Here is a 57,671-nt window from a genome sequence, read left to right on the forward strand (position 1 = left end):
GCGTGTGCGATCGGCGCACCACTACACACCAGGTTGAAGAACTCCTCCTCGGTCTCAAACGAGATCCACTTCGGCATCCGCAACGCTCCTCAAAAATCAGCGTTGCTTCGACCGATCGACTACGCCCGGCCAGCAAGCGCCAGAATCACCGCTGAAGCGGTGACTCCCGCGCGGCCGGCAACGGCTGACGGGCCTCAGGCGTCCGGGTGCTCGGGGTCGGTCCCGGCCTCGAGCCACCCGCGGAACGCCTCGAGGTTGCGGGTCGACTCGCCGCGCGAGAGCCGCCACTCCCACTCCTTGCGGATCGAGCTGGCGAAGCCGAGCTCGAGGAGGGCGTTGAACGACTCGTCGGCGTTGGTCAGCACCGACCCGAGGATCCGGTCGAGCTCGTCGCCGTCGACCGCGGAGAGCGGGAGCCGGGCGTCGAGGTAGATGTCACCGGAGTGGTCGACGGCGAACGCCACGGCGTACATCCGCAGGTTGCGCTCGAGCAGCCAGCGGTAGACGCGGGCGTGGTTCTCGTCGGGGTTGCGGCACACGAAGGCGTGCACGCCGAGCGCGTGCTCGCCGACGTCGAGGCGGACGGGGGTCTGCAGCTTCTTCTCCCCCGGCAGGGTCAGCGAGAAGACTCCGGGCCGGTCCTCGACGAAGTCGATCCCGTTGGACCCGAGGTAGTCACGGACGGTGTCGGCCGTGTTGGCAGGGGCACTCCCGGGACGACTCACACCGACATCTCATCACGCATCAGCGTGCGCGCCTCGCGGTACGACGCCAGCGTGCGCTCCGCGGTGCGCTCCCAGGAGAACTCGCGGGCCTGCTCGACCGCCCCGCGTCCGAGGCGCGCGGCGAGCTCGGGGTCGTCGATGAGCCGGCGCAGCGCGGCCGCCCAGTCGCGCGGGTCGTGGCCGTCCACGAGCAGGCCGCTGCGACCGTCGGCGACGACGGTCGTCAGGCCGCCGACGGCGGCCGCCACCACGGGGGTGCCGGTCGCCTGGGCCTCGGCGGCGACGAGCCCGAAGGACTCGTTGTAGGACGGCACTGCGACGGCCGTCGACGCGGCGCACCAGCGGGCCAGCTCGTCCTGGGCCACCGGGGGGACGAAGCGGACCACGCCGTCCAGGTCGAGCTCGTGGGCGAGCTGGGCGAGCGACTCGGGGTGCTCGAGCCCGCTTCCCGAGGGGCCGCCGACGACGGGGACGACCAGCCGCGAGCGCAGCGAGGGGTCCTCGTCCAGCAGCACCGAGACGGCGCGCAGCAGCACGTCGGGCGCCTTGAGGGGCTGGATGCGGCCGGCGAACATCAGCACGGCGGCGTCCTCCGGGAGGTCGAGCGAACGGCGGGCCTCGAGGGTGTCCCGAGGCCGGAAGACGTCGAGGTCCACGCCGGGGTGGATCACCTCGACGCGCGTGGGGTCGGCGTCGTAGAGGTTGACCAGCTGCTTGGCCTCGATGTCGGTGTTGGCGACCAGCAGGTCGGCCGCCTGCACGACCTGCTCCTCGCCGATGAGCCGGGCGGCCGGCTCGGGGGTGTCCCCCTCGGCGAGCGCGTCGTTCTTGACCTTGGCCATGGTGTGCATCGAGTGCACCAGCGGCACCTGCCACCGGTCGCGGGCGAGCGCCCCGACCTGGCCCGAGAGCCAGTAGTGGGAGTGCACGACGTCGTAGTGGCCGAGCGGGTGGGCCGCCTCCGTGCGCAGCACCTCGCGGGCGAACGTGCACAGCTGGCCGGGCAGCTCGCCCTTGGTGAGGCCCTCGAAGGGCCCCGCGGCGACGTGGCGGACCAGCACGGCACCGTCGGTGCCGGGCACCTCGACCACGGGCGGCAGGGAGGAGGAGGTCGCCCGGGTGAAGACGTCGACCGCGATGCCCTGCTGCGCCAGCCGGCGGGAGAGCTCGATGACGTAGACGTTCATGCCCCCCGCGTCACCCGTGCCGGGCTGGTCCAGCGGGGAGGTGTGCAGGCTGATCATGGCGACCCGGTCCACGCAGGCGTCCTCTCGTCAGGGCGCCCCAGGAGAACGACGGAGGGGACGCCATCCGAGCACAACAAGCTCAGGGCGTCAGGGATTCCCGGCGCGGGTGCCGTGCCCGGTCCTCGCGCTGCCTCCAGGCCTGTCCGGTGCGTCGTACGACGCTCGCGGCCAGCACGCCGACCGCCAGCGACAGCAGCGTGGCGAGCAGGGGCCACTCGACCTCGAACCGGGGGTAGACGCGCCAGTGCAGGAGGTAGATCCACAGCGACGAGGCGGCGAGCGCGCCGACGACGGGCGCGACGACGGCCGGCAGGCGCACCTGCGGGACCCAGGCCAGGGCGAGCAGCCCCAGGGCGACGTACAGGTGCCGGTCGAGCCCGCCCACGGAGAAGAAGCCGGGCACCAGCGCCACGGCCAGCGCGGAGACGATCAGCCGCTGACCGGTCGTCCGGGCCTGCGACATCGCCCAGCCCAGGGTCAGCAGCCACAGCACGCCGTGGGCGCGGTGCACGTGGTCGCCCGGCATGCCGACGAGGTCGTAGCGGGTGGGCAGCAGGACCAGGGTGAGCACGACGGGGGTGCCGAACGGGTGTCGCCGGGTGGCCCGGTCGACGAACGGCAGCGCCAGCAGCCCCGCCAGTACCAGCACCGCCAGCGTCAGCGCCTCGATGAACCAGTAGCTCCACCGGGGTTCCGACCAGCTCCACTCGGTGAAGGCGGTCAGCAGCAGGGCCTGCTTCCAGGTGATGTCCCGGGAGAACGCCGCGACGGTCCCGATGACCAGCACCGAGGGGACCACGACGCGCGCCACCCCGCGCAGGATCGCGCGGGTCCGCTCCCGCCGGGAGCGGTCGCCGAGCTGGAAGCGGCCGAGGTTGAAGCCGACGATCGCCAGCAGGACGTGGGCGCCGCCGAGGAGGGTGAACAGGTTGGCGTGGGACCCGACGATGGTCACGATCGCCAGCGCCCGCAGCACCACGTTGGTCTCGACCAGCACGCCGCGACGGCGCCGGGACGGTACGGCGTCGGCGAGCGCGGTCGCAGGCATCGCGGGCCAGCCCTGCGGCAGGTGGCCGAGCAGCGCCTCGAGCCGCAGGGACACCTCCACGTAGGACAGGGAGTCCCCGCCCAGGGTCACGAAGGAGTCGGTGGGCCGGGCGTCGGGGCGACCCAGCAGGCTGCCGAGCAGGGCCGCCACGCAGTCCGCCGACACCGCGTCGGGCGTGGCGGGCGCCGGGGTCGGGGCGTCCGCGTCGCGGACGAGCGCCACCAGCGCGCGGTGGTCGACCTTGCCGTTGGCCAGCCGGGGCAGGTCGGGCAGCACCACGACCTCCGCACCGGTCGGCGCGATCCCGGCGGCCTCCGCGGCAGCGTTGCGCACGACGACCTCGTCGACCGGGCGGGCGCCGTCCACGACGCCGACCACGATCCGGTCCCCCGCGTCGGCGACGGCCGCGACCGTGCCGGAGAGGGCCAGCGAGCGCTCGACGCGGTCGAGGTCGATGCGCAGGCCGCAGACCTTGGCGGTGCGGCTGATGCGGCCGACGACCTCCCACAGCCCGTCGGACCGCTGCCGTCCGAGGTCGCCGGTGCGCAGGACCTCCACGGTCCGGCCGGCGGCGAGCTCCGCCGGCGACTCGGCGTACCCCATCATCACGTTGGGTCCGGAGAAGACCAGCTCGCCGACGCCCGGCTCGGCGTGGTCGACCGGCGCGAGCTCGAACGACGTGCCGGGCAGTGGCCGGCCGATCGACCCCGGCGCGACCGGGGCCAGGTCGGGCGGCAGGACGCTCATCCGGGCGGTGGCCTCGGTGGCGCCGTACATCACGAAGAGGTCGAACCCGCGACGCTGGCCGAGCTCGGCGAAGGCCCGGACGCGGGTGGGGTCCATCCGGCCGCCGGCCTGGGTGAGCGCCCGCACGGACGGCACGTCGCGGTCGGCGAAGCCGGCGCGCTCGAGCAGCTCGAAGGTGTGCGGCACCCCGGGGATGGTGGTCACGCCGTGCTCGCGGACCAGGTCCCAGAAGCACTCGTCGACCACGGACAGCTCGGTGAGCAGCACCCCCGCGCCACGCAGCAGGTGGCTGTGGAGCACCGACAGGCCGTAGCAGTAGTGCAGTGGCAGGGTGGTGGCCGCGAGGTCGGTGTCGCGGATGCCCAGGGTCTCGGCGATCCCCGCGGCGTTGGCGAGCACGCCGTCACGGGCGAGGCGCACGAGCTTGGGCGAGCCCGTGGACCCGCTGGTCGACAGCAGCAGTGCGAGGTCGGGGTGCAGGTCGTGCCGGGACCCTTCCGAGCGCGGCTCGGGACCGTCTCGGCCGACGACGACGTCGGGGGCGTAGGCCTCGGCCAGCCCCGGTGCGGCCGCCGGGGAGCTGACCAGGACGGCCTGGTCGGCGGCCAGCGCGGCGACGTACTCCACGACGGAGTCGACGTCGTTGCCCGGCGTGACCAGCACCAGCCGCCGGGCCCCCGCGAACGCCGCCGCTGCCCGCTCGACGCGGCGGGCCAGGTCGGCGTACGTGACGGTCTCCTCGGCGGTGACCAGGGCCCGGCGCTCGCCGAACGAGGCGAGGTGGGCGATCAGGGGCGCCAGGGTCGGGCGCACCTCCGGAGCGGTGGTCACCCCACGAAGATAGAAGGTAAGCCTTACCTACGCCAGTTGGTGTGGGTCACGCCTCACGGGTGCCCTGGTGGAAACGCTGCTGCCAGCCCCGCGGGGTCCGCACCCACAGCGAGCTGCGCAGCACGCTGCCGTCGTCGGTGATGCTGCGCCACAGCAGCAGGATCGAGTCCGGGGAGAGCCGCTCGGCCGACACGACGTCGAGGCTGGTCTCCGTGCCGATCGGCCCCATCTCGGCGAGGAACTCCTCCCGCGTCCACAGTCGTCCGGACTGGCCGATCTCCTCCCAGTCGGGGTGGAGCGCGGCGGCCATCGCGCCGCGGTCGGAGCGCACCTCGTCGGTCAGCAGGGAGCGCTCGAGGGCGATCACCTGCTCCTCGTCGGAGAGCGCGGGCCCGTGGCTCGCCTCGTCGAGGTCGCTGAAGAGGTCGGGCTCCTCCTCGACCACCGTGGGGCCGGACTGCGGGACGCTGCGGTCCGAGGCGCCGGCGAAGCCAGGGCCCGGGTCGGGCACGTCCCCGGCCTGGTACGCCGCCGCGGCGGCGTTGGCGCGCCGGTCGGCGGCCTCGTTGAGGACGTGTCCGGAGTGGCCCTTGACCCACTCGAACTTCACCCGGCGGCCCTGCATCGCGGCGTCGAGGGCCTGGATGAGCTCGAGGTTCATGACGGGCTTGCCGTCGCCCTTCTTCCAGCCCTTGCGCTTCCAGCCCGCCATCCACTTGGTGATGGTGTTGATGACGTAGGTGCTGTCGCAGTAGACGTGCAGCTCGTCGTCCACGTGCGCGGTCTGCTGGAGCAGGTCCAGGACCGCCATCAGCTCGCCCATGTTGTTGGTGCCCCGGGCCCAGCCGCCGGAGGCCCAGCAGCCGTCGTCGACGTACCAGGCCCACCCTGCCGGGCCGGGGTTGCCGAGGGCCGAACCGTCTGCTGCCGCGATGATCACGGCGCTCATCCTGCATCATGGCGCCATGACCGAGACCCCCCGCTCGACCGACCAGCCGTCGCGCACCGCCGTCGTCACCGGAGCGTCCAGCGGCATCGGCGCCGCCACCGCGCGGGCCCTGGCCGCCGCCGGCTTCCACGTCGTGTGCGCCGCCCGTCGTACCGACCGCATCGAGGCCCTCGCCGCCGAGATCGGCGGCCGCGCCGTGGCCTGCGACGTCACCGACGACGCCTCGGTGGCCGCGCTGGCCGAGGCCGTCGGGGACGAGCTGCACGTGCTGGTCAACAACGCGGGCGGTGCCTTCGGCTCCGACCCGGTCGAGTCCGCCGACGTCGAGCAGTGGCGGGCGATGTACGACGTCAACGTGCTCGGCCTGATGCGAGTCACCCAGGCGCTGCTCCCCGCCCTGCGCGCCAGCGGCGACGGGATCGTCATCAACGTCGGCTCCACGGCGGGCCGGGTGACCTACGAGAAGGGGGGCGGCTACACCGCCGCCAAGCACGCCACCCGGGCGGTGACCCAGACGCTGCGCCTCGAGCTCGTCGGCGAGCCCATCCGCATCAGCGAGGTCGCGCCGGGCATGGTGCACACCGAGGAGTTCTCGCTGGTCCGCTTCGGCGGCGACCAGGCCGCGGCCGACGCGGTGTACGCCGGCGTGCCCGACCCGCTGGTCGCCGAGGACGTCGCCGACGCGATCGCCTGGGTCGCGACCCGGCCCGCCCACGTCAACATCGACGAGCTCGTCATCAAGCCACGCGCGCAGGCCGCCCAGCACAAGGTCCACCGGGTCCGCTGACCTCGGACGACGCGCCCGGTCCACGGGTCCGTCGGCCCCGGCGGCGGTCCGCCCGGCGTGCCAGACTGCACCCGTGCAGACCATCGGACTCATCGGCGGCATGAGCTGGGAATCCAGCCTGGTGTACTACCGCGACCTCAACCTGGGGGTGCAGCAGCGCCTCGGCGGGCTCTCCTCCCCCAAGCTGGTGCTCAGCACCGTCGACTTCGCCGAGGTGACCCACCTCGAGGACGACGAGAAGTGGGACCAGATCGGCACCCTGCTCGCCGACGCCGCCGTCGGCGTCGAGCGGGCCGGCGCCGACTTCCTGATGTTGTGCACCACGACGTTCCACAAGGTCGCCGACCAGGTGGCCGCCGCGGTCGACATCCCGCTGCTGCACCTGGCCGACGTCGTGTCCGACGCCTGCACGGCGGCCGGCATGGACAAGGTCGCCTTCATCGGCACCACGGTGGCGATGAACGACCCGTTCTTCATCGGCCGGATCGCCGAGGGCGGCCCCGAGGTCATCGTCCCGGACGCCCAGCACCACGAGTGGCTCAACAGCGCGATCTACGGCGAGCTCGTCCACGGCCGCATCGTCGACCGCACCCGGCGCCGCGTGGTCGCGCTGATCGACGAGCTGTGGGACGCCGGCGCGGGCGGGGTGCTGCTCGGCTGCACCGAGCTCGAGCTGCTCATCAAGCAGGCCGACACCGAGCTGCCGGTCTTCCCCTGCACGACGCTGCACGTGCAGGCCGCGCTGGACCGCGCGCTGGCCTGACCTCCCCCCTTCCTGACACTTTGCGACCGCCGACCGGGCGCTTCCTGGCACTCGCGACCGCCGACCGGGCGGTTTCGTGCCATTGAAGGTGCAGGAAGCCACCCGGGCGTTGAGTGTGGTTTCGGTGTCAGCCTGTGGCACCAAAACCACACAGTCCGTGCGGCGCGTCCGAGATGGCGGCCTGACAGGTCCAGCGGGCGGACCAGAGGGGCCGCCATCTTGTGTTTGCGTCGACTGGGGGCCGACGCGTCGTGCCGTCGGCGGCCAGGAGGGCCCTGGTCAGCGGCACGGAAGCGCCCGGTCGGCGCCATCCAGCGGCACGGAAGTGCCCGGTCGGCGCTATCCAGCGGCACGAAAGCGCCCGGTCAGCGCTCCTCGAGCACCAGCCGCGCCAGCTCGGCGAGGTCCGAGGGCAGCGGCTCGCACACCTCGGCGGACGACCCGTCGATCTCGAACCGGTAGGTGAACATGTCCGGCATCGGCGTGCGCGGCGCGACGCGGCGCAGGTCCACCCGACCGACGAGGTCGGCGACGGCGGCCGCCCGAGGGTCGTCGCCCGTCAGGTCGACCGCGCCCTCTGAGGTGCGTCCGGCGAAACCGCCCGTCCGGCGCACCCGCACCACGTGCCCCGCGGCCACGGGAGGCTCGGCCGCGGGAGACTCGGTGAGCGCCGGCTCGACCGACGGTGCCGCAGGAACGGCCGCACCGACGGACACCCCCACCTGGCCCCACGCCTCTCGCACGGCCACGGCGTGCTCCCCCGCAGCCGCGACGGTGGCCGCGGCGAAGTCCGCGAAGTCGGCGGTGGCGGCGACCTGCCCGCCGGTCAGCGCGGCGTACCAGATGCGCCCGGCACCCTCGAGCGAGCTGCCGCCGATCGCCACGGCGGCGAGGTGGAAGGCGCGGTTGGGGATGCCGGAGTTGATGTGCACGCCGCCGTTGTCCTCGCTCGTCTCGACGTAGCGATCCATGTGGTCCGGCTGCGGGTCCCGCCCCAGCCGGGGGTCGTCGTACGCCGTCCCCGGCGCGGCCATGTCGCGGAGTGCCCGCGCGCGCACCGCCGGGGTGAAGAGCTCCTCGCCGATCAGCCAGCTCCCGGTCGCGGCGTCCTGGCCCAGCAGGCGCTGCTTGAGGCAGATCGCGAAGACGTCGGAGACCGACTCGTTGAGGGCGCCTGGCTGGCCGCGGTAGACCAGCGCGGCGGTGTGCTCGGTGACCGCGTGGGCGAACTCGTGGGCCAGCACGTCGACCGGCCGGGTGAACCGCTCGAAGACCTCCCGGTCACCGTCGCCGAAGACCAGCTGGGTGCCGTCCCAGAAGGCGTTGTCGTAGTCGCGGCCGTAGTGGACGGTGATGCTCACCATGGCGCCCGCGTCATCGTACGACGTGCGGCCGAGGCCCTGCTCGAACATCTCCAGGGTGGCGGTGATGCCCGCCGCGGCCTCGTCGACGGCGGCGTCGCCGGACTCGGGCGTGCCCGGCGTCCGCACCGGCTCGCCCGGCAGCACCTCCCGGTTGCCCGCGGTGTGCACCGTCCAGGCCGGCTCGCCCGGTGCCGCCCCGGCCTCCGGGCGCGCGGTCCGCACGGCGGCCGCCTGCTCACGGCGGGCCCGGAAGGCGGCGTCGGCCACCAGCGCGTCGGAGGCCCCCAGCCGCTCGAGCACGTAGGGCGGGACGAAGGTGCAGGTGGTCTCCCGAGAAGAGGTCATGGGACAGGCCTACCCCACGGGACCGACACCCGGAAGGGTCTCGGCTCACGGCGTCGCCGAATCGGGCGCACGGCCCGGCGCCACTAGACTCGACGGCGGCCCGCCTCCGGGTCACGGGCGCTGCAGACCTCGCGCTCCGACAAACCCCAGCGAAAGCGACGTCGTACTTCCATGCCCCAGAAGCGTTCCGACCTCCGCAACGTGGCGATCGTCGCCCACGTCGACCACGGCAAGACCACGCTCGTCGACGCCATGCTCCGCCAGGGCGGCGCCTTCACCGAGCACCAGGCCGAGGGCGTGGCCGACCGGGTCATGGACTCCGGCGACCTCGAGCGCGAGAAGGGCATCACGATCCTCGCGAAGAACACCGCGATCCACTACGCCGGTGCCGCCGCCGAGGGCAAGCCGATGACGATCAACATCATCGACACCCCCGGCCACGCCGACTTCGGCGGCGAGGTCGAGCGCGGCCTGTCCATGGTCGACGGCATCGTGCTGCTCGTCGACGCCTCCGAGGGCCCGCTCCCCCAGACCCGCTTCGTGCTCCGCAAGGCGCTCAACGCCGACATGCCGGTGATCCTGGTCGTCAACAAGACCGACCGTGGCGACGCCCGCATCGCCGAGGTCGTCGACGAGACCTACGAGCTCTTCATGGACCTGCTCGACGACTCGCACAGCCAGGACGCGCTCGACTTCCCGGTCGTCTACGCCAGCGGCAAGGCCGGCATCGCCGCGCTCACCGCTCCCGAGAACGGCACGCTGCCCGAGGGCTCCGACCTCGAGCCGCTGTTCAAGACGATCCTCGAGACCATCCCCGCCCCGGAGTACGACGAGGGCGCGCCGCTCCAGGCCCACGTCACCAACCTCGACTCCTCGCCGTTCCTCGGTCGCCTCGCCCTCCTGCGCATCCACCAGGGCACCCTCAAGAAGGGCCAGACCGTGGCCTGGATGCAGCGCGACGGCGCCGTCAAGAACGTCCGGATCACCGAGCTGCTCATCACCGAGGGACTCGAGCGCAAGCCCGGCGAGTCCGCCGGCCCCGGCGACATCGTGGCCATCGCGGGCATCCCGGAGATCACCATCGGCGAGACGCTGGCCGACCCCGACAACCCGATCGCGCTCCCGCTCATCCACGTCGACGAGCCCGCGATCTCGATGACCATCGGCACCAACACCTCGCCGCTCGTCGGCCGGGTCAAGGGCGCCAAGGTCACCGCGCGCCTCGTCAAGGACCGCCTCGACGCCGAGCTCATCGGCAACGTGTCGCTGCGCGTGCTCCCCACCGAGCGCCCCGACGCGTGGGAGGTCCAGGGCCGCGGCGAGCTGGCGCTGGCCATCCTCGTCGAGCAGATGCGCCGCGAGGGCTTCGAGCTCACCGTCGGCAAGCCGCAGGTCGTCACGCGCGAGATCGACGGCAAGGTCCACGAGCCCTTCGAGCGCCTCACCATCGACGCGCCCGAGGAGTACCTCGGCACCATCACCGAGCTGCTCGCCACCCGCAAGGGCCGCATGGAGCAGATGACCAACCACGGCACCGGCTGGGTCCGCATGGAGTTCATCGTCCCGGCCCGCGGCCTCATCGGCTTCCGCACCGAGTTCCTCACCGACACCCGAGGCACGGGTATCGCCCACCACATCTCCGAGGGCTACGAGCCGTGGGCAGGCGAGATCCGCTCGCGCAACAACGGCTCGCTGGTCGCCGACCGCAAGGGTGCCGCGACGGCGTACGCCATGACGTCGCTGCAGGAGCGCGGCGTGCTGTTCGTCGAGCCGACCACCGAGGTCTACGAGGGCATGATCGTCGGCGAGAACTCCCGCGCCGACGACATGGACGTCAACATCACCAAGGAGAAGCAGCAGACCAACATCCGGTCCGCCACCTCCGACAACTTCGAGAAGCTGATCCCGCCGAAGAAGCTCTCGCTCGAGCAGTGCCTGGAGTTCTGCCGCGAGGACGAGTGCGTCGAGGTCACGCCCGAGATGGTGCGCATCCGCAAGGTCATCCTCGACCAGAACGAGCGCGCCAAGATCGCCTCGCGGGCCCGCAAGGCCAGCAAGTAGTCCGTCGCGGGCGAGGGAGGCTGACGCGGTGAGCGACGCTCCCGAGGGCTCGCGACCCGACCGGGCGTCCGGCGACCTCGCCGGACGCCTGGCCGCGTGGCTGGAGGACCTCGGCCTCGCCGACCAGCTCGGAGCCGCCGGCCTGCCGACGTTCGAGCGCGACGCCGACGGCGCCGTCCTCTGGCACGACCCCGCGACGGGCGAGCCGCTCGCCGCCGAGCGGCTCGAGGAGCTCGACCGCCTCCTGCGCTCCGAGGGCGAGGACCCCGCCCACGCCGTGCCGATCGCCCTGGTGCGGCTGCGCCGCGAGACCCGCGTGCGGGCGGCGCTGCTGGACGGCGGGTGGCTGGACTACGCGGGGGTCGGCCGCCTGCGCGGGACCTCGGAGAACGCCGCCCGGTTCGCGCTGCACAAGGCCGCCGAGCGGCGCAGCGTCCTGCTGGTCCAGCACGAGGGCCGCACCCTCGTCCCGGCCTTCCAGCTCGACGAGGACGGACAGGTGCGGACCGAGCTGCTGGGCGTCCTCGAGCCGCTGCTGGCGTCGGGCGAGGACCCGTGGCGTACGTGGGCCTGGCTCACCACGCCCGCCGCGCTGCTCGGCGGCGCCGTGCCGCACGAGGCCGCGCGCGACCCCGAGGAGCTGCCGCTCGTGCAGCACGCGGCGGTCCGGCTCGCGGAGCGGGCGCGGCCACCGGCCGGCTGACCGACCACGCCGCCTCCTCCGTCACGGCAGGGGCAGCCAGGCGTCGTCCGGCGCGAAGTCCCACGTGGTGCCACGCCCGGTGGTGTCCGACGCCCACGCTTAGAACGATGCCCACGGGCCGAGCGGCTCGCACGGCCCTCTGCCGCTCTGGAACAAGAAGAGCACCGTGGGCTCGTCGAAGACCCATGGCGCCGCGCGCTCAAGGGGATGCAGGAAGTCAGCCGGCAACCCGTACGGCGGGTGGTCCCGCACCTCGGTGGCCCCGGTGCCGACGTCGGTCACCCACACGCGATGGTCCCCGCGGGCCGGCGCTTCGTCGTCGAGGCCGATCATGCAGTCCGCCTCCAGGTCGCCGTCACCGTCGAGGGCGAGTCCGTAGGCGACCGAGCCGCGCGACGGGTCGGAGGCCGAGGCCCGGGGAGGTGCCGCACCGAGCTCGAGGGTCCATCTCCAGTTGTCCTTCCACTGCGGGTCCCGGGTGGCCGTCACCACCTCGATGTCCACCCAGGCGGCGTCCGCATCGAGGCCGTCCTCCAGCGTGGCCGAGATGGCGTTGCCGATCTCCTGGCTCTCCACAGCCACCATGTGCCGGGTCCGCGGTCGCGGCGGGTCGGTCCACCGCCACCCCGGTACGGCGGCGGCAGCCTCGACCGACGTCGAGGTCGCCGCGGTTCCAGGCACTCGCTGAGCGCTGCGCGGGGGCTCCGTCCCGACCACGGCCCACGCCACGACAGCGACGACCACCGGCACCACCGCGACGACGACCACCGCCACCTCTCGCGCGCGCCAGAGGCCTCCTGCCCTCCCGGCACCGTGGGACTGCTCCGGCCCGGCCATGCGCGCACCTCCTCACGCGGTTCGCCGCCATGACGACTCCCGAGCACCCCGGGGGGTTCCGCACCCGCGTCAGGTGGCTCCGCGCCGTCCGCCCCAGGCGTCCATGCGACGGATGTTGGTCCACCCGGTGTAGCCGCGCTCCTCGAGCAGGTCGAGGAGCCGGCGCGCACAGGGCACGGAGCTGAGGAAGACCGCGTCGAGCAGCCTCGCGAGGTCGTCCGGCAGCGCTTCCTGGTCCCACGCCTCGTCGGGCACCGTCTTGAACTGGCCCACCAGGCGGTCGGCGACTCCGCCCAGGCGCGGATCGTCGGCGGGCCACTCGGTGATCTCCATGAGGTCGCGGTAGAGGTCCCGGACGCCCGGGTCGTCGAGCTGCTGGCCCTTCATCTCCATGTAGAACGGCATCCGGTCCGGCAGCTGGGCGGCGACGAGGATCCACGCGTCGCGCTCGGCCTCGACCATCGGCTCGGGGACACCGACGACGCGGAGCCGGTCGAGGTAGGCGACCGCCTCCGGCGGCAAGGCGAGGCTGTCGCCGCTCGCCAGCCGCGCGATGCGCTCCCGGTGGGCCTGCCGTTCGCGGATCTCCGCCCGCAGGCGTCGGTCGACCTGCTCGACCGCCGCCGCGAACTCCTCCGGCCCCGCGTCCAGCAGCTCCCGCACCCGCGACAGGGGGACTCCGGCGTCGGCCAGGGTGCGGATCCGGACCAGCTCGACCACCGCCGCCGCGTCGTACCGGCGGTAGCCGGACCGGTCGCGCTCGGGCTCGGGCAGCAACCCGGTCGCGTGGTAGTGCCGGACCGCGCGCACCGTGACCCCGGCGTACGACGCGAGCTGGCTGATGGTCAGCATGGTCACAGTCTGGCGCCGCCTCAGGCGATCTTGCGGCGGTAGGTCCGCATGGCCAGCGCGTAGGCCACCACCGTCAGCCCCGCGCACCAGCCCACGGCCAGCCAGCCGTCGGACCCGACCGGCTGCTCGGCGAACAGGTTGCGCAGGGTGTCCACGACGGAGGTGACCGGCTGGTTCTCCGCGAACCAGCGCACCGGGCCGGGCATGCCCTCGGTGGGCACGAAGGCGGAGCTGATGAACGGCAGGAAGATCAGCGGGTAGGAGAAGCCGCTCACGCCGTCCACGGTCCTCGCGGTCAGCCCGGGGATGACCGCCAGCCAGGTCAGCGCGAGGGTGAAGAGCACCAGGATCCCGAGCACGGCGAGCCAGGACAGCACACCCGCACCCGTGCGGAACCCCATCGCGACTGCAACGAGCACGACGAGCGCGACGGACACGAGGTTGGCCACCACCGACGTGAGCACGTGTGCCCACAGCACCGCCGAGCGTGAGATCGGCATCGAGGCGAAGCGCTCGAAGAGGCCTCCAGACACGTCGGTGAAGAGCCGGAAGGCCGTGTAGGCGATGCCGGAGGCGATGGTGACGAGCAGGATCCCGGGCAGCAGGTAGTCGACGTAGTCGCCGTCCCCGACCTCGATCGCGCTCCCGAACACGTAGACGAACAGCAGCATCATCGCGATCGGGGTGACTGCCGTGGTGATGATGGTGTCGGGGCTGCGCAGGACGTGGCGCAGGGACCGGCCGAGCAGGACGCGGGTGTCGCCGGCCAGGTGTCCAGTGGTGTGGCTGCTGTTCTGGCTGGTCATGCCGGCTCTCCCATCTCGGTGGGGCGGTCGTGGCCGACGATCGCGAGGAAGACCTCCTCGAGCGTCGGTTGCTTCTCTACGTACTCGACCGTGGCGGGAGGGAGGAGCCGCTTGAGCTCGGCGAGAGAGCCGTCGGCGATGGTCCGGCCCTCGTGGAGCACAGCGATCCGGTCGGCGAGCTGCTCGGCCTCGTCGAGGTACTGGGTGGTGAGCAGGACGGTGGTGCCGCCGTCGGCGAGCTCCCGGACGGTGCGCCAGACCTCGAGCCGCGACTGCGGGTCCAGCCCGGTGGTCGGCTCGTCGAGGAAGAGCACCGGCGGGTCGCCGATCAGGCTCATCGCGATGTCGAGGCGTCGTCGCATGCCTCCGGAGTACGTCGCTACGCGGCGGCCGCCGGCCTCGACGAGGTCGAAGCGCGCGAGCAGCCGGTCCGCGATCCCGCCGGCGTCGGCCTGCCGTCGCAATCGGGCCACGAGCACCAGGTTCTCCCGGCCGGTGAGGATCTCGTCGACCGCGGCGAACTGCCCGGTCAGGCTGATCGACTCGCGCACGTGCGCGGGCTGGGTGGCGACGTCGTACCCGTTGACACGAGCGGTGCCGCCGTCGGCGGCAAGCAGCGTGGACAGGATCCGCACGGCCGTGGTCTTGCCGGCTCCGTTGGAGCCGAGCAGGGCGTGGACGGTGCCGGCGGGGACGGCGAGGTCCACTCCCCGCAGCACCGGATGGTCGTCGTAGGACTTGCTGAGTCCTGCGATCTCGATGGCGGTTCTCGTGGTCATGCGAGCAGCCTGCGACCCTGACCCTGCGTCAAGGTCAAGCCCCGGTCGGGGTCAGGGCTCGGTGACCACCGCGACGCCCTCGATCCGGACCGGCTTGCGCTTGCCGACCACGATCCGCAGCTTGCCCGTGCGCGGCTTGTCGAAGGAGACGGTGCGCAACCGGTTGACCCGGTTCTTGCCCTTGAGGCTGATGGTCTTGACCCGCTTCCTGCCGACGAGGACCTTGACGGTGCCGGCGTTGCGACGGGTGCTGACGACCAGCGTCACCTCGGTGGCCTCGCGGATCCGGGTGATGAGCTGGGCACCCCGGTCGCGGGACGTCAGGAAGTCGCCGCCGTAGGCCCGCGACTTCCGGACCCGCTTCCAGCTGCCCTTGCGGACGAGGGCGCCGTCGTCGCGCGGCACCGTGAAGGTGCGCGTCGCCGGCGTGGCGTCCGCGATGCCGGCAGCGTTGACGGCCGCCACGCTGAAGACGTGCGTACCGGCCTTGAATCGGCGCTCCAGGCCCGCCGGTCCGCACGGGACGGCGTCACCGTCGACCCGGCAGACGAAGGTCGCCGGCGAGGCGGTGGAGGCGTAGCCGAACGACTGCCGCCGGTCCAGGACCACGGAGTCGTCGTCCGGCCCGGCGGTGATGGTGGTGTCGGGCGCCGGGCTGGCCACGAGCCGGAAGGAGGCGTCGTTGACGTCGAAGAAGTAGTTGCCCACCGCCTCGACCTTGATGCGCACGTCGCCGGCGGCGACGTTGGGCATGGTCAGCGTCTCGGAGCCGTCGTTGGGGGTGCTGCCGGCCAGGACCGTCCCGAAGGTGGCCCCGCCGTCGGTCGACAGCGAGATCCGCACCGTGGGCGCCAGGCCTTGGGTGTTGTTGACCGCCCAGGTGACCGGCACGGCCGTGCCCCCCTGCACCGTGCTGCCGGGCGTCGCCTGCGAGGTCACCCGGAACGGACCGGCCGACGGGTCGACGGTGAGCGTGACGTCGTCGACGGCGAGCCCGCCACCGTTCGTCGAGAGGTCGCGGGCGGTGAGCCGGAAGTCCATCTGCCGGTCGTCCGCGCCGAGGCTGCCGAGGTAGTCGGTGTCGGGGAGGAACTCGGAGTAGCAGTCCAGCAACGGGTCGGGCAGCTGCTGGTTGAGCGGCGTCGTCGGCGCCGGGCAGTCGCCGGTCGCAGCGTTGGTGTTGCCGGCCAGCACCTGCGCCATGTCCGGGAAGACCCGCGTCGGGCTGCCGTCGGCGAGGTTGAGCCCCGGGGAGGGACTGGTCAGCGTGCCCTCGTCGGTGACGACGGCATCGTTGCCGAAGACGCGGAACAGGGGGCCGTGGACCTTGGTGTTGTCGGCCAGCTGGGTGCCCTCGCCGAAGTTGGTCTGCTCCCACAGGTAGACCAGCGCCTCGCCGTCGGCGTCCGAGCCGGAGCCGGTCAGGGCGAACGGCGTACGGATCGGCAGCGTCCTGTCGGCCGGCGCCTGGACCGTCGGGTTGGTGTTGCCGCTCTCGAGGGGGAAGCCCTGGGCCTGCGACGGGCCGCCCTTGGCGGTCTCGCCGACGAAGCCCTCGACGTCGCCGGACGTCCCGGTCACCGTGAGGCTCTCGACGTCCTCGCCCTCGGCCTCGATGCTCGGCTCGTCGTTGAAGATCACCTGGAAGCCGGTCGCGTCGGGCTCGACGGGCGGCACGTAGTCGACCGTGTAGGAGTTGTACTGGTCGTAGCCCCACTGGGCGATCGACACCGGCTGGTCGGTGATCGCCTCGAGCGCCGCCTCGATGCCGGCCGCCGTGTAGTTGGTGCCGAACACGATCGGGTCGGTGGTCTCGCCGCCGAGCGAGAGGGTGAACGAGTCGCCCGCGTCGCCGAAGCCGCGCAGCGACACCGTCTGCACCTCGACGTTGCCGTACGGCGCCTGGTCCATCGTCGCGTGCGCCTCGTCCACGGTGAGGAACGAGAAGTAGGGATCGGTGTGGGGCTGGAGGTCGTCCTGCCCGCAGATGCCGGCGTAGGCCATCACCGAGGAGCCCGAGCCCGGCTCGACGGAGGCGTCGGAGATGTTGCCCCCGCAGGCGCCGAGGGCGCCGTTGAACGTGTGGTTGCCGCCGAACTGGTGGCCGATCTCGTGGGCGACGTAGTCGATGGCGAAGAAGTCGCCCTTGGGCTCGGGCAGGCCGGTGCAGCCGCCGCCCTTGTAGTCGCCGCCGATGACGCCGAGGTAGGCGATGCCGCCGCCGTTGACGCCGAGGGCGATGTGGCCCACGTCGTAGTTGGACGCGCCGACCAGCTGGCCGAGCACCGTCCGGTTCCGGCCCAGGGTGGACACGTCGCAGTAGCTGATGTCCCCGTAGGAGTCGTCGCTGTCGTCGTCGGGCGTCCCGTTGTCGTCGAACGGCTCGAAGCACGGCGCGCTGCCGCACGGGCCGTCGGCGCCGGTGGCCTTGGCGAAGGTGTCGAGGTTGAGGCGGTCGGTCTCGTTGACCAGCCGGAGCTCGACGCCGAGGTCGTCGTTGTAGATCTCGTTGACCCGGTTGATGAGCGTGACCTTCTCGGCCAGCACGTTGTCGGTGCCGAAGTACGCCGCGTACGTCGGGTCGGAGGTCAGCGCCAGCCGGAAGTAGCGGCGCTGCACCGGCTGGCCGGCCCCGGCGCGCGCGGCCTCGGCCCGGTCGGCCTGCTGGGCGGCGGTCACGGTGTCGCGCAGCGCGGTGATCTCGCCCTCGGCGCGGCGCTTGTCCGGCCGGGGCAGGTCGCGGCCGAAGTAGCTCAGGTGCGCGGTGGTGCCCCGGCGGTTGTAGGCCGGGTCGACGTACCAGTCGGCACCCGCGCCGGGCGCCCGCACGAAGGCGTGGAAGCCCATCGGCGTGATGTCCAGGGAGATGGAGGACAGCGGGTCGTCGACCCCGCGACCGGCGTACGTCGCGATCTCGGGGTGCGCGGCGGCGAGCCCGGGCTCCATGACCTGCGTACGACGCACGCGGAAGGCCTGCAGGTCGCCGTCCGGGTCGGGGACCGAGACGACCGTCGTGCCGCCGCCCGCCGGGAGCTCGGCCCGCAGAGCGGCGAGGTCGACGCGGGACGCGGCGTACTCCCTCGGTTCGACCCGGATCTTGGCGCCGGTCGGCTCGAAGCCGCGCAGCGTGGTGAAGGTCCCGTCGTCGGGGGCAGCCGTGGCGGGGGCGGTCGTCACCGCCGGCAGCACCCCCGCTCCCAGGACCAGCATGACCAGGACAGACAGATGGCGTGCTCCCCGTGTGCGCAACGCTCCCCCTCGAGTGGCGTGGACCTCGCACTCTAGGCACGGGTCGACTGCCGGCACCAGAGTCCCGGGGGCTCCGGTCCTCAGGCGATCGCGCTGACCCGACCGAGCTGGAAACGCTCGTTGGCGTGCACCGCGACCCCCATGAACGCGATCCCGACCACGACCGCGCCGATGCTGCCCAGCACGGGCACGGCGCCCGTGAACGGCAGCATCGCCACGTGCAGCCCGAGCAGCGCCGGGACCCACCGCGGGACGCTGCGCGCGCGGAGCAGACCCACGGCCAGCAGTGCCTCGCCGGCGTAGAAGCTGCCGACCAGGAGGAGCGAGAAGCCCAGCACCCCGCGGTCGTCGCCGATCCCGGCCACCTCGTCCGCGCCGATGACCCCCTCGACGACGAGCGCCTGGAAGAACACGAGGAGGGCGGCGTACGCGGCGATCGACATGGTGGCCAGGCCGAGCGCCGCCGTGCCGAGGTAGCCGAAGCGCCGGCCGCGCAGCGGCATCACGAACAGGAACGTCGGGAGCCCCATCCCCAGGCCGACGGAGCAGAAGAGGAAGGCCGCCGCCGCCAGCAGCCAGCGACCCTCCTCGAGCTGGGCGCTCTGCAGCAGGGCGGCGTCGTCGGAGGACATCGGGAGGCCGAGGGTGCCGACCACGAGGGCGACCGCGCCGCTCGCCAGAGCCGCCGCCGAGTACGGCAGCCAGTGGTCACCCATGGTGCGCAAGGTAGGGGTCGGCGGGGTCGCGGCGTGGGGGGTGACGCCCAAATGGCCCGGAGGGACTACGGCCCCTAGGGTGATCGGCATCGTGACCACCGTCACGGCTCGCACCTGACCGCTCGCACGACCACCCACGTCGTCGACCACACCCCGGAGGACCACCGCATGACCGCCAGCCGCGTGCTGCCCACGGAGGAGGCACGGGACCTCCTCGCCCTCACTCGCGAGATCGCGACCCGCGAGCTGGCGCCGCGCTCCGCCGAGGCGGAGGCCACCGAGACCTTCCCCCGCGACGTCTTCGCGATGCTGGGGCAGGCCGGGCTGCTGGGCCTCCCCTACCCCGAGGAGGAGGGCGGTGGCGGGCAGCCCTACGAGGTCTACCTGCAGGTGCTGGAGGAGATCGCCGCGGTGTGGTCCTCGGTCGGAGTCGGTGTGTCGGTGCACGCCCTCTCCTGCTTCGGGCTGCACGCCTTCGGCACCGAGGAGCAGAAGGCGCAGTGGCTGCCCGACATGCTCGGCGGCGACCTGCTCGGGGCCTACTGCCTCTCAGAGGCGCACGCGGGCTCCGACCCGGCGGCGATGCGTACGACGGCGCGCCGCGACGGCGACGAGTACGTCCTCAACGGCGCCAAGGCCTGGACCACGCACGGCGGCCACGCCGACTTCTACAAGGTGATGGCCCGCACCTCCGACGACCGCAACGGGATCTCCTGCTTCCTGGTCCCTGCCGACTCGGCAGGACTCGTCGCCGACCCGCCCGAGCGCAAGATGGGGCTCACCGGCTCGGCGACGGCGACGATGCGCTTCGACGACGTCCGGGTGCCGGTCGAGCGCCGGCTCGGCGAGGAGGGCGAGGGCCTGAGGATCGCGCTGGCCGGGCTGGACTCCGGTCGCCTCGGCATCGCCGCCGTGGCCACCGGCCTCGCCCAGGGCGCCCTCGACGCCGCCGTGGCCTACGCCCGGGAGCGCGAGACCTTCGGCAAGCCGATCATCGAGCACCAGGGGCTGGCCTTCGTGCTGGCCGACATGGAGGCGGCGATCCAGTCGGCCCGCGCCACCACGCTGCACGCCGCCCGCCTCCGCGACGCCGGCCGGCCGTTCTCCCGGGAGGCGTCGATCGCCAAGATGGTCGCCACCGACAACGCCATGAAGGTCACCACCGACGCCGTCCAGGTGCTCGGCGGCTACGGCTACACCCGCGACTTCCCGGTCGAGCGCTACATGCGCGAGGCCAAGGTGATGCAGATCTTCGAGGGCACCAACCAGATCCAGCGGATGGTGATCTCGCGGTCGCTGGCCAAGGACAACGACGGCACGATCCGCTGACCCGTCGCCGAACGTCGTACGCCGCTCAGACCCGGTAGCGGTCGACGCGCTCGTCCCGCCGGCCACCGGAGAGCCACCAGGCCGCCAGCACCCCGCCGACGGCACCGAAGAGGTGGCCCTGCCACGAGACGCCGGGCTGGCCGGGGAGCACGCCCCACAGGGCCCCGCCGTACATCATCAGCACGACGAACCCGACGGCGATCTGCCCGGGCCGCCGGGTGACGAAGCCGCGCACGATGAGATAGGTCAGCCACCCGAAGACCAGGCCGGACGCGCCGATGTGCACGGTGCCGATGCCGCCGAAGAGCCACGTGCCGACGCCGGCAACGACCCACACGAGCGTGGTGACGGCGACCCAGCGGGCGACGCCGGAGAGCAGGATCAGGAAGCCGAGCACCAGCAGCGGGACGCTGTTGGCGACGAGGTGCCCGAACCCGCCGTGCAGCAGCGGCGCGAACGCGATGCCGCTCAGCCCGTCGGGGTTGCCGGGCCGGATCCCCTCGGCGTCGAGGCGGTTGCCCAGCAGGGTGTCGACGATCTCCGCGACCCACAGCACCGCCACGAACCCCGCGCTCCAGACCCCGGCCTGCGCCCAGGAGGGGCCGGTGCGGGTGAGGGCGGACTGCGTCATGCCATCGAGCGTACGAGGCGTCAGGTCGCGCGCCGCAGGTCCGGCAGCAGCGCGACGAGCCCGAGGACCGGGAGGACGGCGAGCGCGGCCAGGCTGCCCGGGATCCCGATGACCTCGCCGAGCCCGGCAACGACCGCCGAGCCGACGCTCCCGCCGACGAGGAAGAGCAGGGTGGCGATCCCGAGCGCGACACCGCGGACGTCGGCGTGCACGGCGTCGCCGACCAGGGCGGTCAGCGCGGGCTGGCCGAGCCCGAAGGAGATGGTCGCCAGCGCGACCGCGACGCCGACCGGGACGGGTGCGACGAGCGAGGTGCCGAGCGCGGCGAGGAGCATCGTCAGGGCCGCCACCACGCCGCTGACCGCGAGCGACCACGACCCGCCGATCCGCTCCAGCAGCGGCCCGGCGAACCGGGGCACGAGCAGCGCGACGACGGCGCTGGGCACGAGCAGCAACCCGACCTCCCACGGCTCCCACCCGGCGTGGACGAGGACGGCGGGTACGCCGACCAGCAGGGCGAACCACGAGGCCGGCACCGACGCGGCGGCGAGCGCCGAGCGGACGACCCGGCCGTTGCGGATGACCGCCACCGGCAGGAAGCCGTGCGGGCGGTGCCGCACCCGGAGCGCGACCAGCGGGGCACCCAGCAGCACCATCAGCGCCCCCGCCGTGGCGATCGCGAGCCCGCTCGTCGGCGACTGCACGAGCAGCACGAGCCCACCCGAGGTGATGGCGACCAGCACCGCGCCGAGGACGTCGAGCCGGGCGCCGGTGCCGCCCCCGGCGAGCGCGCGCCAGAGGAACGGCAGCACGGCCACGCCGAGGATCGGCAGCGCCATCACCGCGCGCCACCCGAGTGCGTGCTCCACCAACCCGCCCGCGAGGGGCCCGAGGCAGCTGATGGCGGCGGCCATGCCGGCCAGCCGGCCGAGCGCGAGCCCACGCACCGAGCCGTCGTACCTCGCGCTGAGAGCCGCGACGCCGAGCGTCGGCACGGCCGCGGCCCCGGCGCCCTGGAACAGCCGGGCCACGAGCAGCACCTCGAAGGTCGGCGCGAGCGCGGCGGCGACGGCGCCGACGGTCATCAGGGTGACGCCGAAGACGAGCGGCAGGCGTACGCCGACCAGGTCGCTGACCCGGCCGTAGACCGCCGTGGTGACGGCCAGCATGAGCACGTAGAGGCTGATGCTCCAGGCCGCGGACCCGACGCTGACGCCGAGGTCGGGGGCCATCAGCGGCAGCGCGACCGCCGCCGAGGAGGAGCCCATGCCGGCGAGGCCGAAGAGGAGGCCGAGCAGGAGCGAGACCCGCTTGGCGTCGGAGGGGACCGGCGCGCGGGTCGTCTCTGTCTGCACCACGTCCGGTCGCAACACCCGCCGGCGCCGTGCCATTCCTGCGACGGCCCTCAGACGTCGGTGACGCGCAGCCCCGCGTGGCACTTGTAGCGCCGGTTGATCGCGATCAGGTTGGCCGTGAGGGCCTCGACCTGGTGCGCGTTGCGCAACCGTCCGCCGTACAGCCCGCGCATGCCGGGGACGGTGTCGGCCAGCTCCTGGACCAGCGTGGTGGCCTCGCGGTCGTCGCCGAGGACGAGCACGTCGGTCTCGACGCGCTCGACGGCGGGGTCCTCGAGCAGCACGGCGGAGACGTTGTGGAAGGCCCCGACGACGCGGGACCCGGTGAGGATCGCGGCGGCCTGCTGGGTGGCCGACCCCTCCTCCACCTGCAGCGCGAAGGGCCCCTGCTTGTCGAAGCCCAGCGGGTTGACGCAGTCGACGACGACCTTGCCGGCCAGCGGCTCCCGCAGCGACTCGAGCAGCTCGCGGTGCCCCTCCCACGGTACGACGACCAGCACGACGTCGCCCGCGGCCGCCGCGTCGGCGTTGCTCGCCCCCGCCACGGGCTTGCCGGTCGCCTCGGAGACCAGCGCGGCGGCGGCCTCCGCGCGCTCGGCGGTGCGGCTGCCGAGCACGACCGTGAGCCCGGCCGCGGCGAACCGGCGCGCCAGCCCGCGCCCCTGCGGGCCGGTGCCGCCGAGCACGGCGATGGTCTGGTCGGCGATGCGGGGGGCGGGGAGCGCGGTCTCGGTCACGCGGCGAGGCTAGCGTCCGCGCCCCGACGGGCCGCCGCGCGTCCACCCCACCCCCAGGTGGGTCAGGGGTTGTCCGGCGCCGTCGTGCGAGACACCGTGGGGGGATGACCAAGCGAATCGCATTCCTGACCGCGTCCGAGGGCATCGAGGCAGTGGAGCTCACCGAGCCATGGGACGCCGTGACCGGCGCCGGCCACACGGCCGAGCTGCTGTCCCCGGACTCCGGCGAGGTCCAGCTCTTCAACCACCTCGACAAGGCCGAGACCCGCTCCGTCGACAAGGCGGTCGGCGACGCCTCCGTCGACGACTACGACGCGCTCGTGCTCCCCGGCGGCGTCGCCAACCCCGACGCCCTGCGGATGGACGAGGGTGCCGTGTCGTTCATCAAGGCGTTCGTCGCCTCGGGCAAGCCCGTTGCCGCGATCTGCCACGCCCCGTGGACCCTGGTCGAGGCCGGCGTCCTGTCCGGCAAGCGGGTCACGTCGTGGCCGAGCCTGCAGACCGACATCCGCAACGCCGGCGGCGACTGGGTCGACGAGGAGGTCGTCGAGGACGGCAACCTCATCACCTCCCGCAACCCCGACGACCTGCCGGCGTTCAACAAGGCGGTCCTCGCCGCCCTCGGCTGATCGATCAGTCGTTGCTCGGGCCGCTGGCGACCAGCCAGCGGCCCAGCAGCGTCCCGTCCTGCTCGATCAGGGAGTGCGGGCGCAGCGCCACGTCGACTTCGGGCCCGGCGGTGATCCGCACGTGGTCGCCGCAGCTCAGCCGCGGCACGACCGTCAGGCACAGCTCGTCGACGACCCCGGCCTCCAGCATCGCGGCGAAGAGCCCCGGGCCGCCCTCGCACAGCTGGTCGACCCAGCCCCGCGCGGCCAGCCGCGCCTTGAGCGCGACCAGGTCGACCTCGTCCTCGCCGAGCACCATCACCTGGTCGTCGCCCAGCAGGGACCGGGCGTCCGACAGTCCCGAGGCGGAGGCGGTCGTCGCCATCAGGATCCGACCCTCCGGGGCCCCGCGCAGCGTCTCGGGCACGTCCCCCGACCGGCTCACGACGACCAGCGGCAGCCGCGGGACGTCGTACCCCTCGTCGCGGAGCGTCCCCGCGCCGACCACGAGGCAGTCGGCCTGCCGCCGCAGCGAGTCGAAGACCCGCTTGTCGACCGCGTTGTTGATGCTCTTGCTGAGCCCGTCGCCGCCCTGGGCGGCGCCGTCGACCGTGCTGACGAAGTTGACCCGCAGCCACGGCTCGGCCAGCGGCGCGTAGGCCTCCGCGAGCTCGTCGTCGGTCAGGTCGGCCAGGTGGGGCAGGGAGAGGGTCACGCGCTCCATCCTGCCGCCTATAGTCTCTGGGGTGATCACCCTCTCGGACCTCGCGGCCCTCCAGGCGCAGCACGGCGACGCCTGGGACGCCCCGGTCGAGCCCGTGACGCTCGACGGCCCGGCCGGCGAGGTGGTGATCGGCGACGGCCCGGTCACGCTGATGGGCTGCGTCAACCTGTCGCGCGACTCCACCTACCGGGAGAGCGTGGCGACCGGTCCCGACGACGCCGTCCGGATGGGACGCATCCAGGCCGCCCAAGGCGCCGCGATCATCGACCTCGGCGCCGAGTCGAGCAACGCGTACGCCGCCCGGGTCACCCCTGCCGACCAGGTCAAGGCGCTGGTCCCGGTGGTCGAGCGGCTGGCCGCCGAGGCCCTCGTCTCCGTCGAGACCTACGAGCCCACCGTCGTCGCCGCCTGCCTCGACGCCGGCGCGCGCGTCCTCAACATGACCGGTCGCGAGCACGAGGACGAGATGCTCACGCTCGCCGCGCAGCACGACGCCGCGGTGGTGATGTGCTTCGGCGAGACCGCCAACGTGCGCGAGGCCTCCGACGTGCCGCCGGACGCCGACCCGCTGCCCGTGCTGCTCGACCACTTCGGGCCGCGCCTCGAGCGGGCCCGGGCGCTGGGTGCCGACAACGTGGTGGTCGACCCGGGGATGGGCTTCCACTACGGCAACCTGGTCGACCCGCTGACCCGGGCGCTCCACCAGGCGCGGGTGTTGGCGAACACCTTCCGGCTGCGCCCCCTGGGCGTCCCCGTGTGCAACGTGCTGCCGCACACCTACGACCTCTTCGGCGACGAGTTCCGCAAGGGCGAGGGGTTCTTCGGCGTCTTCGCGGCGCTCGGCGGCTCGCACCTGCTCCGGGTGCACGAGGTCCCGCACCTGCGGGTCGTGCTCAACGCCCTGCGGGCGCTCGAGGTGCGCTGAGGCTCAGCCCAGCAGCGCGGCGAACCGCCGGTTCATGTCGGCGACCGCCTCGGCGGCGGCACCACTGAACGGCACCATGTCGACGAACCCGTGGATCATCCCGTCGTACCGCACCTGCTCGGCCTCGACCCCGGCGGCGCGCAACGCCTCGGCGTAGGCCTCGCCCTCGTCGCGGAGCGGGTCGAACTCGGCGGTGACGACCAGCGCGGGCGCCACCTCGGACAAATCGCCGTGCAGCGGCGCGAGCCGCGCGAGCTCGGTGGCCAGGTCGACGTCGGCGGGCACGTAGTGCGAGCTGAACCACTCCATCATCGCGGTGGTCAGGAAGAGGCCCTCGCCGTTCTCGGTCCGGGACGGGTAGTCGCCGATCCCGTCGGTGACCGGGTAGATCAGCAGCTGGGCCGCGAGCACGTCGCCGAGGTGCTGGGCGACGACGGCGGCCAGGTTGCCGCCCGCGCTGTCGCCGCCGACGGCCAGTCTTTCGTCACCACCCAGCTCGCCGAGGTGGGCCGCGGCCCACTCGGTGGCGGCGAGGGCGTCCTCCAGGCCGGCCGGGAACGGGTCCTCGGGCGCCAGCCGGTAGTCCACGCTCAGCACCGCCACCCCGGCGTCGCGGCAGATGCGGCGGCAGGTCTGGTCGTGGGTGTCGAGGTCGCCGATGACGAACCCGCCGCCGTGGAGGTAGACCAGCGTCGGCCAAGGCCCGTCGCCCTCCGGCCTGTAGAGGCGCGCGTCCCGCTCCCCCGCCCCGCCGGGCACCGTCATGTCCTCGACGGACCCGACCGGCACGACGTCCTCGGGCTTGACCAGGTCGACCGACAGCGCCCGCATCCCCTGCCGTGCGCGCTCGGGCGTGCCCTGCTCCATCGGCGGGTAGCCGGCGGCGTCGATGAAGGCGAGCATGTCCTTGAGCTGGGGGTCGAGGGGCATGCGCGCCAACCTAGCCGCCGCCGACGAATCAGCGCAGGAAGCGCCGGATCCCGCCGACCAGCGCCGAGGCGTACGCCGCACGCCCGCGCGCCGTCGTCATCCGCCGGGCGTCGCGGGGGTCCCGCATGTTGCCGAGCTCGACCATGACCGTCGGCACGTCGGAGAGGTTGAGCGTGGCCAGGTCGGACCGCACGTCGATCCCGTCCCCGCCGGCGACGTAGTTCGCCACCGGCACGCCCGACCTCGCGAGCCCGGCGCGCACCGAGTGGGCCAGCCGCATCGACGGGCGGGCGATGTCGTCGGTCCAGCCGGCTCGAGCGGGCGGCGCGATGACGTGGAACCCGCGGGCGCCGGCCGCGTAGGAGCCGTCGCCGTGGATGCTGACCTTGAGGTCGGCACCGATCCTGTTGCCCGCACGCCCGCGGACGTCGACGCACGGACCCCAGCGGTCGAGACGGTTGGAGGTGCGGGTCATCACGACCGTCGCGCCGAGGTCGACGAGCCGCGCGCGCACGCGGCGCGAGACCTGCCAGTTGAGGGTCGCCTCCGGGTAGCCGCCGGCGGTCGCCGTCCCGGTCGTGTTGCAGGGCTTGGTGAACCCGCCCGCCGGGACGGGGCGGTTGATCTGGTCGGGAAACCGCGCGTTGCCCAGCTGGTGCCCGGGGTCGAGCACCATGGTCGTGCCGGCGAGCGGGCCGGACGCGACCAGCGCAGCGGCGACCAGCGAGACGAGCATCAGCCCGCGTAGCCCTCGGGGTTCTGCGACTGCCAGCGCCAGGTGTCGGCGCACATCTCCTCGACCGACCGGGTGGTGCGCCAGCCGAGCTCGGCGTTGGCCTTGGCCGGGTCGGCGTAGGACGACGCCACGTCGCCGGGGCGGCGGGCCACGACCTCGTAGGGCAGCTCGCGGCCGACGGCCTTCTCGAAGGCGCGCAGCAGCTCCAGGACGCTGGTGCCGCGGCCGGAGCCGAGGTTCCAGACGTTGACGGGCTCGTCGGTCGAGGCCAGCTTCTCCAGCGCGGCGACGTGCCCGGCGGCGAGGTCCTCGACGTGGATGTAGTCGCGCACGCCGGTGCCGTCGGGGGTGTCGTAGTCGTCGCCGAAGACCTGGAGCTTCTCCCGGCGCCCGACCGCGACCTGGGCGATGTAGGGCATCAGGTTGTTGGGGGTGTCCGACGGGTCCTCGCCGATGGTGCCCGACGCGTGCGCGCCGACCGGGTTGAAGTAGCGCAGCAGGGCGAAGCGCATCCGCGGGTCGGCGTGGGCGACGTCGGTGAGGATCTGCTCCTGCATCACCTTGGTCCAGCCGTAGGGGTTGGTCGCGAACGTCGGCCGCTCCTCGGTCGCCCCGGCCTGGTCGGTGCCGTAGACGGTCGCACTGGAGGAGAACACGAGCTTGTCGACGTCGTACTTCTGCATGGCCCGCACCAGGGAGAACGTCGAGCCGAGGTTGTTCTCGTAGTAGTCCAGCGGCTTGGCGACGCTCTCGCCGACGGCCTTGTAGCCGGCGAAGTGGATGACGGCGTCGAAGTCCTCGGCGGCGAAGAGGTGCTCGGTCTTGTCGTGGTCGCACAGGTCGAAGGAGTGCAGCGGCAGGTGGGTGCCGGTCAGCGCCTCGAGCCGCCCGAGCACGGTCGGCTGGGAGTTGCTGAAGTTGTCGACGATCACCACGTCGTGGCCGGCCTGGACGAGCTGGACGACGGTGTGCGAGCCGATGTAGCCCGTGCCGCCACTGACGAGGATCTTCATGGGCGTCACCCTAGAGCCCCTCCGGCCCGCGATGACGCAGGGACGTCGCGGCTGGCAGACTCCCGCCCATGCCTACCGCACTCATCACCGGGATCACCGGCCAGGACGGCCTCTACCTCGCCGAGCTGCTGCTCGAGAAGGGGTACGACGTCCACGGCATCATCCGGGGCCAGAACAACCCGCGCCGCAGCCTGGTCGAACGGCTGGTCCCGGACGTGACGCTCCACAACGGCGACCTCACCGACTTCTCCAGCCTGATGCGTGCGCTGCGTGACTCCCAGCCCGACGAGGTCTACAACCTCGGCGCCATCAGCTTCGTGGCCTACTCGTGGGAGAACGCCTTCGTCACGAGCGACGTGACCGGCATGGGCGTCCTCAACATGCTGGAGGCCGTCCGGCTGCACGCCGGCGACGACCCGTCCTCCGTGCGGTTCTACCAGGCCTCGAGCTCGGAGATGTTCGGCAAGGTGCAGCAGGTGCCGCAGTCCGAGGAGACCCTGCTGTGGCCGCGGTCGCCCTACGGCGTCAGCAAGGTCTACGGCCACTACATGACCATCAACTACCGCGAGTCCTACGGCATGCACGCCAGCTCGGGGATCCTGTTCAACCACGAGTCCCCGCGGCGCGGCGAGGAGTTCGTGACCCGCAAGGTCAGCAAGGCCGTCGCCGCGATCAAGATGGGCCTGCAGGACGAGATCGTGATGGGCAACCTCGACGCACGCCGCGACTGGGGCTTCGCCGGTGACTACGTCAACGCGATGTGGATGATGCTCCAGCAGCCCGAGGCCGACGACTACGTCATCTCCACCGGGGAGACCCACTCCATCGAGGAGCTCCTGACGGTCGCCTTCGGCCACGTCGGCATCGACGACTGGCGCCGCTACGTCCGCCAGGACCCCCGGTTCATGCGGCCGGCCGAGGTCGACCTGCTGATCGGCGACTCGACCAAGGCGCGCACCAAGCTCGGCTGGGAGCCCAAGGTCGGCTTCGAGGAGCTCGTGGCGATGATGGTCGACGCCGACGTCGAGGCGCTCAAGGCGGGCTGGTGACCCGAGCCCTCGTCACGGGCGTCGGCGGCCAGGACGGCAGCTACCTCGCCGAGCGACTGCTCGCCGACGGCCTCGAGGTCCACGCGCTCGTGCTCCGGGACGAGCAGCGGCCGGAGCACTGCCCGTCCGAGGTCGTCCTGCACGTCGGTGACGTCGCGGACGTCGAGGGCACGCGGCGGCTGGTGCTCGACCTGGCGCCGGACGAGGTCTACAACCTCGCGGCGATCAGCTCGGTGGCGCAGTCCTGGCAGGAGCCCGACCTGGTGGCCCGCGTCAACGGCATGGCCCCGGTGGGCCTGCTCGAGAGCGCCCACCAGCTGCAGGAGCGCGGCCACGACGTGCGCGTCGTGCAGGCGTCGAGCGCCGAGATCTTCGGCGAGCCCGACCGCACGCCGCAGGACGAGGACACCCGGGTCCGGCCCCTCAACCCGTACGGCGCCGCGAAGGCCTACGCCCACCTCGCGGTCGGCGTCGCCCGCCAGCGGGGCCTGCACGCCTCCAGCATGGTGCTCTACAACCACGAGTCCCCGCGCCGGCCGGAGAAGTTCGTGACCCGCAAGATCACCTCGACGGTCGCCGCGATCGCCCGGGGTCGTGCCGACCGCCTGGTGATGGGCAACCTCGACGCCCGGCGCGACTGGGGCTGGGCGCCCGACTACGTCGACGCCATGGTCCGCGCGGCGCGCGCCGACAGCCCCCGCGACTACGTCGTCGCCACCGGCGAGAGCCACAGCGTGGGCGACTTCGTCGCCGCCGCGTTCGCCGAGGCCGGCATCGAGGACTGGCAGCCGCTGGTGCACACCGACCCGGCGTTCGTCCGGCCGGCCGACGCCACCGACCTGGTGGGCGACCCCTCGCTCGCCCGCGCGCTGCTCGGCTGGGCGCCCACGATCGGGTTCACCGAGGTCGTCGCCCGGATGGTCGCCGCCGACCTCGACGGGTGACCACTGGGCCTACAGGGCCCCGCCCACCTCGTCGAGGAGGTCGAGGAGGTAGGCGCCGTACCCGCTCTTGACGAGCGGCTCCGCGCGCTCGCGCAGCTCGTCGTCGGACAGGAAGCCCATCCGCCAGGCGACCTCCTCCGGCGAGCCGACCTTGAAGCCCTGGCGGCCCTCGATGGTGCGGACGAAGTTGCTGGCGTCGTTGAGCGAGTCGAAGGTGCCGGTGTCGAGCCAGGCGGTGCCGCGCGGCAGCACCTCGACCTGCAGCCGGCCCTGCTCGAGGTAGATCCGGTTGAGGTCGGTGATCTCGAGCTCCCCACGGGCCGACGGCTTGAGCTCGGCGGCGTACTCGACCACGTCGTTGTCGTAGAAGTAGAGCCCGGGGACGGCGAAGTGGCTCTTGGGCTTCGCGGGCTTCTCCTCGAGCGAGATCGCGCGACCCGACTCGTCGAACTCCACGACGCCGTACGCCGTGGGATCGGCGACGTGGTAGCCGAAGACCGCCGCTCCGTCGAGGTCCTCGAAGCGGCGCAGCCGGTTGCCGAGCCCGGTGCCGTAGAAGATGTTGTCGCCCAGCACGAGCGCCGCACCCTCGTCGCCGCCTCGCTCGAGGAAGCCGGTGTCGGCGCCGATGATGAAGGCCTGCGCCAGCCCGTCGGGGCTGGGCTGCACGGCGAAGGTGATGTCGATCCCGAACTGCGACCCGTCACCGAGCAGCCGGTGGAAGCCCTCCGCCTCGTGCGGCGTGGTGATGATGAGGACGTCCTTGATGCCGGCCAGCATCAATGTGGTCAGCGGGTAGTAGATCATCGGCTTGTCGTAGACGGGCACGAGCTGCTTGCTGATCCCCAGGGTGATCGGGTGCAGTCGTGACCCGGTGCCGCCGGCCAGGATGATTCCGCGCATGGCGGTCACCCTAGTGGCCTCCCGGCGCCGGACATCACCACCACTAGACTCCGCCACCATGGATCGACTTCTCGTGACCGGCGGCGCCGGATTCATCGGCTCCAACTTCGTGCACCACCTCATGGAGCACACCGACGTGCGGGTGACCGTGCTCGACAAGATGACCTACGCCGCGAGCAAGGAGTCCCTCGACGGGCTGCCCGACGACCGCGTCCGCCTCGTCGTCGGTGACATCGCCGACGCCGACGTCGTCGACCCGCTGGTCGCCGAGCACGACGCGGTCGTCCACTACGCCGCCGAGTCGCACAACGACAACTCGCTCAACGACCCGAGCCCGTTCATCCGGACCAACATCCTGGGCACGTTCACGATCCTCGAGGCGGTGCGCAAGCACGACAAGCGCCTCCACCACGTCTCGACGGACGAGGTCTACGGCGACCTCGAGCTCGACGACCCCAAGCGCTTCACCGAGGACACGCCCTACAACCCGTCCTCCCCCTACTCCGCGTCCAAGGCCGGCTCCGACCACCTGGTCCGCGCCTGGGTCCGCAGCTTCGGCGTGCAGGCCACCGTGTCCAACTGCTCCAACAACTACGGCCCCTGGCAGCACATCGAGAAGTTCATCCCCCGCCAGATCACCAACGTCATCGACGGGATCCGCCCCAAGCTCTACGGCTCCGGCGAGAACGTCCGCGACTGGATCCACGCCGACGACCACTCCTCGGCCGTGTGGACGATCCTCAACAAGGGCGAGATCGGCGAGACCTACCTCATCGGCGCCGACGGCGAGAAGAACAACCTCGAGGTCGTCAAGCTGATCCTCAAGCTGATGGGCAAGGCCGAGGACGACTTCGACCACGTCAACGACCGCGCCGGCCACGACCTGCGCTACGCCATCGAGTCCGGCCGGCTGCGCCAGGAGCTCGGCTGGCAGCCGCAGTACCAGGACTTCGAGTCCGGGCTGGCCGACACCATCGAGTGGTACCGCACCCACGAGGACTGGTGGCGCCCGGCCAAGGAGGCCACCGAGGCGACGTACGCCGCCAAGGGCATGTGATGTCCCTCCCCTCCCTCGAGACCACTCCGATCCCCGGTCTCCTGGTCGTCCGGCTCGACCGCCGCGACGACGCGCGCGGGTTCTTCAAGGAGAACTGGCAGCGGCAGAAGATGCTGGCCATCGGGCTGCCGGACTTCGGCCCGGTGCAGAACAACGTCTCCTTCAACACCGACCGGGGCGTGACCCGCGGCATCCACACCGAGCCGTGGGACAAGTTCGTGTCGCTGGCGACCGGCCGGATCTTCGGGGCCTGGGTGGACATGCGCGAGGGCGAGTCCTTCGGCGCGACCTTCTCCCTCGAGATGGACACCTCGGTGGCGGTCTTCGTCCCCCGCGGCGTCGGCAACAGCTACCAGACCCTCGAGGACGCGACCGCCTACACCTACCTCGTCAACGAGCACTGGCGCCCGGGCATCACCTACCCCGCGCTCGCGCTCGCCGACCCGACGGTCGCGATCCCGTGGCCGATCCCGCTGGCCGACGCGATCATCTCCGACAAGGACCAGCACAACCCGGCGCTGGACCCCGCCACCGCGATCCCGCCGAAGAAGACGCTGGTGCTCGGCGCCGGCGGCCAGCTGGGCAAGGCGCTGCTCGCCGCGATCCCCGAGGCTGAAGGGGTCGACCGCGACACTCTCGACATCACCGACGCCGCCGCCGTCGCCGGCTGGCCGTGGCACGACTACGCCGTGGTCCTCAACGCCGCGGCGTACACCGCCGTCGACGCGGCCGAGACCCCCGAGGGCCGCCGCAGCGCCTGGGCGGCCAACGCGGCCGCGCCCGCGACGCTGGCGCGGCTGGCCCGCGAGAACGGCTTCACGCTCGTCCACTACTCCTCGGAGTACGTCTTCGACGGCACCGTCGAGGAGCACAGCGAGGACGAGCCCCTCTCCCCGCTGGGCGTCTACGCCCAGACCAAGGCGGCCGGCGACCTGGCGGTGGCCCTCGCGCCCCGGCACTACCTGCTGCGCACGTCGTGGGTCATCGGCGAGGGCAAGAACTTCGTCCGCACCATGCAGGCCCTCGCCGGCAACGGCGTCTCGCCCGCGGTGGTGTCCGACCAGGTCGGGCGCCTGACCTTCACCGACGAGCTGGTGCGGGCGACGCGCCACCTGCTCGACTCCGCCGCCGAGCACGGCACCTATCACGTCTCCAACGGCGGCCGCGCGATGTCGTGGGCGGAGATCGCGCAGGCGGTCTTCGAGCGCTCGGGCCGGTCGGCCGGGGACGTCACGCCCATCACGACCGACGCCTACGCCGCCGGCGTGCTCGCCAAGGGTCAGCCCTTCGCCCCGCGTCCCCTGCGCTCCGCCATGTCGCTGGACAAGGTCCGGGCCAGCGGCTTCGAGCCCGAGGACGCGCTGGTCGCGCTGGACCGCTACCTGTCCGCCTGACTCCTGCGCCCTGACGTCGGCAGTTCGGCGCGACGCGGACCGCACCGAGTCGTCGTACCCGCGTCGCACGGACGAACTGCCGACACGAGACCTGTGGATGACCGGAGCGGGCTCCGACCGATCCCCGGCAGGGTGGCGCCGTGGACGAGGTGGTGCGGGCGCTGCGGGAGCGCGGTGGCGTCACGAGCTGGTCGGAGCTCAAGGCTGTCACGCCACGCGAGCACCTCGAGCAGTCGCTCGAGGACCGCACGATCACCCGCATCCGTCGCAACCTCTACGTCCTCGCGGACCTGCGGGAGGTACGACGCCTCGCCGTCGAGGCGGGCGGGGTGGCGTCGCACCTGACGGCCGCCCAGCACTGGGGCTGGAAGGTCAAGGACCCACCGGCCAGGCCGTGCATCACCGTGGCTCGCGGAGCACGCCGCCCCCGCGGCGACCTCGAGGTGCACTGGCAGGACCTGCCGTCGTCGGACGTGGTCAACCACGTCACCCGCCGCCTGGCGACCGTCATCGCCTGTGCCCGCTCCTACGAGCCCGACGTGGCCCTGTGCGTCGCCGACTCCGCGCTGCGCGAGGGGCAGGTCACCCGGACGCGCCTGGAACAGGCCGCGGCGGCATCACCGCGGACGGGCCGGAGCCGCGCCCTCAGGGTCGTGGAGCTCGCCGACGCCCGCGCGGCCAACCCCTTCGAGTCGGTCCTGCGGTGGCTGTCCCTCGGCGTCCCGGGTCTCGCGGTGGTCCCGCAGGTGGAGATCGAGGGCGTGGGCCGCGTCGACCTGTACGACGAGCGCCTCGGCATCGTCGTCGAGGCTGAGTCGTGGGAGTTCCACGGGACCCGGGACGCGTTCGCCCGCGACGTGCACCGCTACACCGCCTGCGCGCGGAAGGGGCTGACCGTGGCGCGCTTCACCTGGCACGAGGTCATGCACCGCCCCGACTACGTGCGCGCGGCGCTCAGCGACGTCGTACGCGCCCGATCGATCTGACCCTGCGTCGGCAGTTGGGCGCCGTCACACCCGGCGGCACGCTCGGCCGTCCGCGACAGGTCGCGAGCTGCCGACGCCAGGGCCCTCAGGCCTGGGCGTCCGAGCGGCCGTAGTCGTCCTCGAGCCGGCAGATGTCGTCCTCGCCGGTGTAGGCGCCGCGCTGCACCTCGATGATCACCAGCTCCTCGTCGTGGGCGTTGGTGATGCGGTGCGCCGCACCCTGGGCCACGTCGATGGAGTGTCCCGCCTCGGCGACGACCGTCTCACCGTCGACGACGCAGGTGGCGGTCCCGGTCAGGACCACCCAGTGCTCCGAGCGGTGCTCGTGGGTCTGGTAGGACAGCCGCTGCCCCGCAGACACGTGGATGCGCTTGACCTTGTAGCCGTCGCCCTCGTCGATGACGTGCCACGAGCCCCACGGGCGCTCTTCCCAGTCCAGCGACATGCGTTCCTTCTCCCCAGTTCGGTTCCGAGAGCGCTCAGGCTACCGGGAGGCGAGTCCGGCATTGCCACTCGGGCGGACACGTTTGGCACCATGTCCCGCATGCCTTCCCCCCGGCGTGCCGACGCTCCGTCACGCGGTCTCGGCCTCCGTCACGCCGTCCTCCTCGTCGGCTTCGTCGTCGTCGGCCTGTGCCTGCTCGCCATCCCCTTCCTCGGTGCGCCGGGCTCGGCGCAGGCGGCACGGGCGGACCTCGACGCCGCGCAGGCCGCCCTCCAGGAGGGGGACGTCGCCGCGGCGTCCGAGCACACGGCCAGCGCCCGCGGGCACGTGGACGAGGTCCAGGACGCCGTCCAGGGGGTCGGGGGTGACGTCTGGAGCGTCGTCCCGGTCGCCGGGGGGCCGGTCCGGGACGTACGCCGCCTCGGCAACGCGCTCGACGACCTCACGGCCATCGCCGAGATCGGCGTGGACGCGTGGCCGCAGCTGAGCGGCGAGAAGTCCACCCTCTTCGACAACGGCAACGTCGACCTGCCGACGCTGGAGCGGCTCCTGGCCGACCTCGACGGCGTCGCCGAGCGCGCCGAGGCCGCCGAGGCCGAGCTCGCCGACGTCGAGGACGAGCGCCTGGGGGTCGGCACCCGGCTCGCCGACCTGCGGGACCAGGCGCTGGAGCGGGTCACACCGATCTCCAGCGGCATCCGGTCGGTCCAGCCCATGCTCGAGGTGCTCCCCGGGGTGCTGGGGGCCGAGGGCGAGCGCAAGTACCTCGTGGCCATGCTCAACCCGGCCGAGATGCTCTACTCCGGCGGAACCCCGCAGACCTTCACCACGATGGCGTTCGACGACGGTCGCATCAGCATCGGGGAGACGATCGACCTGGCGACCTCTCGTGGAGCCTTCCAGCGCCGCTACTGGAAGAAGGTCAAGGGCAACCCCTTCCACCGCGGCAAGCTGCAGGTCGCCCTGTCGACCTTCGCCCCCGACTGGGAGGTGTCCGGCAACGAGCTCGTCAACGCCTGGCGCGCCTTCCGCGGCCGCCCCATGGCCGGCGTCATCGCCGTCGACGTCGTGGCGCTGGCCGACCTGGCGGCGATCACCGGCCCGATCGACCTGCCGCCCTACGGCACCCTCACGGCCGACAACCTGGTCGAGAACCTCGTCGGCAGCTACGACGAGCACCCCGACAACCTGGCCCGCCACGAGACCAACCGAGCACTGGTCCCGCTCTTCCGCGAGCGGCTCTTCGGCCAAGGCCACCTCGCGGAGAAGGTCCAGGTCCTGGGCGACGCGGCGCGCGGGCGGCACTTCGCCACCTACTTCCGCGACGCCGAGGTCCAGGCGGCCTTCGCCGACGCCGGCCTCTCGGGCGAGCTCGCCGAGGCGGAGCACGACTACCTCGGGGTCTTCACCCAGAACGCCGTCGGCAGCAAGTCCGACTACTGGCAGCGCCGCACGGTCTCGTCCCGGGTGGACGTCCGGCGCGACGGCAGCGCCCGGGTCCGGCTCGAGGTCGCGATCCACAACGACTCCCCGCCGTACGTCCAGCCGGTGCCGGACCTCAAGACCGGCTACTTCACGCGGTGGAACACCCTGAGCATCGCCCCGTTCATCGCGCCCGGCGCCACCATCCGATCGGCGGCGGTCGACGGGCAGGAGTTCGACTTCAACCAGGGCGACTTCTTCGGCCGCCCCTTCCTGCGCAGGACGGTCGAGTTCGCACCCCAGGCGCGGCACACGCTGACAGTGACCTACGACGTCCCGAGCGCCGCAGCGGTGGGCGACGACGGCGGGCTGACCTACGTCCTCGACCTCGACCCCCAGGGGATGGTCGACCCGCAGGCGATGGACGTGCGGGTCAGCTGGCCGCGCGGCTTCCGGGCGGACCCCGACCAGGACGGCTGGCGCTCGCCGCGCGGCCGTACTTCGACCTACCGGACCGACGGGCTGACCGAGACGACCACCCTGCGCGTCACCGCTCGTCGCTGACGGGAGCCGTCTCGCGCTTTGGGTGGGTGCCGGGGGCAACCGATAGAGTGGCCGCGCTCCGGGACGGACACTCCCCCCACGAGACGACGGGTAGCACGTGGAACTGAAGGACTATTGGCGCACGGTCCGTCGACGGTGGAAGGTCGTGCTGGCGTGCCTCGTCGGCGCCCTGGCCGTCGCCGCCCTCCTGACCCTCCAGTCGACGCCGCAGTACTCGTCCTCCACGCGACTGTTCGTGTCCACCACGAGCGAGTCCGACTCGAGCTCGGCCTACACGGGCAACCTGTTCGCCACCCAGCGGGTGACGTCGTACGCCGACCTCGTCACCAGCCGCGCGCTGGCCGACCAGGTGGGCGGTGTGCTGGGCGACGGCTCGGACTCGGGCGAGCTGATGGACGCAGTCTCCGCCAGCGTGGTCCCCGAGACGGTGATCCTCGAGATCACCGCCGTCGACGCCGATCCCGACCGCGCCCGCGCCGTCGCGCAGGCCTACGGCGAGGAGCTCGCCGCGCTGGTCCGTGAGCTGGAGACGCCCGAGGGCAGGAACCGCGCACCCATCCGGGCCACGATCATCGACGACGCCGTCGAGTCGGCCACGCCCGTCTCGCCGCAGCCGCTGCGCAACATGGCGCTCGCCGGCGTGCTGGGTCTCCTCCTGGGCATCGGCGCCGCCGTGGCCCGCGAGCTCCTCGACACCTCGCTCAGGTCCAGCGACGACATCGGTGACGTCACCGACGCGCCGATCCTGGGCAACATCGCGACCGACGAGGCGGCCAACCTCGCGCCCCACGAGGTGCTGAGCACCGCCACCCCCTGGGCCGAGGCCTTCCGCGTGCTGCGCACCAACATGCAGTACGTCGAGGTCGACGAGGAGCAGAAGGTCATCGTGATGACCAGCTCGCTGCCCGGCGAGGGCAAGACGACCACGGCGATCAACCTCGCGCTCACGACCGCGATGGCCGGCCAGCGCGTCGTCCTGGTCGAGGCCGACCTGCGTCGCCCCCTGGTCGCCTCCCGCCTGGGCCTCGACGGCGCCGTGGGCACCACCAGCGTGTTGATCGGCAAGGTGTCCCTCGCCGACGCCCTCCAGGAGTACCGCGACTCCGGCCTCCACGTGCTCGCCTGCGGGCCGATCCCGCCCAACCCCTCCGAGCTGCTCCAGTCGCACGCGATGGAGGCCCTGCTGGCCGACCTGCGCCGCGACTTCGACGTCATCATCATCGACGCTCCCCCGCTGCTGCCGGTCACCGACGCCGCCCTCCTGGCCGCCCAGGCCGACGGCGCGGTCGTCGTCGTCCGCCACGGCCGCACCACCCGCGACCAGCTCGAGCACTCCGTGGAGCGGCTCGAGGCGGTCGACGCCAAGGCCCTCGGCGTGGTCATCAACCAGGCGCCGAGCCGCAAGAACCGCACGGGCTACGGCTATGGCTACGGCTACGGCTACGGCTACGGCTTCGAGACCGAGGTCGACACCAGGCGCTCCCGCAGCGAGGCCTCGGCCCGCACCAAGGCGGAGAACAAGGCCGAGGGTCGGGGAACCGTCACCTCCGGCAGGGGCGGCCGTCGCCGGGCGTGACCTAGGCTGGGTCCGTGGCCTTCTTCGAGTTCCAGGGGTACGTCTACCTCGCCATCACGCTCGCCCTGCTGGCGGTCAAGTCCTACGCGTTCATCAGCTCGCTGATGTTCTCGGCCGAGGCCTACACGGCCACCGGCAAGCTCACCAAGCCAGCGTGGACGATCATCCTGGGCATCGGCCTGCTCTCCCAGGTGCTGCTGATGAACGCCAATCCGATCAACCTGATCCACCTGGCCTTCACCATCGCGGCGCTGGTCTACCTCGCCGACGTGCGCCCGGCGCTCGCCGAGGTCACCAGCGGCCGCTGACCGCGGCGCCGAGCACTACACACGACAACGACCCCCAGCCCGTCGGGCTGGGGGTCGTCGCGTGTTCCGGATCAACAAGCCCTAGAAGAGGGCCAGCTGGTCGTCGTCGGTGCCGGGTGCGGCACCAGTCCTTCAGTCGCCGACCTTCTCGGCGGCCTCGGTGGCAGCCTGGGCCGCGTTGGACGCGGTCTTCTTGGCCGCGGTGGCGGTGGCCTTGGCGCTGCTCTGCGCGGTGGAGGTCGCCTTGGCGGGGGCCTTGCGGGCCGGGGCCTTCTTGGCGGCGGTCTTGGTGGCGGGCGCCGAGGTGGTGCTCTTGGCGGCGGCCGTCTTGGTGGTGCTCTTCTTCGCCGTGCTCTTCTTGGCGGCCGTCTTGCGGGCGGTCGCGGTCTTCTTGGTGGCGGTGGTCTCGGCGTCCACGGCCTTCTTGGCCTGCGTGGCGGTGGTCTTGGCCTTGGTCACGGTGGTCTTCGCCGAGGCGGCGGTCGCCTGGGTCGACTGCTGGCGGCGCACGCGGCCGACGAGCGTCTCCCCGCGCTTGACCAGCTCGGCGTAGGTGTCGGTGGCCTGCGAGACGTTGTCGTCGACCAGCTTCTGGACCTTGCCGGGGTAGGCCTTGGCCTCGGCCTGGAGCTCGGCGACGCGGGACTCGATGGCCTCGCGGCGGGCCTTGGCGTCCTTGGCGAGGGCGTCGACGCGGGCGCTCACGACGGTGGTGGCGCGCTCGCGAAGGGCCTTGGGGTCGCCGGCGGTCTTCTGCACGTCGGCGACGCGGGCGGTGACGTCCTTCTGGACGCCCGCGATGCGGGTCTGGGTCTCGGTGACGAGGTCGCGGACGACCTCGACGGCGAGGTCGGTGACGCCGACGTAGGCGTACACGGGCTTCGGGAGGGTGCTCTTGGCCATGGTGGTGCTCCTTCTTCTCTGTGGGGTGCCGACCCGATCGCGGTGATCGTGGCCGGGTCGGATCAGGACTGCTCGCCCGCTTGCCCCGCCTGCCCTGCGTTGAGGGCGAGGAAGGAGGCGTAGACGTCCAGCAGGGACTGCTTCTGCCGCTCGGTCAGGCCGGTGTCGGCCAGGACGGCCAGCTCGACCGACCCCCCGACGCCGGGCTCGGGGCTCACGATCCCCGCGCGGACGTAGAGCTGCTCGGCCGAGATCCGCAGCGCCTTGGCGATCTGCTGCAGGACCTCGGCAGAGGGGCGGCGCAGACCACGCTCGATCTGGCTGAGGTAGGGGTTGCTGACGCCGACCTGCTCGGCGAGCTGCCGCAGGGAGAGTCGCGACGCGAGCCGCTGCTCCCTGAGGAAGTCACCGAGGGACTCGACGACGGTCTTCCCGTCCTTGCTGCCCTTGCTCATGTCTCCATAGTGCTAACACCAGTTAGCAGAATGCAAACTCCTCGGGCGTGAGTGGCCTCACACTCCCGACCAGGACTGGGAGATCGCTGCTAGCTACCAGCTCGCGCGGATCTCCCCCACCGGCTCCCCGCCGCCCAGCAGCAGGTGCTCGCCCGTGCGTCGTACGGCGTCCGCGTCCACGCCCTCGAGCTCGAGGACACCCGAGCGGCGCATCGCCTCGGCCATCAGCACCGGGCGCACCCGCGGGGCGCCGTCGTCGGTCTTGAGCGCGAACGCGCGCCCGTCCGGCAGGGCGACGGCGTAGCAGGACTCGGCCCCGGCCTTGCCGATCGCGCCCGGGATCGCGGTCAGCAGCGCGAGCTCGTCGCGCCGCGTCCCCGAGACGTACGCCGGGTGCTCGCGGATCGCGTCCGCCACCCGGCGCTCGGGCCCGTCGGTCGCCACCGCCAGGGTCCGGAAGGCGCGGGCGAGCCCGACCAGGGAGGTGGAGAGCAGCGGCGCCCCGCAGCCGTCGACCGCCACGGTGGTCACGGGCTCGCCGGTCAGCTCGGCGAAGGTCTCGGCGATCGCCCTCTGCAGCGGGTGGTCGGGGGCCAGGTAGGTCTCGACCGGCCAGCCGTTGAGGACGCAGGTGGCGAGCATGGCCGCGTGCTTGCCGGAGCAGTTCATCAGGATCGGCGTCCGGGCACCGCCGCCGCGGACCACCTCGTCGCGCGCCTGGTCGTCGATCGGGTAGTCCGGTGGCGTCTGGAGGGCGTCCTCGGTCAGCCCGGCGGAGGCGAGGATGCGCCGCGCTCCCTCGACGTGGAACGGCTCGCCCGAGTGGGAGGCGCACGCCAGCGCGAGCAGGTCGGGCGGCAGGTCGAGGCCCGCGCGCACCATGGCCAGGGCCTGGACGGGCTTGTTGCAGGAGCGCGGCAGCACCGGCTCGTCCACCACCCCGACCGACCAGTCGACGCCGCCCTCGGGGTCGAGGGCCACCACGGATCCGTAGTGGTGCCCCTCCACGAACCCCGAACGCACGATCTCGGCCACCACCACAGGACTCGACATGGCTGCAGGCTACCGACGGCCCGACTGGCAGGATTGACCCGTGTCGACCCCCCAGCACCACCCCAGCCCGCGCGAGCTCGACGACCTGGAGCTCCTCACCACGGGGGCCGTGCACCCGCTGACGGCGTTCAACGCGCCCGGCAGCGTGCTGACCCTCGACCTGCCGACCGAGCTGGCCGCGGCCGACGAGGTCGAGCTGGTCGACCCCGAGGGCCTGCCGCTGGCGCGCGTGGCGCCTGCGACGGGCGAGGTGACCGGGCTGACGCACGCGCAGTACGGCCCCTTCCGTCGCCTCTACCTGACCGCGCGCCAGGTCCGCGAGCAGCACGCCGGCCGCACGGTCGTGCCCGTCACCGACGCCCTCACCGCCCCGCAGCTCGAGGAGGTCCGCGGCCTCGGCCCGGCCCTGCTGCTGGTCTTCGCCGGGCACGGCACCTCCGACCTCTCCCCCGTCGCGCTGATCCGCGCCACCCTGGCCGCGGCCGACCTGCTCGACGACGCCGTCGTGGTCGTGGTGCCGCTCGCCGACCACGGCGACGCGCAGGCCGACCACGAGCTGGGCGTCCGGGTCGCCGAGACCTACGCCGGCACCGACCCCGTGCACGCCCTCTCGGACGCCGAGGATGCGCCCTACCCGCCCACCATCCAGGCCGTCGTCGACCGCGACCTGCCCGAGCCGGGCGAGCAGGGCCTCGTGCTCTTCTTCACCGGCCTCTCGGGCAGCGGCAAGTCCACGCTGGCCCGCGCCCTGATGGACCGGGTGCTCGAGCAGGGCGAGCGGACGGTCACGAGCCTGGACGGCGACGTCGTACGCCGCCACCTCTCGGCCGGCCTCGGGTTCTCCCGGGAGGACCGGGAGACCAACATCACCCGCATCGGCTGGGTGGCCGCCGAGATCGCCCGGCACGGCGGCGTGGCGATCTGCAGCCCCATCGCGCCCTTCGCCTCCACCCGCGCCACGGTGCGCGGGATGGTCGAGGACGCCGGCGGTGAGTTCTTCCTCGTCCACGTGGCCACGCCGCTGGAGGAGTGCGAGCGCCGGGACCGCAAGGGCCTCTACGCCAAGGCCCGCCGCGGCGAGATCCCCGACTTCACCGGCATCTCCTCGCCCTACGAGGAGCCCGACGACGCCGCCGTGCGCGTCGACACGACCGGCCGGACGATCGAGGACGCCCTCGACGACGTCCTGGAGGCGCTGGCCGCCACCGGCCACCTCGACCTCGCCCCGACTCCGGCGGTCGAGCCCCGAGCCGCGGTCTCACCGCTGCGGGAGGAGCAGGGCACGACCTCCGCGCTGGTCGAGCAGCGAGGGACGAGTGTGTCGAAACCGACCCCGGACACCGGCCCCATCCGGGTCCTCTTCGTCTGCACCGCCAACATCTGCCGCTCGGCCTGGCTCGAGCAGGCCGCCCGCGGCCTGGCGAGGGACGGCCTCGAGTTCTCCAGCGCGGGGACGCACGGCTTCGACTCCCACCCGATGGACGTCGTGATGTCCGGCACCCTCGACTCGGCCGACGACACCTTCCGGAGCCGCCGGCTCACCCGCGACCTCATCGACGACGCCGACCTCGTGCTCACCGCCGAGCGCAGCCACCGCGCCTTCATCCTCGAGGAGCACCCCCAGGCGCTGCGCAAGGTCTTCACCCTCGGCCAGTTCGCCCGGGCCGCCGAGGCCCATCCCGACCTCCGCGGCCGCGAGCTGCTCGCGACGGCGGGCCAGCGGCGTGCGGCGCCCCTCCCCGAGGACGACATCGACGACCCCTACCGGCGCGGGAATGCGGCGGCTGCGGCCGCAGCGGGCAAGATGTCGACAATGTTGAGCGTGATTGTGGAAGCGCTCGCCGAGGAGGACTGATGGCCGAGCTGCTCACCCTGACCGCCCTGTCGATCCTGGTGGCGGGGTTCGTCGTGGGCATCGTCGTCGGGCTGACCGGCATGGGCGGCGGCGCGCTGATGACGCCGGCCCTGCTCTTCCTGGGCGTGGGCGAGGCGGCGACCGTGGTCACCGCCGACCTGACGGCGGCGGCCGTCTACAAGACCGGCGGCGCGATCGTGCACCAGCGCGAGGGCTCGCCCAACATGCAGCTGGCCAAGTGGCTGATGATCGGGTCGATCCCGATGGCCCTGCTGGGGCCCCACCTCATCGCGTGGTTCACCGACGACGCCGAGCAGCTCAACCACGTGCTGGTCATCTGCATCGGCTTCGCGCTGCTCCTCGCCGCGGCGACCTACGCCCTGCGGCTCTACGTCAACCTGCGGCGCGTGCGCTCCGGCACCCACGTCCACGACGACAACCCCGCCATCCGCGTGGTCCCGACCCTGCTCGTCGGCATGCTCGGCGGCCTGCTCGTCGGCATCACCAGCGTCGGCTCCGGCTCGGTGATCATGATCGCCCTGCTGATGCTCTACCCCGGCCTGTCGGCGGTGAAGCTGGTCGGCACCGACCTGGTGCAGGCGGTGCCGCTGGTGCTGGCCGCCGCCATCTCCAACATCGCCCTGCACGGGATCGACTGGGGCATCCTGGTCCCGCTGCTCATCGGGTCCGTCCCCGGCACCATCCTCGGCTCCAAGCTGGCCCCGCGCGTGCCGCAGTCCTTCATCCGGCGTGGCATCGTCGTCGTGCTGACCATGAGCGGCGTAGCCCTGCTCGACAAGTCCGGCTGGGCGCCGCTGGGCGTGGAGGAGACGCACCCGTTCCTGATCGCCGGCGTCGGCCTGGCCGTCCTGCTGGTCCTGCCGATCGTCTGGGGCTTCCTGCGCCGGTCGCAGGGCCTGCCGATGTTCGGCTCCCCTACCATCGCCGAGCTCGAGGACCCGGACTACACGCCGGGCGTCATCGGGATGAAGCGCACCGGTCGCTGACGGCGGTCAGCAGGACGAGGCGAAGCGCTCGTCGTTGTCCCCGGGCAGCACGCCCGGGGTGAGCCCGAGCAGCCCGTCACCGGTCTGGCCCGGACCGGTGGACATCCGCCACTCGACCACGACGTCCTCGCCGCCGAGGAGCACCGACTGGCTGGCCACCGGGCGTCCGTCGAGGTCGACGACGGTGAGCGGGGTGGCCTCCCGGCCGTCGACGCGCACGTCGTCCACCGTCCCCCCGTGGGGTCCATGCAGGTGCACGGACACCGACTGGAGGCCGGGCTGGACGCCGCTCACCCCGCTGCCGGTGACGTAGGTCGGCAGGGTGGCCGCGACCGCGGGGTCGATGTCCTGTGAGAGCGTCATCGAGCCGGTGAGGACCTGCCGGTCGCCCTCGCAGCTGGTGGCCCGCACGTCCGCGTCGTAGCGCAGGAAGTAGGACATCTTCGCCCCGGTGCGGTCGTCGAGGGACACGTCGACGTGCGGGGTGGCGCCGTCGTCCTGGGTCAGCAGGCCGGCCGCGCTCGTCCCGTCGATGGTCCTCTGCTCGGCCGCGTGGACGCTGGACACGAGGAGGCGGTCCTCCCGCGCGGCCCGGGTGAGCCCGCGGGCGAACTCCATCGGGTCGGCCAGGTCCCTGGTCCCGGCGTCGAAGATGGCGCGCGCCGCCTGCTGGAAGTAGGCGTCCTGGGCGCTCTCCGGCAGCTCGACGTAGGCCCGGTGGAGCAGGGTGGCGGCGGCGTTGTCGGCGGTGATGGTGGTGTCCGCCACGGTGACCGGACCGGTGCCTGCCAGCAGGTAGGACAGCGCGACCGGGTCGATCGCCACGACGCCGTCGAGCCGGCGTCCGGGGTGCCGCTCCTCCCAGCGCTGCCTCATCAGCGCGGCGGCCCGGGGGAAGTGCGGGCTGGAGGTCGCGTCCGTGAAGGTCGCTCCCAGCCGGGCGCCGTAGACGGCCTGCTCGGCCGGGCTCGTCGCCAGTGGTGGCGTGCGCCGGCCCATCTCCTCCCCCGTGCCCTGGGAGAGCATCTGCAGCCGGCCGGACTCGGCGACCACCTCGGCGAAGCTGCCGGGCAGGCCGCCGCTGCCCCGGATCTCCGCGTTGTTCTGGAACACCAGGAGGTAGCGCCGCGGACCGTCGCCCCCGAGCATGGACGGCAGCAGCGACACCGCGGTCCGGGCCGAGCCGAGCCCCGAGGCGATGTCGTCGACGGCGTCGACGTACTCCTCGTAGCGGCTCTTCAGCGGGGCGGCGAAGCCGTCGGTGTCGACGTCCGCCACCTCGTCGGACGCCCGGCTCGCGGCGGCGTGCGCGACCCCGACCGGCGTCTGGAGGTCGCGCACCACCTCCAGGTCGATGCCGTCGTCGGAGTGCACGGCCCCCACCAGCTCCGACGTACGCCGCAGCGGTTCGACGGCGCCGCTCGCGAGGTCGTCCAGCGACCGGGCGAGCGCGCGTACGCCTACCGCGTCGTCTCCCCACACGGGCGCGGCGGTGAGCACGCCCCACACCATCCCCTCGGTGCGCTCCGCAGCGGCGCGTGCCTCGCGGGCCAGGTCGGTGCCGGCCTCGTCCGCGGCCTCCTCGTCCACCCCGTCCAGAGCGGTGCGCAGGACCTGGACGTGCTGCTCGGCGGCCTGGAGATGGTTCCTGACCTGCCACGCCTGCCACCCGGCATAGAGCGCGAACGCGACGAGCAGCAGGGCCAGCAGCCCCAGCAGCGCCATCCCCCGTCGGACCATGACCGATGATCACCGCGCGCGCGACGTCCATGACGCGTCTGGTCTAGTCATCCCCAATTCAGGTCAGGCCGGGTTGCCGGGCCGCCCCGGCCCGACCGCGGCGGAGGATCGTGGGTGGCGTGTCGACCGTCCGACCCGTGCTCCGTGCAGCGCTGACGGCAGCGCTGGTCGCCACGCTGCTGTCCTGCGGCGGTGGTGACGACGAGGGAGCGGACGAGGCGTCCACCGAGCCTCCGACCGCGGCGGCGGAGGCGACGGCCACTCCGGAGGTGACCTACCTGCCCGAGGGGGACCTTCCGGACCCCCTGACGCTGAAGGACGTCGACGGCCGCACGATCCCCGCGAAGCCGTTCGCCGACTTCGCCGTCGCGACCGGCGACGGGGTCTGGGTGACGGGGGTGCAACCGGGAGCCGTGCGGTACGACGACGTCTCCGGCGACATCACCGCGCGCACCCCCGTCCGCGGCTCCGTCGGCCAGGCACTCGAGGAGTCCGGCGGCGAGGTCCTCGTGCCAACGGGCGGACCCAGCGCCCTCCTGCGCCTCGACGCGGTGAACGGCGAGGTGCGGTCCCGGGTGCCGCTTCCCGGCAGCCCGGTGTCGGAGGGAGTCGTGGGGGCGGACGACGACGCGGCGTACGTCCTCGTGGATCCCATGACCCCCACGATCGCCGTGGTGGAGGGCGACCGTGTCACCGACACGATCCCGGCCCCGACGGCCGCCACCGCGGTCCGGGCCGCCTTCGGGGCGCTGTGGGTGCCGACGAGCCTGCACGCGGTCGAGCGCCTCGACCTGGCGTCGGACGAGTGGACGACCATCCCCACCGGTCCCCGGCCACGGTTCCTCGACGTCGGCTTCGGTGCGGTGTGGGTGATGAACCAGGGCGACGGCTCCGTGACGCGCATCGACGCCCAGACGGCGGAGACCGAGGCCGTCCCCGTGACGGGCGAGGCCATCGGCGGTGGCGACCTGACGACCGGCGCCGGGGCCGTGTGGCTGCGCACCGACACCGCGGTCGCCCGGATCGACCCGGACTCCCGCGCCGTGACCCACTGGATCGACCTGCCGCCCGGCAGCGGGAGCGTGGCCGCCACCGACCGCGCCCTGTGGATCACCAACCACGACCATCTCGCCGTGCACCAGGTGCCGCTACCGCTCCCCCGCTGACGTGAGGACCGGGGTCAGATCCCCAGCAGCTCGCGGCACTGCGTCGGCGTCATCGGCTCGCGCTGCGCGAGCCGGCCCAGCTCGACCGCGCGCTCGACGAGCTGCCGGTTGCTCTCCACCGGCACGCCGCGGGCGATGGTGAGCACGTCCTCCATGCCAACGCGCAGGTGCCCGCCCTTGGAGAGAGCGGCCAGCGCGACGGCGAGGGTCGTGCGGCCGATGCCGGTGGCCGACCAGGAGGTGACCTCCGGCGGCAGCATCGCGACCCCGGCCACCAGCGCGTCGGCGGTGCCGGGCATGCCGCCGGGCACGCCCATCACGAAGTCGCAGTGCACCTTGCCGCCGTGCGGCAGCCCGTAGGTCTTCAGCAGCCGTCCGAGCGCATGCACCTGTCCGAGGTCGAAGAGCTCGAACTCCGGCACGATCCGGCGCTCCTGCGCGAGCTGGTAGAGCTCGCACACGAAGGGCCACGGGTTGCTGAAGACGTCGTCGCCGAAGTTGGTCGTGCCCATCGTCAGGCTGCACGAGTCGGGCCCGGCGTCGAGCACCTCGAGCCGCTTGTCGAGCGGGTCGTGGACCGAGCCGCCGCTGGAGAGCTGGACCACCATGTCGCTGGACTCCCGGACCGCCGCCACCCACTCGCGCAGCAGCGCCTGGTCGAGCGTCGGCGCGTGGTCGCCGTCGCGGACGTGCAGGTGGATCATCGCCGCGCCGGCCGCCTCACACTCCGCGGCGGTGGTCGCGATCTCCTCCGGCGTGGTGGGCAGCTGCGGGCAGTCCGCCTTGCTCGTCTCGGCGCCCGTCGGTGCCACGGTGATCAACAGTCCCTCGGCCATGGGAGCACCTTAGGGTCGGCGCATGCGCGCCGTGCTGCAGAGGGTCCTGTCCGCGTCCGTCACCGTCGGCGGCGAGGTCGTCGGCCGCATCGACGGCGGCCTGCTGGTCCTCCTCGGCGTCACCCACACCGACACCGAGGCCGACGCCGCCTGGATGGCCCGCAAGATCCGCGACACCCGCCTCCTGCGCGACGAGCAGTCCGTGGGCGACGTCGGCGCGTCCGTGCTGCTGGTCAGCCAGTTCACGCTGTACGGCGACGCGCGCAAGGGCCGCCGCCCCACCTGGTCGGCCGCCGCCCCCGGCTCCGTGAGCGAGCCGCTGTACGACGCCGTGTGCGCCGAGCTCGAACGCCTCGGCACCCACGTCGAGCGGGGCGTCTTCGGCGCGCAGATGCAGGTGGCGTCGGTCAACGACGGACCGGTCACGCTGCTGCTGGAGTCCCCCGCGTCCTGAGGAGACTGCGGTCCTACCGGTGGTACCGCGACACGTGCGGGCAGGTCCGGTGCTTCAGCCGGCACCGCGCTCGTCGATAGATCCTGCGCACCCCGTTCTTCATGACGCAGATGCTGTCCCGCAGTCCCGACACGGACGGCGGGATTGAGAGTTCCTAGACGATGTCTGGAGGCTGTTTCACCCCGACGGGCGGACCGGGCCGCGCACGCCGCCGCACAGCCGTCGAGGACGTCCGGAGCGTCACGGTGAGCGTGATGCCGGGGATCGGCAGCCCGATGGCTACGATGTGGGCTGCTGTCCCTAGAGAGGCCCCCCGTCTGTCATGACCCAAACGCACGCCGACTACCAGCTGAGCCAGCTGGACCAGCTCGAGGCGGAGTCGATCCACATCTTCCGTGAGGTCGCCGCCGAGTTCGAGAAGCCGGTCCTGATGTTCTCCGGTGGCAAGGACTCGATCGTCATGCTCCGCCTCGCGGAGAAGGCGTTCTACCCCTCCAAGCTGCCGTTCCCGCTGCTCCAGGTCGACACCGGCCTGGACTTCGACGAGGTCCTCGAGACCCGCGACAACTGGGTCAACCGGCTCGGTGCCCGCCTGCACGTCGCGAGCGTCGAGGACGCCATTGCCCAGGGCATCGTCGTCGACGACGGCAAGACCTCGCGCAACCGCCAGCAGATCGGCGCCCTGCTCAACGCCATCGAGGAGAACGGCTTCACCGCCGCCTTCGGTGGCGGTCGCCGCGACGAGGAGAAGGCCCGCGCCAAGGAGCGCGTCTACTCCCACCGCGACGAGTTCGGCCAGTGGGACCCCAAGATGCAGCGCCCCGAGCTGTGGAGCCTCTACAACGGTCGCATCCACCCGGGCGAGCACATGCGCGTCTTCCCGCTCTCCAACTGGACCGAGCTGGACATCTGGCACTACATCGACCGCGAGCAGATCGAGATCCCCTCGATCTACTTCGCCCACGAGCGCGAGGTCATCCTCCGCGACGGCATGTGGCTGTCGGTCTCCGACGCCGTCCAGCCCAAGGGCAACGAGACGCCCGAGACCAAGATGGTCCGCTTCCGCACCGTCGGCGACAAGTCGCAGACCGGTTGCGTGGAGTCGACCGCGGCGACCACCGCCGAGATCATCGACGAGATCGCCATCGCCCGGGTCACCGAGCGCGGCGCGACCCGCGGTGACGACCGTTTCTCCGAGGCGGCCATGGAAGACCGCAAGAAGGAAGGCTACTTCTGATGGCTGACTCCCCCCAGACCGTGCCCGACCACGGCCAGATGGACCTGCTCCGCTTCGCGACCGCCGGCTCGGTCGACGACGGCAAGTCGACCCTCATCGGTCGCCTGCTGCTCGACTCCAAGTCGATCTTCGAGGACCAGCTCGAGGCCGTCGAGGCCTCCAGCCAGTCCAAGGGCTACGACTACACCGACCTCGCGCTGCTGACCGACGGTCTGCGCTCCGAGCGCGAGCAGGGCATCACCATCGACGTGGCCTACCGCTACTTCGCGACCCCGACCCGCAAGTTCATCATCGCGGACACCCCGGGCCACATCCAGTACACCCGCAACATGGTCACCGGCGCCTCGACCGCTGACCTCGGCCTGGTGCTCGTCGACGCCCGTCAGGGCCTCACCGAGCAGAGCCGTCGCCACGCCGTGCTGCTCTCGCTCCTCCGCGTCCCGCACCTGGTGCTCGCGATCAACAAGATGGACCTCGTCGACTGGTCCGAGGAGGTCTACGAGCGGATCCACAAGGAGTTCACCCAGTTCGCGACCAAGCTCAACATCCCGGACCTCGAGGTCATCCCGATCTCGGCGCTCCAGGGTGACAACGTGGTCACGCGCTCGGAGAACACCCCGTGGTACTCCGGCCCGACGCTCATGCACCACCTCGAGCACGTCCACGTGGCCTCCGACCGCGACCTGGTCGACGTCCGCTTCCCCGTGCAGTACGTCGTCCGCCCCAAGTCCGACGAGTTCCACGACTACCGCGGCTACGCCGGACAGGTGGCCGGTGGCGTGCTCAAGCCGGGCGACGAGGTCGTCGTGCTGCCCAGCGGCATGACGTCGACCATCGAGGCCATCGACCTCTTCAACGAGGAGATCGCCGAGGCCTTCCCGCCCATGTCGGTGACGGTCCGCCTCGCCGACGACGTGGACGTCTCCCGCGGCGACATGATCGCCCGGGTCAACAACGCGCCCAAGCCCAGCCAGGACATCGACGCGATGATCTGCTGGATGACCACCGAGCCGCTGCGCCCGCGCCAGAAGCTCGCCATCAAGCACACCACGCGCACCGCGCGGGCGATGGTCAAGGACATCCAGTACCGCCTCGACGTCAACAGCCTGCACCGCGACCAGGAGACCAAGGAGCTCGGCCTCAACGAGATCGGCCGCGTCCAGCTGCGCACCACCGTGCCGCTGCTGTGCGACCCGTACTCCAAGAACCGCACCACCGGCTCGTTCATCCTGATCGACGAGGCGACCGGCGTCACCGTCGGCGCCGGCATGATCAACAGCGGCAGCTGATCCGGGTCGGGCGTGGCGTCGACCGCCACGCCCGACCCCGCTCAGGCGACCGGAGTCGCCGGCTGGTGCCAGACGCGCTTCTCGACGACGACGCTGTCCGCCTCCGCCATGACCGGGCCCTCGCCGCCCAGGAGGCCGAGAAGCGCGAACGGGATCGTCGCCAGCGCGCGGACCGTCCTCGTGTACGCCGTGGGTCGCCGTACCGTGTCGACTCCTCGCGGGGTCCACGAGAGGTCACCTGCCTCGAGTCTGCGTCGCGCCTCCCGGCAGGCCAGGCCCGGCAGTCCTCGCGACTTCTCCCAGAGCTCGTCCTCCAGCCGGGGGCCGGGGACGCCCTGCAGCACGAGGCCCAGCAGGCGCCGGAAGCTCCCGCGGTCGAGCGGCTGGATGCGCACGACCGCGTCGCAGTCCCCGAGTGCCGCGTCCGACAGCTCGGAGACGGGCACGATCATGATCCGGCCGCGGGTCGTGGCGCGCATCTGGAGCATCGCCGCCAGGCCCTTGCTCAGGGCCCCCTGGTCGGGCAGCAGCTCGACCGTCGCGCCGGCGCCGGGCTCGGCGCCCTGGTCGGCGAGGGGGATCATCAGGGTGCGCGCTGCTTCCCGCGCCACCGTCTCCCGGCCCGAGCCGCGAGGGCCGACGAGCCACACCACTCCCGCGGGCCCGTCCGGGTCGATGAGCCAGCCGGTCATCGCCGACACGACCTGCTGGATCTCGCGGTCGCGCCCGACCGTCGTCTGGCGTGGGGGCCACTCGGCGCAGGCGCTGACCACCTCGAGGTAGAGGGCTCGTGTCTGGGGCGCCGGGTCCACGCCGTACTCGTCGGCGAGGTGCCGGCGCAGGCGCTCGAACTCCTCGACGGGCTTGGCGGTCTCCCCGACCGCGAACCAGGCCCGCATGAGTGCACGGGTCGACCGGTCCGACGTCTCGACGCTGGCGGCGCGCCTGGCGAGCTCCAGGGACCGGGTCCAGTTCGCGCATCGGGCGGCGGCCTCGGCGCCGGCCAGCAGCAGCTGGAGCCGCAGGCGCCGGAGCTCGTCGCGGGCTTCGTCGAGCAGGGGGCACTCGGAGCCGGCCACCTCCAGGTCACCGACGTAGAGCTCCTCCGCCTCGCCCACCAGGCCGACGACCCGGGCAGGGTTCCCGGCCATCTGCTCGACGCTCGCGGCGAGGCCTCGGTAGGCCGTGACGTCCACCCACACGTCGCGGAGGGCGAGCCCGTTGCCGACGCGATGGACCGCCTCGGCACCGACCACCTTGCGCACCTGGGACGTGGCGGTGCGCAGGCTCGTGCGACCGTGTGCCTCGTCCGCCGTGGGCCAGAAGAGCTCGAGGAGGCGGTCCATCGGCACCGACCGGCCGCCGGCCAGCGCCAGCACCCGGAACAGGTCGAACGTCTTGGCCGTCCGCCAGGCCGCGTCGGGCACCACCATCCCGTCCGCACCTCGGACCTCGACCCGACCCATCAGGCGTGCCTGAGCCAGCATCACTTCCCCCGTTGCCGTCATGGACGTCCTCCCTGGAGGAACCCTGCAACGTGCGAGTGGTCCCGCGTGCGTTAGTTCAGGTGGACCACCTCATTTCGGGTACGCCGCGTCGACGTTTCACGGATCCGTGACAGGGCGGTCCCGAGACTGCCGCGACGAGCGCGACTGCGCCGTCGACCGCACACCGGTGCGGTGCTGCTGGCAGAGGGAGGGACTCGCGATGAGTCGAAGAGGAGCACCCGTGGGGAAGAGTCCACGGAAGTCACGAGCAGGGCTCTTCGGCGCCCTGGCCACGGTCCTGGCGATGTCCGGGGTGACCGGCGGGGTGGTCGGCGCCCCGATGGCGCACGCCAAGGACACCAACCCGGACTTCGTCCTGATCGAGGAGGACCTCGAGCACATCCTCAAGCAGATCCAGATCGCCGAGGCCCACGCGGCCGGCGGTCGGCTGTTGTGTGCCCGGCCCACTGACACCACCGGGAAGTGCGTCCCGGATCCGGCGCTCCCGCTCGGCCTGCGGACCGTCGACGGGTCCTACAACAACCTGCTCGAGCCGACGTACGGCTCGGCGGACCAGCCCTTCCCGCGCAAGCTTCCCGTCCACTGGCGCAAGGCGGAGGCCGCCCCCCAGGGCGCGCCGCCGAACGACCCCGCAGACACCGCGATGTGCGACGAGGGCGAGACCTGCTACTCGCAGAGCAAGGGCTTCGTCTACGACTCCGAGCCCCGCGTCATCAGCAACCTGATCGTCGACCAGACGGTGGCCAACCCCGCGGCCCAGAACGCGGCCGCGAACACCCCCGGCTCAGAGATCGACGGCAACGGCAACGTCTTCATCCCCAACACCGCCCCCGACGAGGGCCTCTCGGCGCCCTTCAACGCGTGGTTCACCTTCTTCGGCCAGTTCTTCGACCACGGCCTCGACCTGGTCAACAAGGGCGGCAACGGCGACATGGTCGTGCCCCTGCGGCCCGACGACCCGCTGTACGTCGAGGGCAGCCGCACCAACTTCCTGACGCTGACCCGGGCCACCCGCTACCCCGGCCCGGACGGCGAGGTCGGCACCGAGGACGACGTCCACAACAACCAGACGACGCCGTTCATCGACCAGAACCAGACCTACACGTCGCACCCGTCGCACCAGGTGTTCCTGCGTGAGTACGAGCTCCGCGACCACGACGGCGACGCGGGCACGCCCGACGTACCCGTGGACACCGGCCGCCTCCTCGACGGCACCCTTCCTGGCGGCGGTACCGGCGGCCTCGCCACCTGGGCCGACGTCAAGCGGCAGGCGCGGGAGGTGCTCGGCATCCAGCTCGGCTCCAACCTGGCCCCGGGTGAGGAGCCCACCGAGGACAACAACGACTTCCCGGACGTCACCAACGTCCCGCAGGTCGACGTCGACCCCTACGGCAACTTCATCCCCGGCGAGAACGGTTTCCCCGTCCTGCAGATGGCGGACGGCACCGAGGTCGAGGGCGACCCGACCAGCCCGATCTCGACCGACGGGTCGGCGCGGACCAACCACGCCTTCCTCGACGACATCGCGCACGGCGCCACGCCGGCCCGCAACGACCTGAGCGGCTACGACAACGTCACCCTCGACGAGCACTTCGTCACCGGTGACGGTCGCGGCAACGAGAACATCGGCCTGACGTCCGTCCACCACGTGTTCCACTCCGAGCACAACCGGATGGCGCAGGCGATCGAGGACATCCTCGACAAGCCGGAGAACGAGCAGCTCAAGCTCGCCTTCATGGGCGAGCAGAACACCTACAAGGAGCTCCTCGGCCAGCCGCTCCCCGACGGGCCGGAGGCCGACGACTGGACCTACGAGCAGCGACTCTTCCAGGCGGCCCGGTTCCCGACCGAGATGCAGTACCAGCACCTCGTGTTCGAGGAGTTCGCCCGCAAGGTGCAGCCCGCGATCGACGCGATCGTCTTCAACGAGAACAGCTACGACGCGACGATCGACCCGGCCATCACCGCCGAGTACGCCCACGTCGTCTACCGGTTCGGTCACTCGATGCTCACCGAGGACATCCAGCGCCGGCTGCCCGGCGTCCCCGGGGTGGAGGACGTCAGCCTGCTCGAGGGCTTCCTCGACCCGCGGACCTACGATAACGACGGCGCACTGACGCCCGACCAGGCGGCCGGTGCGGTCATCAACGGCACCACCAACCAGGTGGGCGGCCAGATCGACGAGCACGTCATCGACACGCTGCGCAACAACCTGCTCGGCCTGCCGCTCGACCTGGCGACCATCAACATGGTGCGCGCCCGGGACGCGGCCGTGCCCCCGCTGCAGGTCGCGCGGAAGGTCTTCTTCGAGGAGAGCGGCGACCCGATGCTGGAGCCCTACGACAACTGGGTCGACTTCGGCCTGGGCATGAAGAACGGCGACAACTTCGGTCGCGAGTCGGCCAGCCCCAACGCGTCGCTGGTCAACTTCGTCGCGGCGTACGGCAAGCACGAGACCATCACCAGCGTCTCGACCGTCGCCGGCAAGCGCGAGGCCGCCAACCTGATCGTCAACGGCGGTGAGGGCGAGCCGGCCGACCGGCTCGACTTCATGAACGGCACCGGCGCGTGGGCCGACCAGAACGGTCAGACCACCACCGGTCTCGAGGAGGTCGACTTCTGGATGGGCGGCCTCGCCGAGGCGCTCGAGCCCTTCGGCGGCATGCTCGGCTCGACGTTCAACTACGTCTTCGAGAAGCAGATCGAGGACCTGCAGTTCGGCGACCGGTTCTACTACCTGTTCCGCAACCAGGGCAACCAGCTCTTCGCCGCCCTGGAGGCGAACTCGTTCGCCGGTCTCATCCAGCGCAACACGGACGCCACCCTGCTCCCCGCGGACATCTTCGCGGTGCAGGACCCGTTCATCGACCTGGAGAACCTGCCCGACCCGTGGCCCGAGGGCCTGGTCCGGATGGCCGACGGGACCTACCGCTGGGACGGTGACGAGCACGTCGAGATCCACGGTCTGCGGACCGGCGACATGCCTGCCACCAACGACAAGATCCGGGCCGGCCAGGGTGATGACGCCCTGTGGGGCTACGCCGGCAGGGACCGCATCGAGGGCGGCTCCGGCAACGACAGCCTCCTCGGCGGTGCCGACGACGACATCCTCACCGACACCTTCGGTGATGACAACATCAAGGGCGGCTGGGGCAACGACGCGATCAAGGCGGGCTCCGGCGACGACCTCGTCCTCGGCGGCCACGGCCACGACTTCGTCAACACCGGCAACGACTTCAAGACGGTGTTCGCGGGCACCGGTCGCGACGTCATCGTCGGCGGCGGCGGTCGTGACACGGTCTTCGGCGGCGAGCACGACGACTGGATCGAGGGTGGCGCCCACGCCGACCTCCTCCAGGGCGACAACGCCGACCAGTTCCAGGCCAACCCGCACGGCGGCAACGACATCGTCGACGGCGGTGCCGGCAACGACGACATCGAGGGAGAGGGTGGCGACGACATCCTGATCGGTCGCCCGCAGGGCACCGACCGGATGGAGGGCCTCGGCGGCTACGACTGGGTCACCTACCGCGGTGACACCACCGGCGTCGACGTGGACCTGCTGTTCACCACGCTCCAGCGTCCCGACAACCAGGCGATCCGTGACCGCTTCGACCTGGTCGAGGGCGTGTCCGGTGGCGCGGGCGACGACGTCATCCGTGGCATGGGCACCACGATCGACGACGTGGCCAACCTCGACGAGCACAAGATGACCCAGAAGTCCCTGGACCTCATCAACGGCCTCGAGGACATGCTCGACCCGGGTCACGCCACCAACTACGCCCAGCGCTTCATGGTGCAGGAGGCCGGTTTCGACACCGACGGTGTCAGCAACCTCCTTGTGGGCGGCGCCGGCAGCGACATGCTGCAGGGCCGGGTCGGTGACGACTTCCTGGACGGTGACGCCATGCTCGACGTCTTCGTCAGGGTCAACGGCACCCGCTACAACAGCCCGAGCGCCACGGCGCTCCAGAACGGGATCTTCAACGGCACGATCAACCCCGGCGACATTCAGATCGTCCGTCAGGTCGTGGAGAGCCCCACGGAGGGTGACAACGACATCGCGGTGTACGGCGCGCCCAGCTCGCAGTACACGGTGACCGACATGGGTGACGGCTACTGGCAGGTCGCCCACGACAACACCGACACCGAGGCCGAGGAGGCGGAGGGCTCGGACATCCTCCGCAACATCGAGCTCCTCCAGTTCGACAACGGGTGCTTCGTCCTGGGCCCGGAGCCGATGGAGGCGTGCGGCAGCTACGGCACCGCATCGCTCGACTACGAGCCGCCGGCGACGGAGGACCAGCCGATCACCGCGCGGGTCGTCTTCGACGGCGACAACACGGTCGACAACCCGACCAACATCCAGTTCCGCTGGATGATGGCCGAGGAGGAGGACATCAACGCTGCGGCGGGCTGGCTGGCGACCACCGTCCAGAACCCGCAGAGCTGTGCCCCCAACGGCGACGACAACCTCGAGTGCGAGGTCACCTTCACCCCCGGTGACTTCGAGGTGGACAACCTCCTCCGGGTCGAGGTCACCTTCCTCGACGACCAGGGCGTCCTGAGGACGATCCAGTCGCCGACGACGACCGAGGCCGTGGGCAACGTCCAGGACGCGCCCATCCCGCCGGTGCTCAGCACGCAGAGCCCGACGGTCGGCCAGGTGGTCCGCGCGTCGGGTCTCCAGGACCAGGACGGTCTCGCCGAGGCTGGTGAGACCCTGCAGTGGATCTGGCAGGTCTCCGACACCGGCGAGGCCGGCACGTGGGAGGTCGTGGCCACCAACCCGTTCACAGTGACGGGCTACGTGCCGCACGCCGACGACCTGGGCAAGTACCTCCGGGTGGTCGCCAGCTACACCGACGACCACGGCACCGCCGAGGAGGCAGCGTCGCTCCCGACCGAGAACCCGGTTGCCGAGCCCGCTCCCGCACCGGTGGCCCCGACGGCACCGATCAGCAACACCGCGGTCATCGACGGCGACGGCACCATCCGGGTCTCCTGGACGCGGCCGATCGACGACGGAGGTGCGGAGATCACCGGCTACGAGGTCACCGTGTACGCCGACGGAGAGGTGTTCGACACCCGCACCGCGGGTGCCAACGCCACCAACCTGCTGGTCGACGGCCTCGACACGAACCCCGCCATCGACTACACGTTCACCGTTGCTGCGGTGAACGAGACCGGCACGGGTGCTGCGTCGGAGCTGATGGGTCCGGTGAGCTTCACGGGGGCTCCTCCCGTCGTGGTGAGCCACACGCCGGCAGCAGGGGCGAGCGATGTCAACGTCGGGGCAGATGTGAAGCTGCAGTTCTCCGAACCCATCACCGGGTTCGGCGGAGCGAACGCAACACTGACCGCCGTCGGAGGCGACGAAGTGCCCCTCACCAAGGGCTTCTACGCCGACAACCGACTCTTCCTCAACCCCTACGGCGGAGGCGCGGGCAATCTGGCACCAGGCACCGAGTACCGGGTCACCCTCACCGGTGGACCGGACGGCATCCGATCACTGGGAGGAGTCCCCATGGAGTCGCTGACCTTCACCTTCACCACTGCTTCGGCAACCAGTGCCCCCACCGTGGTGAGCCACACCCCGGCTGCCGGGGCAACCGGGGTCAACGTCGGGGCAGATGTGAAGCTGCAGTTCTCCGAACCCATCACCGGGTTCGGCGGAGCGAACGCAACACTGACCGCCGTCGGAGGCGACGAAGTGCCCCTCA

General features: G+C 72.1%; 48 protein-coding genes (1 of these 48 running past the window's edge). 22 read left to right on the forward strand and 26 right to left on the reverse strand.

Features of this window, described 5'->3' with window-relative positions; all coding sequences use genetic code 11:
- Positions 1–194: 194 nt before the first annotated feature.
- The 4 genes from DAI17_RS12365 to DAI17_RS12380 form a co-directional block, all read right to left on the reverse strand.
- Positions 195–725, reverse strand: coding sequence for a type III secretion system chaperone family protein (locus tag DAI17_RS12365; RefSeq protein WP_107773385.1), 531 nt, complete (start codon positions 723–725; stop codon positions 195–197).
- Positions 722–1,984 (reverse strand): D-inositol-3-phosphate glycosyltransferase, encoded by a 1,263-nt coding sequence (gene mshA, locus DAI17_RS12370; protein ID WP_407669733.1) that lies wholly within the window; start codon positions 1,982–1,984, stop codon positions 722–724. Before mshA ends, DAI17_RS12365 begins: the two co-directional genes overlap by 4 nt.
- Positions 1,985–2,051: 67 nt before the next feature.
- The gene (locus DAI17_RS12375) at positions 2,052–4,598 is read right to left on the reverse strand and encodes an AMP-binding protein (RefSeq protein ID WP_107773387.1); all 2,547 of its coding nucleotides are present in this window, start codon (positions 4,596–4,598) and stop codon (positions 2,052–2,054) included.
- A gap of 46 nt (positions 4,599–4,644) precedes the next feature.
- Entirely contained in the window at positions 4,645–5,538 is an 894-nt protein-coding gene (locus tag DAI17_RS12380) for a ribonuclease HI family protein (protein WP_199905124.1), read from the reverse strand.
- 25 nt (positions 5,539–5,563) lie between these two features.
- Between DAI17_RS12380 and DAI17_RS12385 the strand changes: the two genes are divergently transcribed.
- A complete protein-coding gene (locus DAI17_RS12385; RefSeq protein WP_107773391.1) occupies positions 5,564–6,334 on the forward strand; it encodes an SDR family NAD(P)-dependent oxidoreductase in 771 nt (256 codons plus the stop codon).
- A gap of 73 nt (positions 6,335–6,407) precedes the next feature.
- A complete protein-coding gene (locus tag DAI17_RS12390) occupies positions 6,408–7,097 on the forward strand; it encodes an aspartate/glutamate racemase family protein (RefSeq protein ID WP_107773393.1) in 690 nt (229 codons plus the stop codon).
- A 365-nt stretch (positions 7,098–7,462) separates the two neighbouring features.
- Here the strand turns inward: DAI17_RS12390 and DAI17_RS12395 are convergent, their stop codons facing one another.
- The gene (locus DAI17_RS12395) at positions 7,463–8,806 is read right to left on the reverse strand and encodes a protealysin inhibitor emfourin (RefSeq protein WP_107773395.1); all 1,344 of its coding nucleotides are present in this window, start codon (positions 8,804–8,806) and stop codon (positions 7,463–7,465) included.
- Positions 8,807–8,977: 171 nt separating this feature from the next.
- On the opposite strand from DAI17_RS12395, the gene typA reads away from it, so the two are divergent.
- Positions 8,978–10,867: a translational GTPase TypA gene (gene typA / locus DAI17_RS12400; RefSeq protein ID WP_107773397.1), complete on the forward strand. Its 1,890-nt coding sequence runs from the start codon at positions 8,978–8,980 to the stop codon at positions 10,865–10,867.
- A gap of 28 nt (positions 10,868–10,895) precedes the next feature.
- Positions 10,896–11,570, forward strand: coding sequence for a hypothetical protein (locus tag DAI17_RS12405; protein WP_107773399.1), 675 nt, complete (start codon positions 10,896–10,898; stop codon positions 11,568–11,570).
- Between the two features lie 99 nt (positions 11,571–11,669).
- On the opposite strand, the gene DAI17_RS12410 is transcribed toward DAI17_RS12405, so the two are convergent.
- The 6 genes from DAI17_RS12410 to DAI17_RS12435 all read right to left on the reverse strand — a co-directional run bounded on the left by DAI17_RS12410 (position 11,670) and on the right by DAI17_RS12435 (position 18,809).
- Positions 11,670–12,407 carry a hypothetical protein gene (locus DAI17_RS12410; protein WP_159081511.1) on the reverse strand — a complete coding sequence of 246 codons (738 nt, stop codon included), beginning with the start codon at positions 12,405–12,407 and terminating at the stop codon, positions 11,670–11,672.
- 69 nt (positions 12,408–12,476) lie between these two features.
- Complete coding sequence (locus tag DAI17_RS12415; RefSeq protein ID WP_107773803.1) at positions 12,477–13,259, reverse strand: MerR family transcriptional regulator; 783 nt, start codon at positions 13,257–13,259, stop codon at positions 12,477–12,479.
- Between the two features lie 20 nt (positions 13,260–13,279).
- Positions 13,280–14,065: an ABC transporter permease gene (locus tag DAI17_RS12420; RefSeq protein ID WP_107773403.1), complete on the reverse strand. Its 786-nt coding sequence runs from the start codon at positions 14,063–14,065 to the stop codon at positions 13,280–13,282.
- On the reverse strand, positions 14,062–14,844 hold the full coding sequence (locus tag DAI17_RS12425) for an ABC transporter ATP-binding protein (RefSeq protein WP_107773405.1): 783 nt from the start codon (positions 14,842–14,844) through the stop codon (positions 14,062–14,064). The genes DAI17_RS12420 and DAI17_RS12425 overlap by 4 nt, the downstream gene beginning before the upstream one ends.
- Before the next feature lie 51 nt (positions 14,845–14,895).
- Positions 14,896–18,054 (reverse strand): reprolysin-like metallopeptidase, encoded by a 3,159-nt coding sequence (locus tag DAI17_RS12430; protein ID WP_107773407.1) that lies wholly within the window; start codon positions 18,052–18,054, stop codon positions 14,896–14,898.
- Between the two features lie 119 nt (positions 18,055–18,173).
- A complete protein-coding gene (locus DAI17_RS12435) occupies positions 18,174–18,809 on the reverse strand; it encodes a hypothetical protein (protein ID WP_107773409.1) in 636 nt (211 codons plus the stop codon).
- Between the two features lie 168 nt (positions 18,810–18,977).
- Between DAI17_RS12435 and DAI17_RS12440 the strand changes: the two genes are divergently transcribed.
- Positions 18,978–20,138, forward strand: coding sequence for an acyl-CoA dehydrogenase family protein (locus DAI17_RS12440; RefSeq protein WP_107773411.1), 1,161 nt, complete (start codon positions 18,978–18,980; stop codon positions 20,136–20,138).
- Between the two features lie 25 nt (positions 20,139–20,163).
- Here DAI17_RS12440 and DAI17_RS12445 read toward each other — a convergent pair whose 3' ends face one another.
- Genes DAI17_RS12445 through npdG form a run of 3 tightly spaced genes read right to left on the reverse strand, consistent with a single transcriptional unit; the run spans position 20,164 to position 22,861 of the window.
- Entirely contained in the window at positions 20,164–20,769 is a 606-nt protein-coding gene (locus tag DAI17_RS12445; protein WP_107773413.1) for a rhomboid family intramembrane serine protease, read from the reverse strand.
- Between the two features lie 20 nt (positions 20,770–20,789).
- Positions 20,790–22,127, reverse strand: a complete 1,338-nt coding sequence (locus DAI17_RS12450; RefSeq protein WP_159081512.1) for an MFS transporter — start codon at positions 22,125–22,127, stop codon at positions 20,790–20,792.
- Positions 22,128–22,174: 47 nt separating this feature from the next.
- Positions 22,175–22,861 carry an NADPH-dependent F420 reductase gene (gene npdG / locus DAI17_RS12455; protein WP_107773417.1) on the reverse strand — a complete coding sequence of 229 codons (687 nt, stop codon included), beginning with the start codon at positions 22,859–22,861 and terminating at the stop codon, positions 22,175–22,177.
- A 104-nt stretch (positions 22,862–22,965) separates the two neighbouring features.
- Here npdG and DAI17_RS12460 point away from each other — a divergent pair, with 104 nt between their 5' ends.
- The gene (locus tag DAI17_RS12460; RefSeq protein WP_107773419.1) at positions 22,966–23,490 is read left to right on the forward strand and encodes a type 1 glutamine amidotransferase domain-containing protein; all 525 of its coding nucleotides are present in this window, start codon (positions 22,966–22,968) and stop codon (positions 23,488–23,490) included.
- Positions 23,491–23,494: 4 nt separating this feature from the next.
- Here the strand turns inward: DAI17_RS12460 and DAI17_RS12465 are convergent, their stop codons facing one another.
- Entirely contained in the window at positions 23,495–24,184 is a 690-nt protein-coding gene (locus DAI17_RS12465; protein ID WP_234412481.1) for a dihydrofolate reductase family protein, read from the reverse strand.
- A 31-nt stretch (positions 24,185–24,215) separates the two neighbouring features.
- Between DAI17_RS12465 and DAI17_RS12470 the strand changes: the two genes are divergently transcribed.
- Complete coding sequence (locus tag DAI17_RS12470; protein ID WP_107773423.1) at positions 24,216–25,118, forward strand: dihydropteroate synthase; 903 nt, start codon at positions 24,216–24,218, stop codon at positions 25,116–25,118.
- Between the two features lie 3 nt (positions 25,119–25,121).
- On the opposite strand, the gene DAI17_RS12475 is transcribed toward DAI17_RS12470, so the two are convergent.
- From DAI17_RS12475 to galE, 3 genes are read right to left on the reverse strand one after another with little or no spacing between them, the layout of a single operon-like run.
- Complete coding sequence (locus tag DAI17_RS12475) at positions 25,122–26,048, reverse strand: alpha/beta hydrolase (RefSeq protein WP_107773425.1); 927 nt, start codon at positions 26,046–26,048, stop codon at positions 25,122–25,124.
- A gap of 28 nt (positions 26,049–26,076) precedes the next feature.
- On the reverse strand, positions 26,077–26,784 hold the full coding sequence (locus DAI17_RS12480) for an N-acetylmuramoyl-L-alanine amidase family protein (RefSeq protein WP_107773427.1): 708 nt from the start codon (positions 26,782–26,784) through the stop codon (positions 26,077–26,079).
- The gene (gene galE / locus DAI17_RS12485; RefSeq protein ID WP_107773429.1) at positions 26,784–27,797 is read right to left on the reverse strand and encodes a UDP-glucose 4-epimerase GalE; all 1,014 of its coding nucleotides are present in this window, start codon (positions 27,795–27,797) and stop codon (positions 26,784–26,786) included. The genes DAI17_RS12480 and galE overlap by 1 nt, the downstream gene beginning before the upstream one ends.
- 68 nt (positions 27,798–27,865) lie before the next feature.
- Between galE and gmd the strand changes: the two genes are divergently transcribed.
- Together gmd and DAI17_RS12495 are read left to right on the forward strand one after the other, a co-directional pair.
- Positions 27,866–28,846, forward strand: a complete 981-nt coding sequence (gmd, locus tag DAI17_RS12490; protein WP_107773431.1) for a GDP-mannose 4,6-dehydratase — start codon at positions 27,866–27,868, stop codon at positions 28,844–28,846.
- Positions 28,843–29,790 (forward strand): GDP-mannose 4,6-dehydratase, encoded by a 948-nt coding sequence (locus DAI17_RS12495; protein ID WP_107773433.1) that lies wholly within the window; start codon positions 28,843–28,845, stop codon positions 29,788–29,790. The genes gmd and DAI17_RS12495 overlap by 4 nt, the downstream gene beginning before the upstream one ends.
- Before the next feature lie 9 nt (positions 29,791–29,799).
- Here DAI17_RS12495 and rfbA read toward each other — a convergent pair whose 3' ends face one another.
- The gene (rfbA, locus tag DAI17_RS12500; RefSeq protein WP_107773804.1) at positions 29,800–30,693 is read right to left on the reverse strand and encodes a glucose-1-phosphate thymidylyltransferase RfbA; all 894 of its coding nucleotides are present in this window, start codon (positions 30,691–30,693) and stop codon (positions 29,800–29,802) included.
- 58 nt (positions 30,694–30,751) lie between these two features.
- On the opposite strand from rfbA, the gene rfbB reads away from it, so the two are divergent.
- The 3 genes from rfbB to DAI17_RS12515 all read left to right on the forward strand — a co-directional run bounded on the left by rfbB (position 30,752) and on the right by DAI17_RS12515 (position 34,130).
- Positions 30,752–31,750, forward strand: a complete 999-nt coding sequence (gene rfbB / locus DAI17_RS12505; RefSeq protein ID WP_107773435.1) for a dTDP-glucose 4,6-dehydratase — start codon at positions 30,752–30,754, stop codon at positions 31,748–31,750.
- A complete protein-coding gene (locus DAI17_RS12510; protein WP_107773805.1) occupies positions 31,750–33,144 on the forward strand; it encodes a sugar nucleotide-binding protein in 1,395 nt (464 codons plus the stop codon). The genes rfbB and DAI17_RS12510 overlap by 1 nt, the downstream gene beginning before the upstream one ends.
- A gap of 140 nt (positions 33,145–33,284) precedes the next feature.
- Positions 33,285–34,130 carry a PDDEXK family nuclease gene (locus DAI17_RS12515; protein WP_107773436.1) on the forward strand — a complete coding sequence of 282 codons (846 nt, stop codon included), beginning with the start codon at positions 33,285–33,287 and terminating at the stop codon, positions 34,128–34,130.
- 85 nt (positions 34,131–34,215) lie between these two features.
- On the opposite strand, the gene DAI17_RS12520 is transcribed toward DAI17_RS12515, so the two are convergent.
- On the reverse strand, positions 34,216–34,575 hold the full coding sequence (locus tag DAI17_RS12520) for a phosphomannose isomerase type II C-terminal cupin domain (RefSeq protein ID WP_107773438.1): 360 nt from the start codon (positions 34,573–34,575) through the stop codon (positions 34,216–34,218).
- A gap of 99 nt (positions 34,576–34,674) precedes the next feature.
- Here DAI17_RS12520 and DAI17_RS12525 point away from each other — a divergent pair, with 99 nt between their 5' ends.
- The 3 genes from DAI17_RS12525 to DAI17_RS12535 all read left to right on the forward strand — a co-directional run bounded on the left by DAI17_RS12525 (position 34,675) and on the right by DAI17_RS12535 (position 38,445).
- Positions 34,675–36,561 (forward strand): DUF4012 domain-containing protein, encoded by a 1,887-nt coding sequence (locus tag DAI17_RS12525; protein WP_107773439.1) that lies wholly within the window; start codon positions 34,675–34,677, stop codon positions 36,559–36,561.
- 97 nt (positions 36,562–36,658) lie between these two features.
- The gene (locus DAI17_RS12530; RefSeq protein WP_107773441.1) at positions 36,659–38,137 is read left to right on the forward strand and encodes a polysaccharide biosynthesis tyrosine autokinase; all 1,479 of its coding nucleotides are present in this window, start codon (positions 36,659–36,661) and stop codon (positions 38,135–38,137) included.
- A gap of 14 nt (positions 38,138–38,151) precedes the next feature.
- Positions 38,152–38,445 carry a DUF2516 family protein gene (locus DAI17_RS12535; protein ID WP_107773443.1) on the forward strand — a complete coding sequence of 98 codons (294 nt, stop codon included), beginning with the start codon at positions 38,152–38,154 and terminating at the stop codon, positions 38,443–38,445.
- A 132-nt stretch (positions 38,446–38,577) separates the two neighbouring features.
- On the opposite strand, the gene DAI17_RS12540 is transcribed toward DAI17_RS12535, so the two are convergent.
- From DAI17_RS12540 to DAI17_RS12550, 3 genes are all read right to left on the reverse strand, one after another.
- Complete coding sequence (locus DAI17_RS12540; RefSeq protein ID WP_107773445.1) at positions 38,578–39,348, reverse strand: hypothetical protein; 771 nt, start codon at positions 39,346–39,348, stop codon at positions 38,578–38,580.
- 62 nt (positions 39,349–39,410) lie between these two features.
- Entirely contained in the window at positions 39,411–39,803 is a 393-nt protein-coding gene (locus tag DAI17_RS12545) for a helix-turn-helix domain-containing protein (RefSeq protein WP_107773447.1), read from the reverse strand.
- 93 nt (positions 39,804–39,896) lie between these two features.
- Complete coding sequence (locus DAI17_RS12550; RefSeq protein WP_107773449.1) at positions 39,897–40,856, reverse strand: asparaginase; 960 nt, start codon at positions 40,854–40,856, stop codon at positions 39,897–39,899.
- Between the two features lie 40 nt (positions 40,857–40,896).
- Between DAI17_RS12550 and cysC the strand changes: the two genes are divergently transcribed.
- Both cysC and DAI17_RS12560 read left to right on the forward strand, forming a co-directional pair.
- Entirely contained in the window at positions 40,897–42,711 is a 1,815-nt protein-coding gene (gene cysC / locus DAI17_RS12555; RefSeq protein WP_107773451.1) for an adenylyl-sulfate kinase, read from the forward strand.
- Positions 42,711–43,718: a sulfite exporter TauE/SafE family protein gene (locus DAI17_RS12560; protein ID WP_107773453.1), complete on the forward strand. Its 1,008-nt coding sequence runs from the start codon at positions 42,711–42,713 to the stop codon at positions 43,716–43,718. The genes cysC and DAI17_RS12560 overlap by 1 nt, the downstream gene beginning before the upstream one ends.
- A gap of 6 nt (positions 43,719–43,724) precedes the next feature.
- Here the strand turns inward: DAI17_RS12560 and DAI17_RS12565 are convergent, their stop codons facing one another.
- Positions 43,725–45,458, reverse strand: coding sequence for a DUF4012 domain-containing protein (locus DAI17_RS12565; protein WP_107773456.1), 1,734 nt, complete (start codon positions 45,456–45,458; stop codon positions 43,725–43,727).
- 119 nt (positions 45,459–45,577) lie between these two features.
- On the opposite strand from DAI17_RS12565, the gene DAI17_RS12570 reads away from it, so the two are divergent.
- Complete coding sequence (locus DAI17_RS12570) at positions 45,578–46,624, forward strand: NHL repeat-containing protein (RefSeq protein ID WP_107773458.1); 1,047 nt, start codon at positions 45,578–45,580, stop codon at positions 46,622–46,624.
- Positions 46,625–46,638: 14 nt separating this feature from the next.
- Here DAI17_RS12570 and DAI17_RS12575 read toward each other — a convergent pair whose 3' ends face one another.
- Positions 46,639–47,460: a BKACE family enzyme gene (locus DAI17_RS12575; protein WP_107773460.1), complete on the reverse strand. Its 822-nt coding sequence runs from the start codon at positions 47,458–47,460 to the stop codon at positions 46,639–46,641.
- A gap of 22 nt (positions 47,461–47,482) precedes the next feature.
- On the opposite strand from DAI17_RS12575, the gene dtd reads away from it, so the two are divergent.
- The 3 genes from dtd to DAI17_RS12590 all read left to right on the forward strand — a co-directional run bounded on the left by dtd (position 47,483) and on the right by DAI17_RS12590 (position 50,440).
- Positions 47,483–47,914, forward strand: coding sequence for a D-aminoacyl-tRNA deacylase (dtd, locus tag DAI17_RS12580; RefSeq protein ID WP_107773463.1), 432 nt, complete (start codon positions 47,483–47,485; stop codon positions 47,912–47,914).
- A 322-nt stretch (positions 47,915–48,236) separates the two neighbouring features.
- Positions 48,237–49,151, forward strand: a complete 915-nt coding sequence (gene cysD, locus DAI17_RS12585; protein WP_107773465.1) for a sulfate adenylyltransferase subunit CysD — start codon at positions 48,237–48,239, stop codon at positions 49,149–49,151.
- Positions 49,151–50,440 (forward strand): sulfate adenylyltransferase subunit 1, encoded by a 1,290-nt coding sequence (locus DAI17_RS12590; RefSeq protein WP_107773467.1) that lies wholly within the window; start codon positions 49,151–49,153, stop codon positions 50,438–50,440. Before cysD ends, DAI17_RS12590 begins: the two co-directional genes overlap by 1 nt.
- A 41-nt stretch (positions 50,441–50,481) precedes the next feature.
- On the opposite strand, the gene DAI17_RS12595 is transcribed toward DAI17_RS12590, so the two are convergent.
- Positions 50,482–51,927, reverse strand: a complete 1,446-nt coding sequence (locus tag DAI17_RS12595) for an AfsR/SARP family transcriptional regulator (protein ID WP_159081513.1) — start codon at positions 51,925–51,927, stop codon at positions 50,482–50,484.
- 241 nt (positions 51,928–52,168) lie between these two features.
- On the opposite strand from DAI17_RS12595, the gene DAI17_RS12600 reads away from it, so the two are divergent.
- Positions 52,169–57,671, forward strand: partial view of a peroxidase family protein gene (locus DAI17_RS12600; RefSeq protein ID WP_159081514.1) — the 5' portion only. 176 nt of this gene lie beyond the right edge of the window; the window shows 5,503 of its 5,679 coding nt (coding positions 1–5,503); its start codon is at positions 52,169–52,171; the stop codon falls past the right edge of the window.

It is taken from the genome of Nocardioides sediminis (assembly GCF_003047295.1).
GTDB lineage: Bacteria > Actinomycetota > Actinomycetes > Propionibacteriales > Nocardioidaceae > Nocardioides > Nocardioides sediminis.

What these genes read in the sequence shown, in the direction of transcription:
- DAI17_RS12385 (WP_107773391.1), top strand. Translation starts at nt 5,564, where the DNA reads ATGACCGAGACCCCCCGCTCGACCGACCAGCCGTCGCGCACCGCCGTC.
- DAI17_RS12395 (WP_107773395.1), bottom strand. Translation starts at nt 8,806, where the DNA reads ATGACCTCTTCTCGGGAGACCACCTGCACCTTCGTCCCGCCCTACGTG.
- typA (WP_107773397.1), top strand. Translation starts at nt 8,978, where the DNA reads ATGCCCCAGAAGCGTTCCGACCTCCGCAACGTGGCGATCGTCGCCCAC.
- DAI17_RS12410 (WP_159081511.1), bottom strand. Translation starts at nt 12,407, where the DNA reads ATGGCCGGGCCGGAGCAGTCCCACGGTGCCGGGAGGGCAGGAGGCCTC.
- DAI17_RS12415 (WP_107773803.1), bottom strand. Translation starts at nt 13,259, where the DNA reads ATGCTGACCATCAGCCAGCTCGCGTCGTACGCCGGGGTCACGGTGCGC.
- DAI17_RS12420 (WP_107773403.1), bottom strand. Translation starts at nt 14,065, where the DNA reads ATGACCAGCCAGAACAGCAGCCACACCACTGGACACCTGGCCGGCGAC.
- DAI17_RS12425 (WP_107773405.1), bottom strand. Translation starts at nt 14,844, where the DNA reads ATGACCACGAGAACCGCCATCGAGATCGCAGGACTCAGCAAGTCCTAC.
- DAI17_RS12430 (WP_107773407.1), bottom strand. Translation starts at nt 18,054, where the DNA reads ATGCTGGTCCTGGGAGCGGGGGTGCTGCCGGCGGTGACGACCGCCCCC.
- DAI17_RS12435 (WP_107773409.1), bottom strand. Translation starts at nt 18,809, where the DNA reads ATGGGTGACCACTGGCTGCCGTACTCGGCGGCGGCTCTGGCGAGCGGC.
- DAI17_RS12440 (WP_107773411.1), top strand. Translation starts at nt 18,978, where the DNA reads ATGACCGCCAGCCGCGTGCTGCCCACGGAGGAGGCACGGGACCTCCTC.
- DAI17_RS12445 (WP_107773413.1), bottom strand. Translation starts at nt 20,769, where the DNA reads ATGACGCAGTCCGCCCTCACCCGCACCGGCCCCTCCTGGGCGCAGGCC.
- DAI17_RS12460 (WP_107773419.1), top strand. Translation starts at nt 22,966, where the DNA reads ATGACCAAGCGAATCGCATTCCTGACCGCGTCCGAGGGCATCGAGGCA.
- DAI17_RS12475 (WP_107773425.1), bottom strand. Translation starts at nt 26,048, where the DNA reads ATGCCCCTCGACCCCCAGCTCAAGGACATGCTCGCCTTCATCGACGCC.
- DAI17_RS12480 (WP_107773427.1), bottom strand. Translation starts at nt 26,784, where the DNA reads ATGCTCGTCTCGCTGGTCGCCGCTGCGCTGGTCGCGTCCGGCCCGCTC.
- galE (WP_107773429.1), bottom strand. Translation starts at nt 27,797, where the DNA reads ATGAAGATCCTCGTCAGTGGCGGCACGGGCTACATCGGCTCGCACACC.
- gmd (WP_107773431.1), top strand. Translation starts at nt 27,866, where the DNA reads ATGCCTACCGCACTCATCACCGGGATCACCGGCCAGGACGGCCTCTAC.
- rfbA (WP_107773804.1), bottom strand. Translation starts at nt 30,693, where the DNA reads ATGCGCGGAATCATCCTGGCCGGCGGCACCGGGTCACGACTGCACCCG.
- rfbB (WP_107773435.1), top strand. Translation starts at nt 30,752, where the DNA reads ATGGATCGACTTCTCGTGACCGGCGGCGCCGGATTCATCGGCTCCAAC.
- DAI17_RS12510 (WP_107773805.1), top strand. Translation starts at nt 31,750, where the DNA reads ATGTCCCTCCCCTCCCTCGAGACCACTCCGATCCCCGGTCTCCTGGTC.
- DAI17_RS12520 (WP_107773438.1), bottom strand. Translation starts at nt 34,575, where the DNA reads ATGTCGCTGGACTGGGAAGAGCGCCCGTGGGGCTCGTGGCACGTCATC.
- DAI17_RS12525 (WP_107773439.1), top strand. Translation starts at nt 34,675, where the DNA reads ATGCCTTCCCCCCGGCGTGCCGACGCTCCGTCACGCGGTCTCGGCCTC.
- DAI17_RS12540 (WP_107773445.1), bottom strand. Translation starts at nt 39,348, where the DNA reads ATGGCCAAGAGCACCCTCCCGAAGCCCGTGTACGCCTACGTCGGCGTC.
- DAI17_RS12545 (WP_107773447.1), bottom strand. Translation starts at nt 39,803, where the DNA reads ATGAGCAAGGGCAGCAAGGACGGGAAGACCGTCGTCGAGTCCCTCGGT.
- DAI17_RS12550 (WP_107773449.1), bottom strand. Translation starts at nt 40,856, where the DNA reads ATGTCGAGTCCTGTGGTGGTGGCCGAGATCGTGCGTTCGGGGTTCGTG.
- DAI17_RS12560 (WP_107773453.1), top strand. Translation starts at nt 42,711, where the DNA reads ATGGCCGAGCTGCTCACCCTGACCGCCCTGTCGATCCTGGTGGCGGGG.
- DAI17_RS12565 (WP_107773456.1), bottom strand. Translation starts at nt 45,458, where the DNA reads ATGGTCCGACGGGGGATGGCGCTGCTGGGGCTGCTGGCCCTGCTGCTC.
- DAI17_RS12575 (WP_107773460.1), bottom strand. Translation starts at nt 47,460, where the DNA reads ATGGCCGAGGGACTGTTGATCACCGTGGCACCGACGGGCGCCGAGACG.
- dtd (WP_107773463.1), top strand. Translation starts at nt 47,483, where the DNA reads ATGCGCGCCGTGCTGCAGAGGGTCCTGTCCGCGTCCGTCACCGTCGGC.
- cysD (WP_107773465.1), top strand. Translation starts at nt 48,237, where the DNA reads ATGACCCAAACGCACGCCGACTACCAGCTGAGCCAGCTGGACCAGCTC.
- DAI17_RS12590 (WP_107773467.1), top strand. Translation starts at nt 49,151, where the DNA reads ATGGCTGACTCCCCCCAGACCGTGCCCGACCACGGCCAGATGGACCTG.
- DAI17_RS12595 (WP_159081513.1), bottom strand. Translation starts at nt 51,927, where the DNA reads ATGCTGGCTCAGGCACGCCTGATGGGTCGGGTCGAGGTCCGAGGTGCG.